59 protein-coding genes and 1 pseudogene (2 of these 60 running past the window's edge) are annotated in these 57,671 nt (G+C 47.5%); 42 read left to right on the top strand and 18 right to left on the bottom strand.

All coding sequences use genetic code 11. The annotated features are described in order from the left end of the window. Window positions 1-504, bottom strand: partial view of an acyltransferase family protein gene (locus MHI45_RS05580; protein ID WP_076112422.1) — the beginning only. 654 nt of this gene lie to the left of the window's left edge; the window shows 504 of its 1,158 coding nt (coding positions 1-504); its start codon is at window positions 502-504; the stop codon falls past the left edge of the window. Window positions 505-664: 160 nt separating this feature from the next. On the opposite strand from MHI45_RS05580, the gene MHI45_RS05575 reads away from it, so the two are divergent. The 4 genes and pseudogenes from MHI45_RS05575 to MHI45_RS05560 all read left to right on the top strand — a co-directional run bounded on the left by MHI45_RS05575 (window position 665) and on the right by MHI45_RS05560 (window position 3,293). Beyond that, on the top strand, window positions 665-1,444 hold the full coding sequence (locus MHI45_RS05575) for a hypothetical protein (protein WP_179091797.1): 780 nt from the start codon (window positions 665-667) through the stop codon (window positions 1,442-1,444). Between the two features lie 121 nt (window positions 1,445-1,565). Next, window positions 1,566-1,745, top strand: a pseudogene (locus tag MHI45_RS05570) (GNAT family N-acetyltransferase); the annotation flags it as partial. Between the two features lie 22 nt (window positions 1,746-1,767). Next, window positions 1,768-2,325: an HAD-IIIA family hydrolase gene (locus MHI45_RS05565; protein ID WP_076112423.1), complete on the top strand. Its 558-nt coding sequence runs from the start codon at window positions 1,768-1,770 to the stop codon at window positions 2,323-2,325. 92 nt (window positions 2,326-2,417) lie between these two features. Further along, on the top strand, window positions 2,418-3,293 hold the full coding sequence (locus tag MHI45_RS05560; protein WP_076112424.1) for an AraC family transcriptional regulator: 876 nt from the start codon (window positions 2,418-2,420) through the stop codon (window positions 3,291-3,293). 123 nt (window positions 3,294-3,416) lie between these two features. Here MHI45_RS05560 and MHI45_RS05555 read toward each other — a convergent pair whose 3' ends face one another. Beyond that, window positions 3,417-4,610: an MFS transporter gene (locus tag MHI45_RS05555; protein WP_076112425.1), complete on the bottom strand. Its 1,194-nt coding sequence runs from the start codon at window positions 4,608-4,610 to the stop codon at window positions 3,417-3,419. Window positions 4,611-4,734: 124 nt separating this feature from the next. Next, window positions 4,735-5,910 carry a serine hydrolase domain-containing protein gene (locus tag MHI45_RS05550; protein WP_076112426.1) on the bottom strand — a complete coding sequence of 392 codons (1,176 nt, stop codon included), beginning with the start codon at window positions 5,908-5,910 and terminating at the stop codon, window positions 4,735-4,737. A 171-nt stretch (window positions 5,911-6,081) separates the two neighbouring features. Here MHI45_RS05550 and MHI45_RS05545 point away from each other — a divergent pair, with 171 nt between their 5' ends. Next, window positions 6,082-6,540 (top strand): Lrp/AsnC family transcriptional regulator, encoded by a 459-nt coding sequence (locus tag MHI45_RS05545; protein ID WP_076112427.1) that lies wholly within the window; start codon window positions 6,082-6,084, stop codon window positions 6,538-6,540. Between the two features lie 162 nt (window positions 6,541-6,702). Here the strand turns inward: MHI45_RS05545 and MHI45_RS05540 are convergent, their stop codons facing one another. The 7 genes from MHI45_RS05540 to MHI45_RS05510 form a co-directional block, all read right to left on the bottom strand. After that, complete coding sequence (locus MHI45_RS05540; RefSeq protein ID WP_076112428.1) at window positions 6,703-8,532, bottom strand: ABC transporter ATP-binding protein; 1,830 nt, start codon at window positions 8,530-8,532, stop codon at window positions 6,703-6,705. Further along, window positions 8,529-10,367: an ABC transporter ATP-binding protein gene (locus MHI45_RS05535; RefSeq protein WP_076112429.1), complete on the bottom strand. Its 1,839-nt coding sequence runs from the start codon at window positions 10,365-10,367 to the stop codon at window positions 8,529-8,531. Before MHI45_RS05535 ends, MHI45_RS05540 begins: the two co-directional genes overlap by 4 nt. Before the next feature lie 51 nt (window positions 10,368-10,418). After that, complete coding sequence (locus MHI45_RS05530; protein ID WP_076112430.1) at window positions 10,419-11,531, bottom strand: ArsR/SmtB family transcription factor; 1,113 nt, start codon at window positions 11,529-11,531, stop codon at window positions 10,419-10,421. 187 nt (window positions 11,532-11,718) lie between these two features. Continuing rightward, window positions 11,719-12,492, bottom strand: a complete 774-nt coding sequence (locus MHI45_RS05525) for an AraC family transcriptional regulator (RefSeq protein WP_076112431.1) — start codon at window positions 12,490-12,492, stop codon at window positions 11,719-11,721. A gap of 20 nt (window positions 12,493-12,512) precedes the next feature. Beyond that, window positions 12,513-13,094 carry a LysE family translocator gene (locus tag MHI45_RS05520; RefSeq protein ID WP_076112432.1) on the bottom strand — a complete coding sequence of 194 codons (582 nt, stop codon included), beginning with the start codon at window positions 13,092-13,094 and terminating at the stop codon, window positions 12,513-12,515. Window positions 13,095-13,241: 147 nt separating this feature from the next. Continuing rightward, complete coding sequence (locus tag MHI45_RS05515) at window positions 13,242-14,165, bottom strand: DMT family transporter (RefSeq protein WP_076112489.1); 924 nt, start codon at window positions 14,163-14,165, stop codon at window positions 13,242-13,244. Continuing rightward, window positions 14,165-15,019 (bottom strand): AraC family ligand binding domain-containing protein, encoded by an 855-nt coding sequence (locus MHI45_RS05510; RefSeq protein WP_076112433.1) that lies wholly within the window; start codon window positions 15,017-15,019, stop codon window positions 14,165-14,167. Before MHI45_RS05510 ends, MHI45_RS05515 begins: the two co-directional genes overlap by 1 nt. Window positions 15,020-15,193: 174 nt before the next feature. On the opposite strand from MHI45_RS05510, the gene MHI45_RS05505 reads away from it, so the two are divergent. The 26 genes from MHI45_RS05505 to MHI45_RS05380 all read left to right on the top strand — a co-directional run bounded on the left by MHI45_RS05505 (window position 15,194) and on the right by MHI45_RS05380 (window position 40,510). Further along, complete coding sequence (locus MHI45_RS05505; RefSeq protein WP_076112434.1) at window positions 15,194-15,766, top strand: hypothetical protein; 573 nt, start codon at window positions 15,194-15,196, stop codon at window positions 15,764-15,766. 246 nt (window positions 15,767-16,012) lie between these two features. After that, window positions 16,013-16,615, top strand: coding sequence for a YkoP family protein (locus MHI45_RS05500; protein ID WP_379144548.1), 603 nt, complete (start codon window positions 16,013-16,015; stop codon window positions 16,613-16,615). A 26-nt stretch (window positions 16,616-16,641) separates the two neighbouring features. Next, window positions 16,642-17,340, top strand: a complete 699-nt coding sequence (locus MHI45_RS05495) for a polysaccharide deacetylase family protein (protein WP_076112435.1) — start codon at window positions 16,642-16,644, stop codon at window positions 17,338-17,340. 158 nt (window positions 17,341-17,498) lie between these two features. Beyond that, on the top strand, window positions 17,499-18,188 hold the full coding sequence (locus MHI45_RS05490; RefSeq protein WP_076112436.1) for a response regulator transcription factor: 690 nt from the start codon (window positions 17,499-17,501) through the stop codon (window positions 18,186-18,188). Beyond that, window positions 18,185-19,189 carry a sensor histidine kinase gene (locus tag MHI45_RS05485; RefSeq protein ID WP_076112437.1) on the top strand — a complete coding sequence of 335 codons (1,005 nt, stop codon included), beginning with the start codon at window positions 18,185-18,187 and terminating at the stop codon, window positions 19,187-19,189. The genes MHI45_RS05490 and MHI45_RS05485 overlap by 4 nt, the downstream gene beginning before the upstream one ends. Before the next feature lie 23 nt (window positions 19,190-19,212). Next, a complete protein-coding gene (locus MHI45_RS05480) occupies window positions 19,213-19,677 on the top strand; it encodes a DUF1801 domain-containing protein (protein WP_076112438.1) in 465 nt (154 codons plus the stop codon). Between the two features lie 181 nt (window positions 19,678-19,858). Then, window positions 19,859-20,113 (top strand): hypothetical protein, encoded by a 255-nt coding sequence (locus MHI45_RS05475; protein ID WP_179091798.1) that lies wholly within the window; start codon window positions 19,859-19,861, stop codon window positions 20,111-20,113. Between the two features lie 98 nt (window positions 20,114-20,211). Continuing rightward, window positions 20,212-20,967 carry an ABC transporter ATP-binding protein gene (locus MHI45_RS05470; protein WP_038594028.1) on the top strand — a complete coding sequence of 252 codons (756 nt, stop codon included), beginning with the start codon at window positions 20,212-20,214 and terminating at the stop codon, window positions 20,965-20,967. Further along, window positions 20,964-22,904, top strand: coding sequence for an FtsX-like permease family protein (locus MHI45_RS05465; protein ID WP_076112440.1), 1,941 nt, complete (start codon window positions 20,964-20,966; stop codon window positions 22,902-22,904). Before MHI45_RS05470 ends, MHI45_RS05465 begins: the two co-directional genes overlap by 4 nt. Before the next feature lie 387 nt (window positions 22,905-23,291). Then, the gene (locus tag MHI45_RS05460) at window positions 23,292-24,899 is read left to right on the top strand and encodes an extracellular solute-binding protein (protein ID WP_052092172.1); all 1,608 of its coding nucleotides are present in this window, start codon (window positions 23,292-23,294) and stop codon (window positions 24,897-24,899) included. 94 nt (window positions 24,900-24,993) lie between these two features. After that, the gene (locus tag MHI45_RS05455) at window positions 24,994-25,896 is read left to right on the top strand and encodes an ABC transporter permease (RefSeq protein WP_076112441.1); all 903 of its coding nucleotides are present in this window, start codon (window positions 24,994-24,996) and stop codon (window positions 25,894-25,896) included. A 39-nt stretch (window positions 25,897-25,935) separates the two neighbouring features. Continuing rightward, the gene (locus tag MHI45_RS05450) at window positions 25,936-26,808 is read left to right on the top strand and encodes a carbohydrate ABC transporter permease (protein WP_076112442.1); all 873 of its coding nucleotides are present in this window, start codon (window positions 25,936-25,938) and stop codon (window positions 26,806-26,808) included. A 20-nt stretch (window positions 26,809-26,828) separates the two neighbouring features. Continuing rightward, window positions 26,829-28,529: a hypothetical protein gene (locus MHI45_RS05445; protein ID WP_076112443.1), complete on the top strand. Its 1,701-nt coding sequence runs from the start codon at window positions 26,829-26,831 to the stop codon at window positions 28,527-28,529. A gap of 86 nt (window positions 28,530-28,615) precedes the next feature. After that, the gene (locus MHI45_RS05440; protein ID WP_076112444.1) at window positions 28,616-29,602 is read left to right on the top strand and encodes an ROK family protein; all 987 of its coding nucleotides are present in this window, start codon (window positions 28,616-28,618) and stop codon (window positions 29,600-29,602) included. A 14-nt stretch (window positions 29,603-29,616) separates the two neighbouring features. Further along, the gene (locus tag MHI45_RS05435) at window positions 29,617-30,795 is read left to right on the top strand and encodes an MFS transporter (RefSeq protein ID WP_038594011.1); all 1,179 of its coding nucleotides are present in this window, start codon (window positions 29,617-29,619) and stop codon (window positions 30,793-30,795) included. Further along, entirely contained in the window at window positions 30,762-33,104 is a 2,343-nt protein-coding gene (locus tag MHI45_RS05430) for a helix-turn-helix domain-containing protein (protein ID WP_256718181.1), read from the top strand. Before MHI45_RS05435 ends, MHI45_RS05430 begins: the two co-directional genes overlap by 34 nt. Window positions 33,105-33,306: 202 nt before the next feature. Then, the gene (locus MHI45_RS05425) at window positions 33,307-33,573 is read left to right on the top strand and encodes a zinc ribbon domain-containing protein (protein WP_052092171.1); all 267 of its coding nucleotides are present in this window, start codon (window positions 33,307-33,309) and stop codon (window positions 33,571-33,573) included. Between the two features lie 76 nt (window positions 33,574-33,649). Continuing rightward, window positions 33,650-34,042 carry a hypothetical protein gene (locus MHI45_RS05420; RefSeq protein WP_341118917.1) on the top strand — a complete coding sequence of 131 codons (393 nt, stop codon included), beginning with the start codon at window positions 33,650-33,652 and terminating at the stop codon, window positions 34,040-34,042. 171 nt (window positions 34,043-34,213) lie between these two features. Next, window positions 34,214-34,648 carry a GNAT family N-acetyltransferase gene (locus MHI45_RS05415; protein WP_076112447.1) on the top strand — a complete coding sequence of 145 codons (435 nt, stop codon included), beginning with the start codon at window positions 34,214-34,216 and terminating at the stop codon, window positions 34,646-34,648. Between the two features lie 16 nt (window positions 34,649-34,664). After that, window positions 34,665-35,639, top strand: a complete 975-nt coding sequence (locus MHI45_RS05410; protein WP_076112448.1) for a glutathione S-transferase family protein — start codon at window positions 34,665-34,667, stop codon at window positions 35,637-35,639. A gap of 22 nt (window positions 35,640-35,661) precedes the next feature. After that, a complete protein-coding gene (locus MHI45_RS05405) occupies window positions 35,662-36,621 on the top strand; it encodes a glutathione S-transferase family protein (protein ID WP_076112449.1) in 960 nt (319 codons plus the stop codon). A 32-nt stretch (window positions 36,622-36,653) separates the two neighbouring features. Continuing rightward, window positions 36,654-37,664 carry a glutathione S-transferase C-terminal domain-containing protein gene (locus tag MHI45_RS05400; RefSeq protein WP_076112450.1) on the top strand — a complete coding sequence of 337 codons (1,011 nt, stop codon included), beginning with the start codon at window positions 36,654-36,656 and terminating at the stop codon, window positions 37,662-37,664. 38 nt (window positions 37,665-37,702) lie between these two features. Continuing rightward, a complete protein-coding gene (locus tag MHI45_RS05395; protein ID WP_179091799.1) occupies window positions 37,703-38,566 on the top strand; it encodes a transporter substrate-binding domain-containing protein in 864 nt (287 codons plus the stop codon). A gap of 11 nt (window positions 38,567-38,577) precedes the next feature. Continuing rightward, complete coding sequence (locus MHI45_RS05390; RefSeq protein WP_076112451.1) at window positions 38,578-39,318, top strand: amino acid ABC transporter permease; 741 nt, start codon at window positions 38,578-38,580, stop codon at window positions 39,316-39,318. Next, a complete protein-coding gene (locus MHI45_RS05385; protein WP_076112452.1) occupies window positions 39,311-40,069 on the top strand; it encodes an amino acid ABC transporter ATP-binding protein in 759 nt (252 codons plus the stop codon). The genes MHI45_RS05390 and MHI45_RS05385 overlap by 8 nt, the downstream gene beginning before the upstream one ends. A gap of 15 nt (window positions 40,070-40,084) precedes the next feature. Continuing rightward, on the top strand, window positions 40,085-40,510 hold the full coding sequence (locus tag MHI45_RS05380) for a GNAT family N-acetyltransferase (protein WP_076112453.1): 426 nt from the start codon (window positions 40,085-40,087) through the stop codon (window positions 40,508-40,510). A 95-nt stretch (window positions 40,511-40,605) separates the two neighbouring features. Here MHI45_RS05380 and MHI45_RS05375 read toward each other — a convergent pair whose 3' ends face one another. After that, a complete protein-coding gene (locus tag MHI45_RS05375; protein ID WP_076112454.1) occupies window positions 40,606-41,160 on the bottom strand; it encodes an SMI1/KNR4 family protein in 555 nt (184 codons plus the stop codon). A gap of 135 nt (window positions 41,161-41,295) precedes the next feature. Here MHI45_RS05375 and MHI45_RS05370 point away from each other — a divergent pair, with 135 nt between their 5' ends. The 5 genes from MHI45_RS05370 to MHI45_RS05350 all read left to right on the top strand — a co-directional run bounded on the left by MHI45_RS05370 (window position 41,296) and on the right by MHI45_RS05350 (window position 45,112). Beyond that, window positions 41,296-41,994, top strand: coding sequence for a response regulator transcription factor (locus MHI45_RS05370; protein WP_076112455.1), 699 nt, complete (start codon window positions 41,296-41,298; stop codon window positions 41,992-41,994). A 90-nt stretch (window positions 41,995-42,084) separates the two neighbouring features. Continuing rightward, entirely contained in the window at window positions 42,085-43,008 is a 924-nt protein-coding gene (locus MHI45_RS05365; protein WP_076112456.1) for an ABC transporter ATP-binding protein, read from the top strand. Beyond that, on the top strand, window positions 43,001-43,738 hold the full coding sequence (locus MHI45_RS05360; RefSeq protein WP_076112457.1) for a hypothetical protein: 738 nt from the start codon (window positions 43,001-43,003) through the stop codon (window positions 43,736-43,738). Before MHI45_RS05365 ends, MHI45_RS05360 begins: the two co-directional genes overlap by 8 nt. Window positions 43,739-43,765: 27 nt before the next feature. After that, window positions 43,766-44,668 (top strand): sensor histidine kinase, encoded by a 903-nt coding sequence (locus tag MHI45_RS05355; RefSeq protein WP_076112458.1) that lies wholly within the window; start codon window positions 43,766-43,768, stop codon window positions 44,666-44,668. Window positions 44,669-44,716: 48 nt separating this feature from the next. Beyond that, window positions 44,717-45,112 (top strand): hypothetical protein, encoded by a 396-nt coding sequence (locus MHI45_RS05350; protein ID WP_076112459.1) that lies wholly within the window; start codon window positions 44,717-44,719, stop codon window positions 45,110-45,112. 9 nt (window positions 45,113-45,121) lie between these two features. On the opposite strand, the gene MHI45_RS05345 is transcribed toward MHI45_RS05350, so the two are convergent. The 3 genes from MHI45_RS05345 to MHI45_RS05335 form a co-directional block, all read right to left on the bottom strand. Next, entirely contained in the window at window positions 45,122-45,895 is a 774-nt protein-coding gene (locus MHI45_RS05345; protein WP_076112460.1) for a (2Fe-2S)-binding protein, read from the bottom strand. Between the two features lie 26 nt (window positions 45,896-45,921). Further along, window positions 45,922-46,923 carry an ABC transporter substrate-binding protein gene (locus MHI45_RS05340; protein WP_076112461.1) on the bottom strand — a complete coding sequence of 334 codons (1,002 nt, stop codon included), beginning with the start codon at window positions 46,921-46,923 and terminating at the stop codon, window positions 45,922-45,924. A 127-nt stretch (window positions 46,924-47,050) separates the two neighbouring features. Beyond that, the gene (locus MHI45_RS05335; protein WP_076112462.1) at window positions 47,051-48,691 is read right to left on the bottom strand and encodes an AraC family transcriptional regulator; all 1,641 of its coding nucleotides are present in this window, start codon (window positions 48,689-48,691) and stop codon (window positions 47,051-47,053) included. Between the two features lie 172 nt (window positions 48,692-48,863). Here MHI45_RS05335 and MHI45_RS05330 point away from each other — a divergent pair, with 172 nt between their 5' ends. Then, window positions 48,864-49,364: a hypothetical protein gene (locus tag MHI45_RS05330; RefSeq protein ID WP_076112463.1), complete on the top strand. Its 501-nt coding sequence runs from the start codon at window positions 48,864-48,866 to the stop codon at window positions 49,362-49,364. Window positions 49,365-49,392: 28 nt separating this feature from the next. Here MHI45_RS05330 and MHI45_RS05325 read toward each other — a convergent pair whose 3' ends face one another. The 4 genes from MHI45_RS05325 to MHI45_RS05310 form a co-directional block, all read right to left on the bottom strand. Further along, window positions 49,393-50,196, bottom strand: a complete 804-nt coding sequence (locus MHI45_RS05325) for a lipase family protein (protein ID WP_076112490.1) — start codon at window positions 50,194-50,196, stop codon at window positions 49,393-49,395. A 29-nt stretch (window positions 50,197-50,225) separates the two neighbouring features. Then, complete coding sequence (locus MHI45_RS05320; RefSeq protein WP_076112464.1) at window positions 50,226-51,035, bottom strand: alpha/beta fold hydrolase; 810 nt, start codon at window positions 51,033-51,035, stop codon at window positions 50,226-50,228. A 146-nt stretch (window positions 51,036-51,181) separates the two neighbouring features. Continuing rightward, window positions 51,182-53,056, bottom strand: coding sequence for an LTA synthase family protein (locus MHI45_RS05315; RefSeq protein ID WP_076112465.1), 1,875 nt, complete (start codon window positions 53,054-53,056; stop codon window positions 51,182-51,184). 210 nt (window positions 53,057-53,266) lie between these two features. After that, window positions 53,267-53,854 (bottom strand): LysE family translocator, encoded by a 588-nt coding sequence (locus tag MHI45_RS05310; RefSeq protein WP_076112466.1) that lies wholly within the window; start codon window positions 53,852-53,854, stop codon window positions 53,267-53,269. Between the two features lie 133 nt (window positions 53,855-53,987). On the opposite strand from MHI45_RS05310, the gene MHI45_RS05305 reads away from it, so the two are divergent. The 5 genes from MHI45_RS05305 to MHI45_RS05285 all read left to right on the top strand — a co-directional run. Then, on the top strand, window positions 53,988-54,881 hold the full coding sequence (locus MHI45_RS05305; protein ID WP_076112467.1) for a LysR family transcriptional regulator: 894 nt from the start codon (window positions 53,988-53,990) through the stop codon (window positions 54,879-54,881). 154 nt (window positions 54,882-55,035) lie between these two features. Continuing rightward, a complete protein-coding gene (locus MHI45_RS05300; RefSeq protein WP_076112468.1) occupies window positions 55,036-55,629 on the top strand; it encodes an RNA polymerase sigma factor in 594 nt (197 codons plus the stop codon). Then, complete coding sequence (locus tag MHI45_RS05295; protein ID WP_076112469.1) at window positions 55,595-56,737, top strand: DUF4179 domain-containing protein; 1,143 nt, start codon at window positions 55,595-55,597, stop codon at window positions 56,735-56,737. The genes MHI45_RS05300 and MHI45_RS05295 overlap by 35 nt, the downstream gene beginning before the upstream one ends. A gap of 171 nt (window positions 56,738-56,908) precedes the next feature. Next, window positions 56,909-57,289 carry a hypothetical protein gene (locus MHI45_RS05290; protein ID WP_076112470.1) on the top strand — a complete coding sequence of 127 codons (381 nt, stop codon included), beginning with the start codon at window positions 56,909-56,911 and terminating at the stop codon, window positions 57,287-57,289. Then, window positions 57,286-57,671, top strand: partial view of a hypothetical protein gene (locus MHI45_RS05285; RefSeq protein ID WP_076112471.1) — the 5' portion only. Its footprint extends 91 nt past the window's final position; the window shows 386 of its 477 coding nt (coding positions 1-386); its start codon is at window positions 57,286-57,288; its stop codon lies off the right edge, out of view. The genes MHI45_RS05290 and MHI45_RS05285 overlap by 4 nt, the downstream gene beginning before the upstream one ends.

Below are 57,671 nucleotides of genomic sequence, written 5' to 3'. Positions count from 1 at the left end.
CCAAATTACATTGTTAAATGCATTCACATTGAAATTGCCGATCAGGAAAAAATGTCCCAAGAGTAGTCTGGCTGAGATCGGCGTAGTCCAGCTCATGGAATTATACCACTCACTCAGTTCAGGAATGGAGCTCCTTTGGATCACTATGCTGAGAAGCACCGCTAAACATATGGCAACATAGAAAGGGATGCAGATTCTGAGGAATCTCTTGAGCAAGTAGGGCAAGTACCGGATTGTACCGCCTTTAAGAAAGGGTAAAGCCAGAACAAATCCGCTCAGTACGAAGAATAGTTTGACCGCTTCCGGACCGCCGATAAACAGAGCCCTTGTAAACGGCAAATATTTGAGCACGAAGAGAGTCAGGTTATCCTGTGGCGAACTGGGTGAGTAAATCATGGGGAAGACAATCATCAGGTGTGTAATAAGCACCAGAACAGAAGCGATGCCTCTGAGCGAATCTAATTCAACATAATGACCATTAGTTTTAGCTTTATGGTTATTCATAAGCATCCCTCCTTTATTTATTTGTATTTTAGCACAAAAGGAGAACTTTTATATAAAAAGTTATTCAAAACGAATAATAAATCGGGATATGAAAAAGTTTTGGTAAATGCTGTAACATCAAGGTGCACTAGCCCGTCAATAGTAACAGAGGTGAATAACGATGATGAAATGGATGAAAATTGGCGGGCCGATTTCAATGCTGCTTATATTGATGTTGCTCGCAGCCGGTTGTGGGACAACGAATAAGGCAAATGTGGAGCCAATAGCCGGGACTGCTGCACCTGAAACAGTGCCGGAGCAGACGTCAGAACCCTGCTATGCCGAGATTGAATGGGTGGATTTCTTGATGATCAATGATATCAGGTATTCTCATAATTATGATGCAACCAAGCCGGTACCTGCGGATCAACTCGGAGATAAGGTAGGGGAAGTGTCTTTTAAAGTGAGTGATAATGCCTGTACGGATCATGTCACCAAAAACGGGGATGCCGCATTCCTTCCTGTGGGTACAGTGATTTATGCGCTGGAAGGCTACAGATCCGATTTTCGGGTGGTAGCGGATAACAAAATTTATGAAGTAGAAGAGAATCCAAAGGCAGCCACTATCGGAGACCTGCTGGATATTGCAGGGAAAGTGGACAAAGTCAGTCTGGAAAGCGGTATGGATAGCAGTCCGCTTGGTGATTTCACTAAAGAGGCCTCCGAAGAATTCATTCGTGAATTGCTGCCTCTGAAAAATGTTGGTTTCGATGCAGTTTATAAGCAAACAAAACATGATTACGGAGTGTTCCTGCGGGTGCATCTGCAAGATGGCACCTCCTTCCGGATGGTTTATTATCCCAAGGGGAATGCCTTCACGGCAGGCGCGTTTGGAACAGACCGGCTGAAGGAGTTAATCATGACGCAGAGGCAGCAAATTAAGGCGGCTGCGGGAATGTAAGCTTCAAAATATTTTTGCTGAGGGTGTGAACATACGTGATTCCAATAGTCAGGCTGGCTACAATAGAAGATGCAGATGTATTATCCAGACTAAATTATGAGTTTAATGGCATGTTCAGGAATCAGCCTGGAGGAAAGGCGTGGCGGCAGCACTGCTTGCCTTTCTGGAAGCTCAGCTCCGCTTGCGCGGTGTGGGCACTGTGAAGATTTTGAGAGGAAGAACGAATGATCCGGCGATTGCCACGTACGCAAGCTGTGGTTATGTTAAGCATGATGAAGCTGTTTTAGAGAAAAGATTATAGTATGAAGGCGGAACGAACAAACATGAGAGAACCTAAATTGCAGGCTGTATTTATTGACCGGGATGGAACCCTAGGCGGAAGTGACGAAGTGCAGTATCCGGGTTTTTTTGAATTGTTCCCGTTTACCCCCGGAGCTTTAAACACGCTGAAATTCATGGGGCTTAAACTTTATGGTTTTACGAATCAACCCGGAATCTCGAGAGGGGAGGCAACTGAGGAAGCTTTTAGAATAGAAATGCTGGAGTTTGGATTTGACGGTGTATACATTTGTCCGCATCAGCATAATGAAGGCTGTCATTGCCGTAAGCCTAATCCTGGAATGCTGATTAGAGCAGCGCAAGAAAACAATCTGGATCTAAGCAAATGTGCAGTGATTGGAGACCGTTGGACGGATATGGTGGCGGCAGACCGTGCCGGATGTATGAAAGTGTTAGTCATGACTGGTGCAGGAAACGCGGCATTAAATGAGTATAGAAATAAATGGCTGGATACCGTGCCGGATTATATTGCCGGAGATTTTGCTGATGCAGTTACTTACATAGAGCAGTACGTGCGTGGTGTGGAAGAGCCAATGATCTAAATCTCTAAGGACCCGTCATTAACAGTGCACGAACTGTCGGGTGACTGTGCTCCATTATTGCTATTCTGGATGTGAGGAGAGGAGGAGCGAAGATGAACCTGCTGGAGAACATGAATCATGCATTGGCTTATATCGAAGAACATCTGACTGGGGAGATTGATTACCGGGAAGCGGCAAAACGCGCATTGTGCTCGGAATATCATTTCAAGCGGATGTTCTCTTTTCTCGCCGGCCTCCCGCTTTCGGAATATGTACGGCGTAGACGGCTGACACTCGCGGCCTTCGATCTGCAGAGCAGCCAGCTCAAAATTATCGACATTGCGCTGAATTATGGATACAGTTCACCGGACGCCTTCACCAAGGCATTCCAGCAGTTTCACGGTGTTTTGCCCTCAGAAGCAAGAACTGCAGGACCTTCACTGAAGTCCTTTCCTCGAATGACTTTTCAGCTCATTATCAGAGGAGGAAATGAAATGAATTACCGGATTGAGGAGAAGGAAGCATTCCATATCGTCGGGATTAAGAAGAGAGTCCCTATTATTTTTGAGGGGGTGAATCCGGAGATTTCCGCAATGTGGCAAAGCCTGGATCTGCCAACCCTCTCCAAGCTCAAAGAGCTTTCGAATGTCGCACCCCTGGGATTGATAAGCGCGTCCACAAACTTTTCCGAGGGGCGGATGGAAGAAAAGGGGGAACTGGATCATTATATCGGAGTGGCTACCACGCTGGGATGTCCCGAGACCTTCACGCTGCTGGAGGTTCCGGCAATGTCTTGGGCAGTATTCGAGTCCATCGGACCTTTTCCGGCTACCCTGCAAAATGTTTGGGGACGGATCTATTCCGAGTGGTTCCCTTCTTCCAACTATGAGCAGACCGAAGGGCCGGAAATCTTATGGAATGAGAGCAAAGATGTAACGTCCCCGACTTACAAAAGCGAAATTTGGATTCCGGTTGCGAAAAGGGTGTAGAAAGGGTACAGCTTAGGGGAGCAAACTTGTTCAAGAAAAATTAGGAGAAAACAAATACACCGTCAGATTGCTGACGGTGTATTTGTTTGGTCTGGCTCAACGGCTCTCACATGTACAATCCCCTCAAGGCCGCTTCACCGGAAATCCGTATTCCTTCGCTCGCCAAGCGGTGAACAGCGCAAGCAGCAATAGAATAAACAATGCCCAGGGGAATGAGGCGACACCCAGCGTTTCGATTAGAATCCCGCCCAGCACACCACCGCTGCCGATAGCCAGATTCCATGCCGTCACCAGCATGGACTGGGCTACATCGGCACTCTCCCCAGCAGCTTCGGCAATTGCTGTCTGCAGCATTGTTGCAGCACCTCCGAACGTCAATCCCCATGCAGCAACCACAGGATAGATTACGACGGGATGGTTGCTTATGCCAAGTGCAACGGCGGCCAAAGTAAATGCTGCGAGGCTGATCAGAACCAATGGACGCAATTTACGGTCGATCAGAATTCCGGTAATTGCGATGCCTGCCAGTGAAGTAATACCGAAAATAAGCAGCACCAGGTCAATACGCCGGGTAAGCCCGGCCTGCGCAAGAAATGGCGCAATATAGGTATAAAGGATGTTATGGGCCAGTACCCAAGCTAGAACAACGGCCAGGACCGGCCGTACTCCGGGAATAACAAAGACCTTATAAAGCGGCAGCTGCTTATCGGCACTTGTGCCCGGGTAGTCCGGCAGCTTCCAAAGCACCCAGAAGACCAGCAGCAGCGCGAGCAGTGACATGATTCCAAACACAGCGCGCCAGCCGACAAAGGCGCCAAGAAATGTTCCGGCAGGGACACCGATGGCCAGAGGCGTGCCGACCATCGCCACCGCCATGGCCCGCCCCTTTAGCGATTCCGGTACCATGCGGCGGGCATAACCTGCGATCATTCCCCACAGGACACCGGCAGATATGCCGGCAAAAAAACGGGCAGCCAGCGTCAATATATAATTAGAAGAAAAGGCAGTGATGGTGTTGAATACGAGAAACCCAATAATGCATAGCAGCAGCAGGGGCCTCCGCCGCCATCCGCGTGTTGCGGCGGTTAAGGGAATGGCGGCCAACAATGAACCGAGGGCGTACAAAGTAACAAGCTGACCGGCTAGAGCTTCAGAGACACCAAGCCCATCACCAATTTGCAGCAGCAAGCCGGCTGGAACCGTTTCGGTGAGAATACAGATAAACCCTGTCATCGCGAGGGCGAGCAAGCCAGCCCATGGGAGCCGCTCAGAAGTGCCGGAGTCATTCTGTGCGGAAGAAGTTGTATTTTGGCTCATTTGAGTAGCACCTCTTTACATTTTTAATTTATGTTTAGATTTTACGGCCAGCCGAGTCACGACTCCTCAGTCACAGAGAGCCTTGACCGGTACGTACCGGCCAAGGCTCCCCTGTACTCATTCTCTATGATCTGATGCTGGCATAAATCGCTTCACAAAGGTCAACCGTAAACTGGCCGGACATGCCTTCCAGTAAGGTATTTGTAAATGCCACAACGCTTAGCCGCTGCTTAGGATCGACGAACCATGAATGGCCATAAGTGCCGCCCATCCGCCATGTTCCCGGTGATTCAGGAGTGTTTGCGGCGGCAGGGTCTTTCAGCACTGTAATGCCAAGACCGAATCCCCGTCCTGGCCAAAAGGGCATAGGCAGGTCACCGATCTGATTGGTAGTCATTTCGTGAACCAGAGGTTCCGGCAGCAAAGGGGCGCCGCCCTGGCGCAATGTTTCCAGCAGGTGCAAAAAGTCCCCGGCACTGCCAACCATGCCGGCTCCACCGGAGGGATAGGCGGCGGCATCAAGTGCCCGGCCTGGAGCAAGCAGGAAGCCTGCTGTACCGTCCACAAAGGCAATCTTGTCCGGATCAAGTAATGGCCGCGGCTCCGGGTAGTCGTTGGCATAGGGGGTGGCCAGCCGTTCTGGATCAGCTGCAATGAACCCGGTGTCACTCATGCCGAGCGGTTTGGTTACCAGTGAATCTATGGCTTCGCCGAGCGTTGTTTCTGTGACCTTGGCTATGATTGCACCCAGTACATCTGTTGCTATGGAATATCTCCACTCTGTGCCTGGCGTGTAGAGAAGCGGCACAGAGGCGAGGCGGCGCATATTTTCTTCCAGTGTGATTCCGGACTGATCCATGCCGTCCGAAATCCCTGCCCGCTGATAGGAACTATTCTCTTCCTGGAAGAACCGGTAAGACAGACCGGCTGTATGCGTCATTAGATGGCGGACCGTCAATTGCGCAAGTTCGCCGTTCTGCAAGCGTGGGCGGAACTCCGGAAGCCAACGGTCAACACGGTCGTCCAACTGCAGGCGCCCTTGTGCAACCAGTACTAAGGCAGCCGTGGAAACAATAGGTTTGGTGACCGAGGCGAGCCGGAATAAAGCATCTTCTCTCATAAGCCGGTTCAGACCGCGGTCAGCATAACCGGCAGCGCGGCTGTAAACCATTGTTCCGTCTATTGCTACTTTAATGACGGCACCGACCAGCCTCTTGTCGGCAAGCGTCCGATCCATTACTTCATCGATGCGGCCCGACAAACATTGCGGATCACTTGGGTTTGAATATAATGTACACATGGGCTCCATCCTCTCGGAATAGTTAAAGTCTTGGACACTTTACTATTGTAGGCTTATTATATAAAATAAGTTACCTTGGTTACATAACGTAACAAAGGTAACTCGGCTGAATAACGATTAAATTATATTTGTTTTATCCAATTGACCTGAATTTTAAAGGAGCTGACTATAATGGATCATGTCGATAAGCAAATCCTGTTCCACCTGCAGAGCCAAGCGAGAATTTCTATGACAGAACTGGGGAAAAACGTCGGCTTATCACAACCTGCAGTTACAGAGAGGGTTAAACGCATGGAGGAGAAGGGGATCATCAGTGAATATCGCACTATCATTTCCCCTGAAAAGATTGGCAAGCAGGCTGCCGCCTATATATTGTTTCATTCTAGAGATTGTAACGCATTCCTTGATTTCTGCCGGGCGGCTCCCGATGTCGTTGAATGTTACCGGATAAGCGGGGAACACAACTATTTATTGAAAGTGATTAGCGATTCTACGCGAGCGCTTGAAGAATTCGGAAATCAATGTGATAAATACGGGACCTACACGATTCTAATCGTGATGTCATCTCCTATCGATCATAAATTCCTCATCCCTTCGCTGGGAGAAGCACCAATAAATATGCTGAGTTAATCAGCCCCCGCCTGATGTTCATGAACACAAATGCCCACTTGGATATTTAGCCGTGGGCATTATGTACAGTCTATCAGGCGGAGCTGATCCGTTCTATCCAGAAAGGGAGCTTTTCAACCCCGATCGGGATGTTTTGAAAATATTAAAATTTAGAATATATTACTAAGCAGGCAGTATAGCTGCATGTGATTCTTCAAATAGGGCTGCTTCTGCCTCTGCTGCTTTAAACTGGAGGTTATATAACTGTGCATAAAGCCCGTTTTGGGCGAGCAAAACATCATGTGTGCCTTCCTCGGCAATTACCCCCTGATCCAGTACAACAATTCTGGATGCGTTCCGTACGGTTGAAAGCCTGTGCGCAATTACCAGTGTTGTCCTGTTGTTCATCAAGTGATCCAACGCTTCCTGCACCAACCGCTCGGATTCGTTATCCAGAGCAGAAGTGGCTTCGTCCAGCAGAAGCAGCGGTGCATCACGAAGAAAGGCCCGGGCTATAGCGATTCGCTGCCGTTGTCCGCCGGAAAGACTCGATCCGTGTTCACCGATGACCGTATCATATCCGCCCGGAAGCTTCGCGATAAACTCCGTTGCGCCCGCAAGCCGGGCGGCTTCGTGAATTTCTTGTTCACTGGCTGAATTTGAGCTGAAGGCTATGTTGTCTCTAATCGTACCAGAGAACAAATAAGGGGATTGCGGTACATAAGTAACCTGTGCCCGGACTTCTTCCAGCTGCTCCTGAACCGGTCTTCCATAAACCGAGATGCTGCCGGCATCGGGTGCATACAATCCACAGCATAAGCGGGCAAGCGTCGTTTTGCCGGAACCGCTTGGACCTACAACAGCGACCGTTTCTCCATGCTGAATTTGCAGGCTGAAGCCTTCAAACAGCGGCGGCTCCGTTTCTATTCGGCCGGAATAGCTATAGCTGACCTCTTGCAGGCTTAATGCAGCCGACTTCTCCGAAGCGGAGGGAGGAGGGGATGAAGCCGGAGAAGAATGTGGTGCTCCTTCCTCATCTGCATCCAGTACAGCGAATACGCGGTCAGCTGCTCCTAACGCTTCTTGAACACCACCCCAGGTCTGGGACATGTGGACAAAAGGCCACTGTACCCGTCCCATCAGAATGATGAAGGCGAGTACTTCACCGGCTGTTGTTCCGCCTCTTACGGCAGAGACTGCGATCAGCGCAGCGCAGGCCACCATTACGATATTGTTGATAAAGGCAGAGGACTGCCAGAGCAGCGTGTTCAGCAGTGCTCTTTGGCGCTGCAGCCGGTTCAACTGCTCACGTCCGGCTGCATACCGGTTCAAGAGATTGTCCTCCAGGGAAAAGGCCCGGACCACTTTCATTCCTTGCAGCGTTTCCTGCAGAATACCCCGCAGCTCAGCTTCCTTCTGATGGATCTCCGTGAACAGTTTGCGGAGTCTGCGGTCAAAGAAGCGTCCGGAAAGAAACACAACTGGTCCCGAACCGAGCGCAAGCAGCGCGATCCAGACATCCATTTTCGCCAGGTACAGAAAAGAAACGAGACATAAAAGCAGATTATAGCCCAAATCATAGACGATGCCGTTAATCATGCCAATGGCCGCACCTGCATCCCGGTTATTGCGCGAGACCAAATCTCCTGAATGCATGGACTGGACTTCACGGAAGGGAAGCCGGTGGGTCTTGTCGAACAGCTTGGCGCGAATCGCCCAAGCCATTTGGCTCTCTGTAATAAAGCGGAAGTAATGCTGCAGCATGAGGCAGATAATAATGATAAAACAGACGATGGCGCAAATAACGGTAATGCGTGTAAGGGAATGCATATTAGAGCTGTTGATGGTATCAATAAACACCTGCTGGATGGCTGCAAAGCCGATGTCCAAGACCAGCCTTGCCGAGAGCAGTAATACAGCCGCCATTAACCCGATACGGTAGGGGGTTGAGAAGGTCATCAACCTGCGCAGTACATATCCAAGCTTGAGTTTTGCGGACGCTTTTGCATTCATTCCAGACCCTCCCTGACCTCAAGCAAATCGTGATTCTGCTTCATCGAAGTCTCAACCATTTTGAAGTACTTGCCTTCTAGTGCCATTAACTCCTGATGTGTGCCTGTTTCTGCTACAGATCCTGCTTCCATGAAATAAATCTGATCGGCGTCTCGGATAGTGGACAATCTATGGGCAATAACGACTGTTGTCCGGTCATGCATGAGTTCCCTGAGGGCTTGCTGGATCAGCTCCTCATTGTGGCTGTCCAGTGCGGCCGTAGGTTCATCGAGCAGCAGAAGTTTGGGCTCGCGGACAAACGCCCGGGCAATGGAGAGACGCTGCCGTTCACCGCCCGATAATGTTAACCCCCGTTCCCCAATAGTAGTCTCATATTGTAAGGGCGTTCTCATAATGACTTCATGGATGCCGGCTCTTTGGGCTGCTTGGATGACCTCTTCCGTTGTGGCACCCGATCTTCCCCAGGCTATATTCTCATGGAAAGTGCCGGAGAACAGATAAGGCTCCTGGGACACGTAGGCAATTCGCTCACGCCAGAGCCGGAGCGGGATTCTGCTTAAGGGGTGAACGCCACAGCGAATAACCCCTTCGTCCGGTTCATAGGCTGCGAGCAGCAAATGGAGCAGGGTGCTTTTTCCGCTGCCACTGGGACCTGCTAATGCAGTCACCTTGCCGGGTCGTATGGTAAGCTGCACATTGTTTAATACTGGAGCGGCATCATAGTGGAAACTTACGTTGTTAAAAGAAATATCGGATCGGCTGATCATTTCCGGATCGGGCTCTTCAGTTATCTCAATCCGGGAATTTAAAGCTGCAGCTTCGTAATTTGCCTCTTCCTCCGGTAAATCCAGCACTTCAAACATCCGTTTGCCTTGCGCTAAAGACATCTGCAATTCCGTCCACAGGTTGGCCAGCTTCGAGACCGGATTTGAAATCTGCTCAAAACAGATCAGAAAGGCCGCCACGGCTCCCACATCCAGACGCCCCCCGATGACCAGATATCCGCCAAAAGAGAGGACGTAGAGCAGTCCGCCAAGGATAACGACCAGTGGCATATTATAGCCAACAGCTTCTAAACGGGTGAGCGGTATATGAATAGTAAAATATTGTTTTACCCGGGCGGCAAATTGTTGGTGCAGCCTGGGGGCAAGAGAGAAGGCACGCACGACTTCGGCACCCTGGACTGTATCCTGAATAAACATTTGCTGCGCGGTTTCGATCTTCTGTCTTTGCTCATGCATGGAGCGCAGCCGGGAAGTGAAGGGAAGCATGACGAGTGGAACCAGGGAACAAATGATGATTGTTCCCAAGGTTAACGCAAATTGAAGAGATAACAGATATGTGAGAAGGAAAGCAATCTGCAGCAGATTGCTGAACAGGTCAATGGTTTTCTGGTTGATTCCATGCTGGGCCGCAGAGGCGGAATCATTAATCCGGCTGATCAGATCTGCAGAATGATAACGATCCAGCTCTTTCATTTGCACGTTCAGCAGTCTGCCCAGAAGTGATACCTGAAGCCGGGAGGTCGACTTGACCTCAAGTACACCTGACAAATAGCTTTTTAGAAAGTTGGCTGCGGCATCGACGAACATAATGGCAACGGCAAACAGGGTAGCGGAAGTCAGGCCCGACATATTGTGATTTGTAGCCGAATTAATAATTCGCCGTAAAGCTTCGGCTACACCAACCGTTGTAAGAGAGATGACAGCTGCCAGGGCGCATAATAGAATGTACCAGCCTAAATAAGGCCTGCCAAGTTTAAATAAACGGAAAGTTGTGCTGGAAACAGCAGCGGATTCCTTGTTGCCGGCTGCTGCATGGCTTGATTCACTCACGAGGGACACTCCCCTTATTCTCAAATTTTCCTGTACTCCTGTTAAGCCAGTCTAATCTTCATCCAGCATGACTTTTGCGGTTAAGGCCAGCAATTCCCGTAATCTATCTATGCGCAGATGGTAATATAAGCGGTGATCCTCTCTTTTAATTTCCAGAAGGTCCAGAAAGAATAAGAAGTTGGAATGGTAATTCACAGCTGCCGGTGTAATGCCAAGGGCTGCGGCGATTTCCTGCCCGTAATGCGGGCGTTTTTTTAACAGCAGCAGGAAGTCGAGGCGTCTTTTATCCGAGAATGCTTTTAAGAAAAGTTCTGTCTTCTCCCGGTCAGCAGCAGGTCCGTATACGCGGTCGTTGAGTACACCGAATATCACCCACCCGATTCTTCCAGCCTCCGTCCAGAAATTAAGGAAATGATTGCCCACCTGCGAAAAGAAGCTGATATGAAAAGTCGTCGGTTCATCATACAGCGCAGGCTCATTCTTGTTAATATCCCTAATGAAGCGGACGGGATCGGCCAGGAAAAGCGCTTCGTAATGTAGAGTGGCTTGTTCGGACTCCATTTGTAACCGCTCTTTCCAATAGGTAAAGACATCCTTGTAGAATTGACGGAGCAGCTGCATATACCGCAGTTTCGTTTCTTCCGGGAAAGCAAGACATTCAAGCAGCGGTCCTTGCGCCCCGGCCACCTCAGGCTGAGGTTTCGTTCTTGCCACAAGCTCAGACATCAAAGGAACATCCTTCTTGACTTCCTCCCAGTCATTGCCTTCCAGCAGCTCTTCCAATTTATCGGAATACACGCCATACACCATTTCGGCTACCACTTGTTCTGCCGGTCTCTGCTCCAGCCGTTCAATCCATGCTTCTGCAGTCTGTGGATCAGGACAAGTGCAGATGGATTCGTAGAAAGCAAAATCGAGTGCCTTATGGAAAAAGTTATAGTTAAAAAAAAACTGAAGCTCCCGGTAGGAATGAGGTGACAAACGGACCCGTGCGTCCTCATAGTAGGCTGCTACGAGTGGGTCCATCTGAATCTTTAAATCCTCTGCCATGAAGGTCAGCTCTCCCTCACAAGCGATCATTCCCATGGACACTATCAATTCGATGGCCTCATTGTAAGCAAAATTGATATTTTTCAGTAACATATCCTTCATCGCAATTTCCATACTGTCCTCCAATTTCAAGTTTGAATAATTTAAATGTTATGGATAGTTGGTTAATATTTAATGATTACTTAATGTTAAAATAACCCATAGTCAATATTTTGTAAAGAGTAAATTTATGATGGGGATTCAAGCCATAAAACGGCAAAAAAAAGATGCCTTAGGTATCTAAGGCGATCCGTAAATTGAATTATTGTAATTGTGACATGTACTCATATGCAGTAATCCCGAACATACTTTTGAAATGCCTGTTCAGATGTGTCAGATCCACAAATCCGTATTCCGCTACGGCCGTGTAGATATCCTTGCTGGCCTCAATGGACCGTTTGGCATGTTCCACCTTGCAATTCAGAAAAAACTGATAGGGCGAGATCCCTGTATGGGCCTTAAACTCGCGGATCAACTGGTATTTGGACATCCCAAACTCTTTACAAAGATCATCCAGTTTGAGCACATTGCCGATGCTGCCGTACATCATTTCCTTCGCTTGTTTCACTAGCCGGTTATTCTTCCTCTGCTCTGCATCCATCGCTGTTTTGGATAACATGCCGATTAAATGGATCAACTGCTCCGTGCACAGTGTTTCGTCGTTACCGTCCAGAATGGCCCGGCTGAGGGCGCAGATGCTCCGTGCCAGGCTGACGTCGTAGACGATAGGGGACTGGAAACGCAGCTCTTTCTTCCCCAGGATCTCGGCTACCAGCTCAGGCTTGATATAGAGCATGACATAATCAATGCCTTCCTTATCGTAGGACCTGCCGTCATGATACTGCTCGCGGTTAAACAGCATGACGCCATTCTTGTGGGAGGACTGGAAGCTGTCGCTCAAATTATATTGCTGAATGCCGCGCAGGGTTACGCCGACAGCATACTCCTCGTGGCAATGTTTTTTATAGGTGAAATCGGCGAAACTTGCCGCCAGAGCAAGGACATCTGCAGATTTTTTATACGTAAATTGCTCCATACCCTCACCCCCAACACTCTCTATACGATTCCCGACGCCATAATTGCAGAGTATACCAGAAACAAGGCCATTAGGATATTGACTATTTTTTGATGCTGCTGGAGAAATTTCTTGAAGACTGTTCCACAGATGACCCAGGTCATAAATGCCAGAAACCCGATAACCGTAATGATGGCTACAAACTGAAATGATGCTAAAGAGGAGGAATAGTAAGGCATCACATAGCTGGGAATCACTGTTAGACTAAATACGATCACCTTTGGATTCACAAACTGCATCACTAGGCCTGAGAAAAAATTGGTGTTGTGGGACGGTGCGGCCTCCCCTGAATTCATCTTGTAGATTTGATAGGCAAGATAGAGCATATAGACACTGCCGATGATCTGCATAATACCGACAATATTCGGGATCACTCCGGCAAGAACATGGTTCAGCACAGCAGAAGCAGCAAGCAGCAGGCCAAAGGCAATCGTGGCTCCGTATACATATTTCATGGTCTTTCTTGCACCGAAATGCTGCACAGAAGATAAGATCACAATATTGGTGGGCCCGGGTGTGATAGTGATAACAACACAATAGATGATAAAAGCTGTAATATTCATGAGGACCTCCTAGAGTCTATTCCCATGAATAATACAGGTGATCTTAGCATGCATATAGTATATTATTGCAGAAATCGCCGAACGGGTGAAACAAGCAGGTGGCACCATCCACAGCGGATTTACGTTCAAATGAGCATACGGACAGACTCAATCCGCACTTTTTACAGCGATCCGCTTCCTGGGGATCGTTTTTGCTTTGCGTTCGGAAATGTAGGAGCCGGCGAGGGTGAGCAAGGTTCCCGCAACAGTAACCCAAGTAATATTCTCATGCAGGAACAGGGCAGAGGCGGCAACTGTAACTACAGGCACAATATAGATGTATACGCTTGTTTTTACCGCTCCAAGGATTCCGACCACCCGGTTCCAGGTGACAAAACAGAGTGCCGAGGCTCCCAGTCCCAAGAAAAGAAGGTTGGATACATTGGAAAGGCTGAGTAATCTGGCCAGGCCAAGACGGAAATCAAACAGTAAAAGCGCAGGCAGCATAAACAGCAGCCCATAAAAAAACACTCTGCGGGTAGCCCCGGTCGTATGATGCTGCAACGCGCTTATTTTCCGCATCAGTACGGAATAGATTGCCCATAAGGCAGGGGCCAGGAAGGCCAGCAGATCTCCAATGGGATTCAGCTGCAGGTTGAAACTCCCGTTCAGCCCGATTAACACAATCCCGGCCAGCGCAATCAGAAACCCGGTCATAAACTGCGCATTCAGCTTCTCTTCCTCCAGGAAGAAGTGAGCGGCAAGCGCCGTGAAGAAGGGCGCAATCGAAACAATCACGCCAACATTGGATGCGAGCGTATAGACAAGGGCGATATTTTCCACTAGAAAATATAACGTCACCCCACAGAGCCCAGCCGCGATAAACAGCAGCTCTTCTTTGAATGACTTCGTCCGAAGCGGACGCGAATAAATAAGACACAATGCGATGTAACCGATGATAAAGCGGAAGAACAGAATTTCAATGGGCGTAAAGTCACCTAACAGTATTTTAGTAGAGATAAAAGTTGTACCCCAGATCTGAATGGTAAGCAACGCGAGCAGATGTCCGGTAGTGGCCTTGCGCTCCTCCATCATGATGTAATCTCCGGAGATGGCTTTGTTTCTGTCTGCCGGGTCGTAAATATGCGCATATATTGCTTAGGTGTTAGACCGATCAGCTTCTTGAAGAAATTGGTGAAATGGCTCTGATCACTAAATCCGGTCAGGAGCGCCACTTCAATGGGCAGCATCCCTTGTTCCAACAGGCGTTTGGCATGGTCAATCCGAATCGTTTCCAGGTAGCAATAGGGCGATATTCCTTTTTGTTTCGTAAATAGACGCAGCAGATGATATTTGCTCAAGCCGGTCAAGGCCGTTAACTGATTCAGCGTAATGCTCTCCATATAATGTGACTCTATGTACTGGCAAATGCTTTTGATTTCCGTGGTAAGCTCCCGGTTGGGGCTAGGGAGTTCAGCGTCGGAGTATTCTCTCAGGAGCTGCTCCAGCAGAAACAGGAATAGTTCTTCTTTTTGGAAATCGGACTGTTCCTCCAGCAGCATCCGGTGCAGCTCATGCAGGGACAAGGCCAGCTCACTCTGGTAAAGAACAGTTGGTGTGAACCTGGGCAGATCGCCCGCCCCCGTAATTTCCAGCACATACTGGCGCATTATCTCCGGCTCTACATTGATACAGCGATAGTCAAGCGTTCTGCCGTCCAACTGTTCACAGGCGTGGGGATCCTGCGGATTAAAGATAATCACATCTCCGCTATTAAGAATATACTCTTCATGATTGCATACCAGATACCGCTTGCCCTGTTCAATGAATCCAATGACATAGTAGTCATGGAAATGGTTGGGGAACTTCTGCATTATTCCTTCAAACCGATACGCTTCAAGCTTTAAGTCCGTATCATAGACTACCGTACGTACTTCACGAGTCACTGTCTGCACCTTCTTTTCTGGTTCTATGTAGCCATTATAATATGAACAACAGAACATTTCTTGAATGATGTTGCTGGAGCAGAGGTGCTGAACGCCCTTACAGAAAAGGCTAATTGTGGTATGATTTCCGGGAAGAAGCGAAAAAGGGAGTTTGCCAATAAGGGGGGTTAATCATTGTCCAGAACAAGATATGGAGCTTGTATCATCACTCTGATGTTAGGCTTGCAGCTGGGGTGCAGCGCAGACATAGAAGGAAATAGGAATCATTCGGTAATGGAAACTAAGACTGAAACTGAAACCGTAGAAATAGATAGTAATAAACAGAGAGCAAGTATTCCGTTTACACAACATCTCTACTCCAAGCATTCGCCTGATTTCACTTGGGAGTGGAGTAATACTGAAAATTTACCGAAGGAAGTAACGGACCGGTATAAAGAGTATGAAAATTCAGCACCCGGCGGATATCTAGTGAAGGAAACCCCCACAGAGTATTTCATATGCGTGAGCATCGGGGAAACAGAGTCGGTAACAAAGGGATTTGAGGTAAAATCGTTAACACTTCCCGCTGAACATGCCGCTGCAGAAAAACCGATTTTAAAAATTGAGGCAGTGCCTGCAAGTGATCAGAATCCATCGGACAAAGAAATGCCAGGAAAATTGTTTACCAGATCTCTTATCAGTGTCGCCAAGGAAGATTTGCCGGAAGGCATCCACATACATTCAATGATTATGAGTCTGGAAGAATGAATGGAATATCAATAATTAAGTGAGGGCATTTCCTTCTCATTTCTCTGTGATCGCTGGTCCGGTTGCAGGGGAATTCCTATCTATAGCGTCAAATAAAGGAAGTGTGATAACACAGCGGATTGCATTGAAAGGAGTAGAGTATTAGGGGCAATAACAACTTAAGAATAACGTAAGAATTACATAAGAAAAAAGAAATTTCTGATCATTACTATAGTAATTAGGGAAAAGAACAGCTAAGTAAGGAAGGTGTATCATTTGGGAATCAAAATACGGAAAACTACGGTTCAAAACCTCTGGATGATGTGGGAAAAAGCATTTTCAGTGCTTACATATTTTCGGGGAGCGAGTACATCGCGTTTTGGCATATGCTCGGTGATGCTAAAAAAACATCGGGGTGAGGCCATTGTATGCCAGGATTCAACAGTTATCCATAAAGGAGAGTGGGTAGGGGAGCTTCACTTGGACAATGAAAAAATTCTGAAGCTTATTAAGTCCGAAGGCTCGGATCGTGCGGCACTGCAAACGGCCCGGATGCTGCGTAAATCAATGAAGCAAATTAATGAAGCCTTTGAATCGCAGTCGGAGTACCAGCAGGTGAAAGCGTTAATGGGTATCACGCTGCTCCATCGCGGTTTGACACATGGTCTGGGCTTTGAGCAGCAGCAGATGAAATCGGGATTTTTCACGAGAATTACAACAGTCTACCTCCGATTACTGCTGTCAGCTATGCATCCAGAAGGAAGAAAAAGAATTGACCGGCGCACCGATCAGCTTGTACCCATGCTTCTGGTTCACTCGCGGGGATCGCTGAAGAAGCGTTTCTCACCCGAACAGCGTCTGTCCGGATAAGCTGCCAATAAAGGGGGAGAGGAAGCATGTTTAACTATTTAATAGGAGGAATACTCTGTATTGCCGCTCTTTATATGTTCATTCCAAGCTTAATCTCGCGGATGACCGGATGGGGGGTCTTCCGCAAAGGTAAAGGAAAGGGAGAGGTGGCCTTCACTTTTGATGATGGGCCACATCCGGAATATACACCGAAATTACTCGATTTATTGGAACGGCATCAGGTTAAGGCAACCTTTTTCGTACTGGGATCGCAAGCGGAACGGTATCCCGAGCTTGTTCGCAGAATTGACCGTGAGGGCCATCAGATTGGCATACATAATTATTGTCACACTTCCAACTGGCTAATGCTGCCCAAAACGATTCGCAGTGAACATCTGGATCGTTCCGCAGATATTATAGAAGGTATTGTTGGCACACGACCTGACCACTATCGTCCGCCCTGGGGCTTAATGAATATGTTTGATTACTTCCGTTACAAGGAGTACCGGATTGCATTATGGTCAATTACGGCAGGTGACTGGAGCAGCCGGGTCTGTCAGACCCGCCTCCAGTCAAAGCTGCTTGAACAAATTACTGGCGGCTCCGTTGTGTTGCTGCATGACAGCGGCGAGACAGTGGGTGCAGACTCCCAGGCACCTCAATTTATGCTGGAGGCTTTAGACGAGGTGCTGCCGCAATTGAAGACAAGACACCTTAGATTCGTACGATTGGATGAAATGGCATAATACTCATATTGAACCCTCTGCGTTGTGTGCGCAGAGGGTTTTTCATGTAAAGGGGATTAAGTAATGTTGACCTGGCATAACGAAATAGTTAATGATAATGTAGATGGACACTACAAAAAGATGAATCTGGCCAAAGATTCAAAGCGGGGTGGCTTTATTTGTTTAAAATTATGCTTATCGAAGATGATGTTACGTTATTCAATGAGATCAAGGACCGGTTGTCCCAGTGGTCCTATGAGGTCTATGGCATTACGGATTTCGGCAAGGTGCTGCAGGAATTCACGGTGGTCAAACCGGAGCTGGTCGTAATCGACATTCAGCTGCCGCAGTTTGACGGGTTCCACTGGTGCCGGCTGCTGCGTGCACATTCCAATGTGCCGATTATCTTTCTGTCCTCACGCGATCATCCGAGCGATATGGTGATGTCTATGCAGCTGGGGGCAGATGATTTTATTCAGAAGCCGTTTCATTTCGAGGTGCTGATCGCCAAAATCCAAGCCACATTGCGCCGGGTGTACAATTATAGCACTGAGCGGACGGAGCTGAAGACATGGCGCGGAGCGACGATTGAATATGTGAAGAACACTGTAACCAACAGTCTTGGCGCTGCTCTGCTTACTAAGAATGAGACGTTTATCCTGAAGATCCTGGTAGAGCGCAAAGATCAGATTGTAAACCGCGAAGACCTGATCAAGAATCTGTGGGACAATGAGCATTTTGTGAGCGATAACACGCTGACCGTGAATGTGAACCGGCTGCGCAAAAAGCTGGAACCGCTGGGGCTGGACACTTACATTGAAACCCGGGTGGGACAAGGGTATATGGCAACTGAAGAGGCCGCGTTATGATCTGGAAATACCTCAAGGAGAAACGGAGCTGGCTGCTCCTGCTCGTCGTGCTGCAGCTGCTCCTTCTGTTAGTAGTCTATCTCGATGCGTCTATTCCGTTAATGCCGATGCTGTACATAATACTGCTGAATCTGCTGGTCTGTACCGCATTTGTGTTTCTCCGATATCCCAAGGAAACCCGGTTCTACAGAAACATGGAAGCCTGGGATCAAACTTATGATCTTGGTGTTCTGGGGGAAGCCGAGAGCCCGTTTGAAAAGGTAGTGCAGGAAGCCGTGATCACCCAAACGGAATGTTACCGGCAGGAGACCTCGGTGAATTTTCAGCTGCTGGAATCGGAGAAGGATGATCTGCTGTCGTGGATTCATGAGGTCAAAACTCCGCTAACGGCGATGCAGCTGATGATCGAACGTCTTCCGGACGAAACGTTGCAGAAGCAGTTAATGTACGAATGGCTGCGGGTCCATCATCTGCTCGACCAGCAGCTTCACCAGAAACGGATTCCCTTTATGCGCAATGACCTGTTTATCGAAAAGGTCAAGCTGGAGCCGGTTCTGAACAAGGAGATCCGGGCGCTGAAATCCTGGTGTATTCCCAAAGGCATCGGATTCGACGTATCCCTTACGGCCGAAGAAGTGCTGACCGATGGCAAGTGGCTAGGCTTTATGCTCAGGCAGCTGCTGACGAATGCCGTGAAATACAGTGAAGCTTCCGATATCCTCATCCTGAGCTCGGAAAGAGACGGTCATGTTGTGCTTACCGTTGAGGATTTCGGGCGGGGAATTAACCCTAAGGATCTGCCGCGGATATTTGATAAAGGCTTCACCTCGACGAGCGGGCGTCAGGAAGGGGCCGCTACCGGGATGGGACTGTATTTGACTAAGCAAGTGGCGGAGCCGCTGGGGATCAATATTCAGGTGAATTCCGCACTTGGGCAAGGAACAGTATTTACATTGATCTTTCCGCGGGAGAATGAGTTCGTAAAGATTGAAGGCATGTGAACATAATGGAAGGGTGAGCGAAGATGACAAATTCTAAGAATGAGCCCGGAATTCCAGGCAAGAAACCGGTCAAATTATCCGGGCCAGAACAAGTCGCTCAATTTCTGAGCGGTCTTGAACATCCTTTTAAGCGTGAAATCGAAGAAGTCCGCAATATTATTCTGGGCGTAAATGACCAGATCACAGAACATATCAAATGGAAAGCGCCGAGTTTTTGTTTCAATGGGGAGGACCGTATAACCTTTAACCTGCACGGTAAGGGGTTTTTTCGGCTTGTTTTTCATACTGGGGCAAAGGTACAAGAGCATGCAGTCAAAGGGAACCTCTTCGATGATCCCACCGGATTACTCGAATGGGTTGCCGCTGACCGGGCGATTGTGACAATTACGGATATGGAGGATGTGGAGGGCAAGCAAGAGAAGCTGGCGGAAGTCGTCGCGCAATGGATTAAAGGGACTGCAGATGGACATACCGGGGGTCCGTGCTGAACATCTGAGCGGAAAAAGCGTCAATATAAATATACTGGATAAAAATTGAAGGTAGGAGTTGTTTATATGCGCTATATTGCGATGTTTATTTGCTCACGATGACTATGTGGGTACCGGGGCGGATCTGCTGGTTCTGGATAAGAAGGGGAATAAGGTCTTTTCGAAGGAAAATGCGGCCTCAATGTCACATAGCGATGGCTTCTTGTTCGTTTATCCTCTCACTTGGGAGGACAATTCCGTTCTTATTCTCCCAGCAGACAGTGAAGAGAGTAATCCGCTCGGCAGGATATCTTTGGACATCCGGAGCAGCAAGTCCTCGATCGTCCAGGCTGCTCGGATGGATGCCGGATGGAACGCTGGCTTGGGCGGATACGGCAAGTCCAGCCTATACATTCTGAGAATGGCGGGGCCTTTTCAGGAGATATCGGGCATGTGACAACAATGTCACATGCCTCTTCACTTTGTTCGGCGAATCGCAGGAAAAAGAAAAACATCCCGCTTATGATAGAACTATAGAAAAGGAGTGGGTGGAACATGATCATTATGCAGGCTAATAAAATTTACAAAACCTACGGAAAAAAATTCAATAAACAAGAGGTCTTGAAAGGCATTGACCTTCAAGTAAATAAAGGCGAGTTTGTCGGCATTATGGGGGCGTCCGGTTCAGGGAAAACGACACTGCTGAACGTGCTGTCCTCCATTGACCGCGTAAGCCAGGGAACGATCGAAATCGAAGGCAAGGAATTTACGGGCATGAAGGAAAAACAGCTGGCTGAATTCCGCAAGCATCATCTCGGATTTATTTTTCAGGAATATAACCTGCTGGATACGCTGACGGTCAAAGAAAATGTGCTGCTGCCGCTGTCCATCACAGGTATTTCCAAGAAAGATGCCCATCAGAAGTTCGAACAGGTAGCGGGTGAACTGGGGATCTACGAGTTGAAGGATAAGTACCCCTCGGAAATATCCGGCGGGCAGAAGCAGCGGACATCGGCGGCAAGGGCGTTTGTGCATGATCCGAGCATCATTTTTGCAGATGAGCCTACGGGGGCGCTGGATTCCAAGTCGGCCTCCGACCTGCTGAACAAGCTTTCTGACATGAACAGCAAACGCCAGGCGACCATCGTCATGGTTACGCATGATCCTGTGGCGGCCAGCTATTGCAGCCGGGTGGTGTTTATACGTGACGGGCAAATTTATACGCAGCTGAACAAAGGTGATGAGTCCCGGCAGTCCTTCTTCAACGACATTATCAAGACACAGGGCGTATTGGGCGGTGTTCAGCAATGAGCCTGAATTATATCGTTCTGCGCAATCTGAAAAAAAATATTAAAAATTATTATCTTTACGTCTTTGCCTTGATCTTTGGTGTGGCGTTGTATTTTTCCTTTGTGACCCTTAAATATGATCCGGCCATGGACGAAGTCAAAGGTTCGGTAAAGGGTGGGGCAGCTATCGGCACCTCTTCTGTGCTGCTAGTGGTCATTGTTGCGATTTTCCTGCTCTATGCCAATACGATTTTCATTAAACGGCGCAGCCGGGAGATCGGCTTGTTCCAGCTGATAGGACTCACCAAGGGTAAAATCTTCAAACTGCTCAGTGCGGAGAACCTGATTCTGTATTTCGGTTCCATGATCATCGGAATTGGTGCGGGATTTGTGATGTCACGGCTGATATTGATGATTTTGTTCAAAATCCTTGAAGTGGATGAATTGGCCAAGCTGCGTTTCTCCACGCAGGCGCTGCTGCAGACCGTAATCGTTTTTGCCGCGATATACCTGCTGATTATGATCATGAACTACGTGTTCATTAAAGGGCAAAGCATCCTTTCCCTGTTCAGGGTCACTTCCACGACTCAGGAGCGGATTAAAAAAATGTCGCTGTGGGAGATTATCATGGGTTTGCTAGGCATCGGATTTGTTGCGGGGGGGTATTATCTGTCGACCCAGCTTTTCGGCGGAAAGTTCAATGCCATGAACGAATTAATGATCATCATGATCTTGGTTCTCGGCTTAGTCATTGTCGGCACCTACCTCTTCTATAAAGGTTCGGTCAGCTTTGTATTTAACGCGATCCGCAAGAGCAAAAAGGGTTACCTGTCCATCAACGAGGTACTGTCGCTCTCATCGATCATGTTCCGGATGAAATCGAACGCGCTGCTCTTGACGATCATCACGACGGTTTCTGCACTGGCCATCGGGTTGTTGTCTTTAAGCTATATCTCCTATTATTCGGCGGAAGCGACAGCCAAAGAAAGTTCCCCGCATGATTTTGGCTTTGCCCGGACCGAGGCGAAGGAGAAGTTTATTCAAGCGCTCAATAAGGAGCAGATCAAGTACAAGGAAATTGATATCTATCCGGTTGGTGTGGATGTAGATGCCACTCAAATTATGGACGTGTCACCGTTCACAGCCTCCGAGGACCGCATCCTATCCACCTCTGTTGTTAGTGACATCAGCATCGAAGGTGTAGAATTGGAACCCGGTGAGACCCGTCTCATGGGCTACAGCAGTGCTCTGGAAAAATTAATAACACTGAAAGAGACCGGAGAGGTTGGCTTCCTGACTTCAAGCGGGACGATTAAGCAGCAGCTGAGCGGTGTATCCAAACAGCCTACCCTGCCTGTCTATTATGCCTCCGGCTCCGGAGTATTCGTGGTGGATGAGTCCGTTTATCAGGAACTGGTTAAAGTGCTCGACCCCAAACTGCAAAAAAAGAAAGAAGTAGCGAATTATTATGGGATTGAAATTACCGACCGGTCGAAATTGGACACCGCGAATCAAATTTACGAGAACCAAGCTCCGCAGGAGCCAAGCTTTTCCCAGCATAAGTACGAAATGAACCAGCGGAGTAATATGGGGATGATTATGTTCATCGTCGGGTTTCTGGGCCTGACCTTCCTCATTACCTCAGGCTGTATTCTTTACTTCAAGCAGATGGATGAAGGCGAGGAGGAAAAAGGCGGCTATACCATCCTGCGTAAACTGGGTTTTACCCAGAGCGACCTTCTGCACGGCATCCAATTCAAGCAGTTGTTCAATTTCGGCATTCCGCTGGTCATCGGCCTGAGCCATAGCTACTTTGCTGTCAAATCAGGCTGGTTCTTCTTCGGTACTGAAATGCTTACACCGATGATCCTGGTCATGCTGTTCTATACAGTACTGTATTCGGTCTTCGGCTTCCTGTCGGTACTCTTTTACAAGAGAGTGATCCGTGAATCGTTATAGAAATTACAGCAGTCTGCCTTTCCGGCAGGCTGTTTTTTTTGTTTTTAGGGCGATGTAATTTTATGCCAATGAACATCAGACTGGATGCAGTTATACTGGTGTGAGGATTGCTCACTCCGGTATAAGCCTGAAACGGCGGGGTCAAAATAACCCGGACTGGCGGACCTGCAGTCTCCGGTATGCTAGTTGAAAGCAGTTTGTGTAGACGATAATTGTTTATTTGTCAGGTATTCATACATAAAAAACAAACGATTTGGAGTGGAAAATGGTTTATTGTACGATTTTATAGTTTCGTGTAATACTAAGTGACATCGAAGGCGCTGTTGACTAACGAACAGCACTGGAAGATAGGTTTTCTGACATCGAAAGGGGAAAGGTGATGAGAGAATGACAAAAAGATGGTCTAAGAAGTTGGCAAGTCCGGCTATGGGGGTTATGTTGGCCTCCGCAATGCTGTTATCCGCATGTTCTTCCAAGGAGGACAATACAAGCGGAAATGCCGGTGCGGCTTCCTCAGCGCCTGCTACATTAAAGGTAGAAGTGTTCGACCGCGGGAATACACCTTCCGGCTATACGATCTCAGACAGTTATTTAACGAGACTTGTACAAGAGCGGTTCGGCAAGCCGAACAATATTAATGTAGAGTTTGTCCCAGTCCCCCGTTCGGAAGAAATCCAGAAGCTGAATGTATTAATGGCCAGTAAAAGCGAAGTGCCAGACATTGTCTTTACCTATGATTCGGGAACGTTCAACCGATATGCGGAGCAGGGCGGGCTTACAGACCTTACAGAACTGATCGATCAATATGCACCCAACCTCAAAGAGTTTCTGGGCGAGGATACTTTAGCCTACGGACAATATAAGGGTCAGCAATTTGCTCTGCCGGGCAGAAGACTTGTACTTGGCAAGTACGCCGGATATATCCGACAGGACTGGCTGGACAAGCTGGGGCTGCCGGTGCCGCAGACTACAGAAGAGCTGTACACCACTCTGAAAGCCTTCAAGGATAAAGATCCGGGTGGAACCGGTGGGAAAGTCATTCCATTCGGTGTGAGTCTCGCTGCCGCACAAGTTGAGCCGCTGATCTGGTCATTCATCGAGCCGCTCACTGATGAGCAACGCTACACTCTGACCCAGCAGCTGGGGTCCAGCGATTACCCGACCCTGCTTCCAGGCTTCAAAGATGCGCTGAAATTTATGAATAAACTATATAATGAAGGCCTGATGAGCAAGGATTTCGGGCTGGACAAGGATAAGAAGCAACTGTGGCAGAATTTGCAGAACGGCCAGATTGGTTTCTATACGGAAGATGCGGGAGAGCCGTACTTCACCTGGAATGATTTCTATGAGAATTTGCAGAGTAATGTTCCAGGTGCTTCGATGACGCCGGTGGATGTATTCACTAATGCTGAAGGTAAACATGCCAAGCCGGCTTATGCCCCTAACGCTATGTATGTCATGATCCCGAAATCCAGCAGCAATGCTGTAGCTGCACTGAAATATTTGGACTGGATGGCTTCGGGAACAAACCTGTTCGATGTTCAGTTCGGTGTGGAGAATGAAAACTACACATTGGTTGATGGTGTGCCGGTGGTTAAGGCGGATGCAACTCAGGAAGTGACGGATCGGCTGTATAACTTTGGCGACATCGCGATCATTGTAAACGGCAAATTCGCCGGTGACGATGCTAAGAATGAAGCGGCATACATCGCCCAGACACCTGAGAAATTCCAGGCAGACATGCGCAAATCCGTAGAAATCTCCAATGTCGATAAAATTCAGCCGGTGCGCTTTGATCATCCCATTGAGGCGGAAGCGAAATATGGAACAACACTGGCCGATAAGTTCCAGGAAATCATTGTCAAGCTGACGATGATCAAGCCGGAGCAATTCGACAGCACTTATGATTCTATGATTAAAGATTACATGTCCAGTGGAGGGCAGGCTATTCAGGATGAACGTACCGCAGCTTACAAAGAAATGACTTCTAAATAAAAGCAACAGATGACGGCTTGCTCTGGTGGAAGGGGCGGGAAAAGTCTCGTCTCTTCCACCTGCCGGCCGTACACAGAGAAGGAGGGTGAAGGCAGTGAAGAACACCGTTTATCTACGCAGAAACTGGCAACTATACGCTCTGCTTGTCCTGCCGGTCATTTACTTCCTGATTTTTAAATATGGCCCGATGTACGGCGTGCAGATTGCCTTTAAAGAATTCAACTTTTTCCAGGGCATCGGCGGCAGCGAATGGGTCGGACTGGACATTTTCCGCGAAGTATTTCATAACAATGATTTCTACAAGGCGCTGCGCAACACGCTGCTGCTTAATCTGCTGGATCTGATCGTCTCTTTTCCGGCTCCGTTAATTTTGGCCATTTTGCTCTATGAGCTGCGGATTGGCTGGTTCAAAAAGCTTGCCCAGACCATCCTTTATATTCCCCATTTCATTTCGTGGGTGATTATCGGCGGGATTGTGCTGCAGGTATTCGGCACCGAATCGGGGTTCATTAATAATGTGGTTACCGGGCTGGGGCTGGAGGCCATTCCATTTCTCTCGGACAAAAATTACTGGCTGATTACTTATTTGCTGGTCGGCGTATGGCAGAGCGCGGGCTGGGGAACCATCCTGTACCTGGCGGCATTGACCGGGATCAACAAGGAATTGTTTGAAGCTGCCGAGGTGGACGGTGCGGGACGGTTCAAGAAAATCCTGCATATCTCCTTGCCGGGTATCAAAACAACCATTGCCACACTGCTCATTATCAACCTGGGAAATATGATCTCCATCGGCTTTGACCGTCCGTTTATCGTCGGCAATGTGGCCGTCCGGGATTACTCCGAGGTGCTGAGCACCTTTGTTTACCGCGTGGGTATTGAATCGGGACAAATTTCGCTGGCTACAGCTGTAGGGTTGTTCCAGGCACTGGTAGGACTTGTTTTCCTGCTCGGTGCAAACTATACATCCAAGAAACTGGCGGATGAGAGCATACTTTAGACCTGACCGGACGAAATAGAGACTAAGGGGGAAAATAGAATGAGCGAGCGCGCATCCAACCGGATATTTGATGTCCTTAATGTCCTGATTATTGTTGCTGTAATCCTGCTGTGCCTAATGCCTTTTATTCATATTGTAGCCATTTCTTTAAGCTCTAGCCGCCCGATTATGTCGGGGCTGGTGACCTTTTTCCCAAAGGAATTTAATGTTGAAGCGTATACCAAGGTCTTCTCTGATATGTCCATGATCCGCTCCCTGGGTTTCACGATCATCCTGACTATTCTGGCTACAGTGCTGTCTATGGCCATGACAATAGCTGTTGCGTACTCCTTGTCTAAAAAGGATCTGCGAGGACGAAAATGGTTCATGCTGATTATCGTAATTACCATGTTCTTCAGCGGGGGGATCATTCCGGATTATATCCTGGTGCGGAATCTCCATCTCCTCGATACGATTTGGGCGTTGGTACTGCCCGGATTAATCAGTCCCTTCTATATGATCATTCTGATCTCCTTCCTGAACAGCATTCCCAAAAGCTTGGAGGAGGCGGCAGAAATTGATGGTACTACTCACCTGGGCACCCTGTTCCGCATTATCCTTCCACTGTCGCTGCCGTCGCTTGCTACTCTTAGCCTGTTCTATGCCGTGGGCCGCTGGAACGGCTTCCAGGATGCTCTAATGTATATCAACAGACCTGATTTATATCCGCTGCAATTGAAGCTGTATCAGATGATACAGAACAATCAGGTAAGCGAGCTGATGCAGCAGGAGGGTCTCGGCATGGCCCAACTGATGCCTGAGAGCTTGAAGGCGGCCAGTGTTATTTTCTCCACCGTTCCGATTCTGATCGTATACCCGTTCCTGCAGCGCTTTTTTATCAGCGGCATGATGGTGGGTGCGGTCAAGGGCTAAGCTGAAAAGGAGGAGGAATAATGACCCGGACAATGATGGAGAGGTTTACGGATAGGCAGCGCCACCTGCTGCTTCAGTCCGTGACGCTGATGGATTCGCTCTATGACGAAGGGATGGGGCTGCTCAGAGATGAAGAACAGAATGACCGGCATAATACACGCAGCAGTGCCCACTATGCGCTTGGGCTGCTTCTCAGAAGCGGCACCGGTGATGTCCAGCGGGCCTGCAGCTTGCTGGACCGGGTGATGGATTTACAGTTTAATTGCCCGGATGAGATCTATCACGGCACGTTCCGCGTTTCACCCCAGGCGGCTCTGCCTCCTGCAGGCAATTATGCGTGGAAGACATTCGCACCCGGCTTTGCCTTTTTCCTGAGTGAGACTACAGAGAAGATCGGAAAGCAGCTTAGCCTGAATCTTTCCCGGGAAGCGGGTCAGGCGCTGCCGGGACTGGATGATCGGGCGATTAGAAAGTGCCTGCAAGCCTCGGTGGATGACGTTATCCCTCCGGTGTGGAAGAGTTATGATCCCAATTGGCGGGAGTTTATTGCCAGCACTTTTGCAGTAATCCTGGATCAATTTGCAAATGTACTGCCTGGCGGACTGGTTCAGCGAATGGATGAATCTATGCGCATAGCGGTCTCGGCTTCAATCGACAGGCGTTTATCTGATGCAATACCAATGAATTCCAATATCGAGCTGATGCATATATTTATTGTTCATTACTATGGATACCGGTTGGAGAATACAGCATGGATAGCCCATGGAGACAGGGAAGCGGTGAAGTTCCTGGCTGCTTTTGAGGAGTTCGGGTCCTTTGCGGAATTCAATACAACTACCTATTACGGTGTGGATCTTACAGTGCTGGGAATGTGGAGAGTCTATGGACGTTCAATGACATTCAAGACAATAGGCCATACCCTTGAGCGGGGACTTTGGGAGAATATTGCGTTATTCTATAATCCGGTTCTGGAGAATCTGTCCGGTCCGTTCTCCCGTGCCTATGAAATGGAGATGACAGGTCACAGCTCTATCGGTGTCTTTCTGTACCTGGCACTGGGAGAAGGATATGAACATTTGGCCGGGGTCAACTGTGAGACGAGCCATGATCCGCTCATCGCATTGGTTGGTGCAGACATCCCTGCGGAGCTGATGTCGCAGTTTATGGCGCATGGGGGAGACCGCAGAGTGGAGAAGCAGTTCCGTGAGCTCTGCGAAAGAGACAAGCCTGACGAGAACCGCAATCTTTGTACTGCATCGGCATGGATTGAGCAGAACCGGATGATCGGCGCGATGTCGGGGAGCCGCAATACGAACGGGCAGATGCATCCGGCAACCATTCACTGGAAAACTCCGGACGGAGTCCCTTATTATTTGCGCTTAATCCGCAGGGAGAAGGGCAAAAGCTGGAACTCCCATTTGCGTGGGATGACCTTTGAAGCGGCAGTGGAAAAGGATCTGCTGGCGGTTGAGGTCCGGCTGGAAACGGAGCTTGAGATTGAGGTGGTATTTGAAATTAGCGGCTCCGGATTGTCCGCTGCCCAAATTACCCCTCAGCACTGGACATTCCCGGGTTTGTCCTGCAAGGTGGCTGCTGAAGCACCAAAGCCATTCGTGATACGGCATGAGCAGGAGAAGCTTCTGGAGATTGTTTATGTGTACCATCCGGCAGAAGGGAAACAGAGCATGAGCTTTACGCTTGGGATCGACCCAATTTTTTGATAGAGGAAGGCCTGTGCAGATAGACCTCAAGCAAATGGCGGGGTCTATCTTTTTTCTAAATGGATAAGAAAAGGGGGGCGAAGTGAATGGCAGCACAGGAATTGACCGGTTATCAGGCGGGAATTGATGTTGGCGGCACGAAGACTATGTTCTGCATTACGGGTGCAAACGGCGATATTCTCTTGCTGGAGCGCAGAAGCACAGCTGCCCATGGCTCGCCCGGGCTTTTTTTTGACTGGCTGTTTGTTGAACTGAAGCATCTGCTGCAAGGGATTTCGCTAACCCTGAAGCAGTTGGAAGGGATCGGTATTGGATTCCCGGGGGTGATTGGTGACACAGAAGGCCAGTTGAGCCAGGCTCCGGCTCTGCCCTGGCCGGTGGCGGATATCCGGCCGGATATCCGCCGTTATTATGAAGGGCGGCTGTATCTGGACAACGATGTTAATCTGGCACTGCTTGGAGAATGCTGGAAAGGTGCCGCTGCGGGAAAAAAACATGTGCTGATGGTGACGGTCGGTACAGGCATCGGAAGTGCGATGCTGCTGAATGGCCGGCTATATAAGGGAGCGAATAATGCAGCGGGCGAAGCCGGGTATATGGTCGTTGATGTCGGGCTTGCCCGCAGCAGGGGCTCCGCTTCAGGAGCTGACTTCGGGCCGCTCGAAGCTGTTGCGTCAGGCAGCGGCATCACGGCACTGGCCAGAGCCCGCTTTGCCGATCCTGCGGCCCTGCCTGCTTCGCGGATTCTGACGCTTGCCGGGGGCAAGCCCGAGGAGATAGAAACCCGGCATGTGCTGCAAGCAGCGGCGGAGGGGGATTACGCCGCGCTGGAGATCATGGACAAGCCTCTGGAGCATCTGGCGGCAGGGATTGCCAGCGCTGTGGTGCTGCTGAATCCGCAGCTTGTCGTACTTGGAGGCGGTGTTGCTGCTTCCGGTGATTATTATATGAATGAAATTCGCAACCGGGTAAATGCCTATCTGCCGTATCCGGTTGACCTGGAAGCGGCAAAGCTGGGCAACACGGCTGGTGCGGTTGGAGCGGTAGCAGCCGCTGCAAATATCTTGTGGTAAAGGAAGAATGCACCATGGAGAATACGGCGATAATACCATTGGAAGCCAGAACGGAACTGCTTAAGCTCCGCTTATTATATTTGTTGACCGGACTGGCTGGCGGTCTGTTTAATCCTTATTTGACCACCCTGTTTGTACACCAGGGTATCGGAGCCAATCTTGTCGGTGTGCTAATGTCGATAGGCACCCTTCTGTCTATCATCGTACAGCCGGTTTGGGGCCTTTTGGTTGACCGGTACCGCCAGACGAAGCTGGTGCTGCTGCTCAGTATATGCGTACCGGCTAGCCTGTCCTTTTTCTACGGATTCAAATATGTTGCGGTGATTATTATGGCCTATTTCCTATCCATTATCTTTCAGTCTACACAAAGCCCGGTCGCCGACTCCTATGCGGTTTCCGCAGCACAAAAAGGCCGTACTTCCTATGGGACGATCCGCAGCCTGGGCAGTCTGGGTACAGCGCTGGGCGGTTATGCCGGCGGGCTCTATCTGTCGAGATTCGGGATATCCCAGCTATGGATGCCGTTTCTTGCTTTAAGTCTTGCGGGGGCGGCTACGGTTCTGACATTGTCACGCAGTACCGAAAGGAATGCTTCTGCGATTTCACTTACACAAGGGATCAGGGAGCTGCTGGGGAACCGTCTGTTTCTGATGTTTCTGGTGGCCTGCTTTTTTGTGAACCAGACGCTTACTGCGTATAATTCATTTTTTGTCCTGGCCTTTCAGGATGCCGGAGGCAGCTATTCTCTGGTCGGCACTGCGCTATTGCTCGCCTCGTTGACGAACATTCCTTCCATGCTGCTCGCGGCCAGAATTCTCAGGAGCATCGGCCATGAACGCACCCTGCTGCTGGCTGCGTTTTTCTACGCGCTGCGCTGGGGCATTCAGTGGCTGTTTCCTGTACCGGCGGTCATGGTTGGCATTCAAGTACTGCACGGTTTATCCTTCGGGCTGTTCTATGTTGCGGCTGTTGAATATGTGGCCCAGGCCTCCGGCAAAAAAATGCAGGCGACAGGTCAAAGTGTGTTCAATATGGTATTTTCAGGTCTTGGGGGAATCGTCGGGAATCTGTTGAACGGCTATTTGTTTTATTCCGGAGGCGCGCAGATGATGTATTTGGCTTGTACGGTTAGTGCACTTATCGGCGCAGGCATGTTATATTGGATAAACCGAAAATCGAAATTGTCATCTTGAGTTTTATGTCAGACATCAGGCGGCATTTCTCGGATTCCATTCAAGAGGGGCGGGGAGTACATATGAAGCGGAACTGGTCGAGCAGAATGATGTTCTCCTATTTCCCGATCTTTTTGCTGACCGTGTCGATCCTGATCTTTCTTTCCTTTCTGATTGTAGGTGAACTTTCACGCAGCGAAACCAATAAGGCCAACCGGATCTCTACTGGATATGTAGTGGACACCTTGCAGAATGCTTTAAGTGAGGTGGAGCTATCCGTGCTTCAGGAGATGGAGACCAACCACGGCTACAGCGATTTTCTGAGCGGGCTGAGCGACGAAGGTGACCGTACCCGCCTGTACAGTTCCGTGAAAGACATGAGGGGAGTACTTTACCGCAACCAACTGATCGATTCCATCTATATCTATCGTAAATGGGACGAAAAAGTGCTGACCCTGAACGGTCTGGTGGACAGGGATGTTTTTGCAGACCGTGATTATTTGAATCAGGCTCTGACGGGCAGCAATGAACGGAACTGGAGCGATGTCCGTCCCCTCCGGCTCTTCAACTCCGACCAAACGGTGCAGGTCATCAGTATGTCCAGGCAGCTGCCGCTGCCATTCGGGGCGGAAGGTATGATTGTTGTGAACCTGAGCATGTACCGGATCGAACGTATGATTGATGATATGACGGGCGGCCAGGTATCCTTCATGCGGGTGGTGGATGATCAGGGGGACTTAATCTATGCCGCTCACCGGGAGAATGATATTCCGGAGGGCAGTGTGCTTACCCGAATCCGTTCCGACAATGTAGGCTGGACCTTTGAGAGCGGAATCCGCGCAGGCGAGCTTTTCGCCTGGATGTCCGTCGTTTCTTACCTCTGGATTATCATCGGTGTTCTGACCGTTGTTCTGGGAACACTCTATATTCTGTATATCACCCGCAAAAACTACCGGCCGATCAAAGCAATGATGAACCGGATTCAAGCACTGCAGTTCCGGGAGGAAAGTCTCGACAGCACTTCACGGAATGAGCTTGTGCTGATTGATCAGGCGCTGGAAACGCTGATTAATCAAACGATGGACTATCAAAAGCAGCATGATGAGAACCTGCTGGTGCAGCGGCGTCAGCTTTTTTTGGATTTAATCGAAGGCGAACGCGTCGCTTTCCTGGAGGACAAGCTGGAGCGGTTTAAACCCTTCGCCGTAGGGGCCGTGCAATTCGCCTATATTGCCGCTGAAATTAATCAATACGATGATTTTCGCCAGAAATATCCGGCTAAGGAGCAGAATATGCTCAAACTGACGCTCATGAATCTGTTCCAGGAGCTTGCGGGCGATGAAGGCTTGCAGGGTTGGGCAGAATGGGTGAGCGGCAACCGGATTGGGCTGATGATTGGCTGCAGCGAGGATTTGAGTGCGGACAAAAACATGCTTAGAATACTGGCAGAAAGATGTCTGAGATGGGTGAGTGATAACTTGGGGCTGTCGCTGACGTTCGCTGTGGGACCGGTTGTAGATGGATTGGATGCTATTTCAAAATCCTGCACGGTGGCGGAGACAGCCCTGCAGCATAAGTTGTCACTCGGCAGAGATATGGTCGTGCTGAGTGACAGCCTTCCGGACCGGTCGACGCTGCAATCTTACAAGTTTTTGCAGATGCTGGGCGAAATCGTGCGGGAATTCCGGATTGCAGATGAGAACTGGCGGCGGCGGGTGGATGAGCTGTTTGTCTGGTTCAGCGAGGATCAGGTCAAGGATGAAGATATCCATATGCTGCTGCACACGCTGATTCAAATGCTGGACCGTGAGCTGGGTCAACTGTCGGACAGCCTACGCAGAATTTTCGGAGAACCCAGCCTGCAGGGATATTATAGTGAAATTGAGGCGCAGACCACTCTGACGCAGGTTCAAACCGTAATGCTGAAGTGGCTCGCTGAAATTTACCGGATTTATGTATCAGTGAATGAATCCAAAAGCTACCGGGCGATGATCAGCGAAATGAAGATATATATTGAGGAGAATTTTGAGAATCCCGATTTATCTCTTAAGCATCTGAGCGACCGGTTTCAAATCTCGGGCAAATATGCCAGTCACCTGTTCAAGGAAGAATTTAATATGAAATTCGTAGACTTCCTGACGCAGCTCCGGATGCAGCGGGCGGAATATTTGCTCGCGACAACAAGTGATAATTTACAGGATATTGCCCAAAAGCTCGGCTATACCAGCTCCATTACCTTTGGACGGGTGTTCAAACGGGTTGTCGGTGTCACACCAGGCGATTACCGCAAACATCGAATGAAGCCGGGAGCGCAGGAGAGCAACAACTAGATAGATTGAAAAAGAGGGGTTCCAAGCCAGAAATGGCTGGAGACCCTCTTTTGCATGGACTTAATATTTTCCCGGGGAAAATGAACTCTTAGGCTTGCTCTTCAGCTGGTTATGATTACTTATATGAGGCAAGTATCGAAACTTCCCAAATAACGGAAGCGTATGTATATATAAAGCTATGTTTAATTGGAGGATAACTGCTATGCCAAATGAGGCGAAAAGGTTCTTTAAGCTGTTTGCCAAGAATATTAAGGAATCAACAGGTCCCGGTTATTATCAGGCCAATGGAATTTATGTCACATGTGTTCATTGCCAATATGATAAATTCGAGCATGGATACGCGCAGCTGAATACAGCTTTCTTAAGTTTTTTGAACCTTGATTTTGCCAACCGTTCCGCGAACACCTTAACTTGTCACCGTTGTGGTTATATTCATTGGTTTAACAAGGATATTAAAAGAATGAGGTGAAGGTATGGACCCGGTAGAGGTATATAAAGGCAGACGTCCTGCGGAGCTTATGATGACTATATCGCTATGTGTGTCGATGGGAATTGCGATCTTTTCAATGCTCTATTTATCGGAAGAAGGGAGCTTTTCACTTTATTTCGCGTATGTTTGGAGTATCTTCTGTCTTACCATCATAGGGGTTTTGCTGCAACGTGTTTTCACAGCCAGGCAGATTATGAATATTGAGCTGAAACCTGGTGCAATCATGTTAAAAGATTTGACCATTGAAGCCGAGAAAACCAAAGCTGTGTATATTAAAGGGTATTTCAAGCCCGTAGTCGGAATTAAACCGAATGGAAATGTTTTTGTACCGTATAAGTCCTGTTTCTCCTTTGCGGAAAAAGAAGACCAGGGGATGAAAGCGCTGAAGGCATGGGCAGAAAAGCATCAGATTGAAGTATTCCATAAAAGCTTTAAGAGATGGCTATAAACTTGACTACAAGGTACATAAGAGCTTACAAAGGCACTAACCCGCGTTAGTGCCTTTTTTGTATGCTGATTTTTAATAATGACATTAATCACAGTTAGTAGATAGGAATTATAGTAGTATTATTTCAATTAACTTACATGGATATGTAAGTGTATTTCAAGGGGGAGAGAGATGACGGAAATTTACAGGGTGGATTCTGTCTGGCAGCTAGCAGGCGTCTATGAAGTAAGAACTCGAACCTTTGTGAACGGCCAGGGAATTCCCAAAGAATTAGAGTTCGATGAAGTGTATGGGGAGAGGTACTGTTATCTCTTGCTGGAGGAGAACCAAACTGCGGTTGCCACAGCTCGCATTAATTTAACCCAAGAAGAGTATGCCAAGATTGACAGGGTAGGGGTAATTCCGGAATTTCAGAACAAGGGGTATGGCCGGATTCTCATAGATGCTGCGGAGAACTGGATCAGAGAACTTGGCATTCACAAGATTGTGATTACAAGTCAACAACAAGCGGTAGGTTTCTATGAGAGCTTAGGCTATATCGCAAGGCCAGAAATCATCATAAAGTCCGCGATCCCCATTGTGTATACAGAAAAAGAAATCAGTTGAAGAGAGGAAGGACATTATGGCCCAAGAAAATACAATCCTCGATACACATATTGTGAACCACGAGGATGCCAATGAAATTACTAAGGATGGGGCCTTTAACCGCCAGAAAAACCGCTTTACTACTCCTTTTGGCGAGGGACCGGGCGAGCTGCCCGCTGAGGCAGGACGTTATCGCTTGCTGTGGGCAAGAATTTGCCCCTGGGCGCATCGCGCTGTAATTGTACGTGAATTGCTGGGCTTGCAGGAGGTCATAAGCCTGGGGACTGCGAGTCCTGTACGAACGGAGAACGGCTGGGAATTCTCATTGGATGAAGGCGGCGTTGATCCACTGCTGGGCATCCGTTACTTGCCTGAAATTTATGCGGAGACCGATCCGGAATACAGCGGCAGAGCAACGGTGCCTGCTGTAGTGGATGTAACTACGAGAAAGGTAGTCAATAATGATTACTTCAGATTAACCAATTACTTCGAAACTGCCTTTAAGCCATTTCATAAAGCGGGGGCGCCTGATCTATATCCGGAAGCATTAAGAACCGGCATTGATGCGCTGAATGACATTCTTTTTCATGAAGTGAACAACGGGGTGTACAAAGCCGGCTTTGCCAAATCCCAGCAGGCTTATGAACAAGCGTATGATGTCCTGTTCGCCAGACTGGATCAATTGGAAGAAAGACTTTCAACCCGGCGGTACTTGTTGGGAGATCAAATTACCGACGCAGATGTCCGGCTCTATGTGACACTGGCGCGGTTTGATGTGGCTTATTACTCTGTGTTCCGGACGAACCGCAACCGGATCGTTGACTTTCCGAACCTTTGGAATTATGCCAAGGATTTGTATCAGACACCGGGCTTCGGGGACACCACAGATTTTGAAGCTATAAAAAGAGGTTATCAGCTTGGAAATCATGCAGAAAATCCATATCAAATTCTGGGCAAAGGTCCTGATGTGTCGATTTGGAATGAATCCCATGACCGAAACAGATTTCAATAAGCGAAAGAGGAGGGAAACGTGGATGACAAGCAAGCTTGCGGAAATTGAACAAACAGGCGCCTTTAAACGGCAGGGCAACCAATTCACGACTCCGTTTGGCAGCGGTGAAGGGGAACTCCCTGTAGAAGCGGGCCGTTACCGGATATTGTGGGCTCCAGTCTGCCCTTGGGCGCACCGTTCCGTTATTGTGAGGAAGCTGCTTGGACTTGAAAATGCCATAAGTGTTGGCACTGCGGACCCGCTGCGGCCAATCATAGATCGGGTGGACTGGGCATTTACACTGGATGAAGAGAATGTGGACCCGGTCTTGGGAATTCACTATATCAGTGAAGTGTATTTCAATAGTGATCCTGAATACACAGGCAGACCTACGGTTCCGGCTGTAGTCGATATTGCCTCCAAGAAGGTGGTCAATAACGACTACCATGAATTGACTTACTACTTGGAGACCGCCTGGAAACCACTTCATAAAGAGGGTGCACCGGATTTATTCCCGGAAGTGCTGCAGCCCGAGATCCGTGAGCTGAACGAACGTATTTTCCACGGCATCAATAATGGGGTATATAAAGCGGGGTTTGCCCGTTCTCAGGAAGCCTACGAGCAGGCATTTGACGGTGTATTTCAATTACTGGATGAGCTGGAGGTGCGGCTGGCGGCGCAGCGATATTTATTCGGCAATCAATTAACCGATGCAGATGTCCGCTTGTATGTAACGCTGGCCCGGTTTGATATTGCTTATAACACAGCTTTCAGAGTAAACCGCAATCGTCTGGTTGAATTTCCGAACTTATGGGGATATGCCCGGGATTTATACCAAACTCCCGGCTTTGGTGACACTACTGATTTTGAAGCCATTAAAAAGCATTATCATTTATCCATCACCAATGACCCTAACCGCACATTCTCCAAAATCCTGCCCAAAGGACCAGATCTGACCGGCTGGCATACGGAGCACGGGAGAGCCCAAAAGTTTGAGCTGTAAAACAATAAATAATAGATGGCGAGGGAAAGTAGATGACCCAAAAAACGAATGTACGCATAAGACCGAAGGAAACGGAGCATGAAATCGATGACAAGGGATTTTTTGTCCGTCAGAAAAACCACTTCACTACCCCCTTTGGAGAGGGAGAAGGCAAGCTGCCTGTTGAAGCCGGACGTTACCGTCTGATCTGGGCGAAAGGCTGCCATTGGTCCAACCGTGCCTCAATCGTAAGAGAATTACTCGGTTTAGAAGACGTGATCAGCATTAATCTGGTGGGACACGGAAAACATGAAGTGAATCTCGGGTGGGAATTTGTCTACGATGACAATAATACCGACCCCGTATTAGGTGAGCAGTTCCTAAGTACCTTATACGCAAACGGTGATCCCGAATATAAAGGAAGACCTACGGTTCCCGCGGTAGTTGACATTACAACCCAAAAAGTTGTGAATAACGATTACGTCTGGCTGACGAATTACTTGGAGAATGAATTTGCCCCCTTCCACAAAGAAGGTGCGCCGGATTTGTATCCTGCAGAATTAAGAACAGAAATTGATAAGTACAACGATTACTTGTTCGATAATGTCAATAACGGCGTGTATAAGGCCATGTTCGCGCAATCACTGGAAGCCTATAACGATGCTTTCAATCATCTGTATGCGGCGTTTGATGCTATCGAGGAGAGACTAGAGTCCAGACGATTTTTATTCGGGGACTATGTTACAGATTCAGATGTCCGCTTATTTGTAACCTTGGCCCGTTTTGATACCTACTATTTCAAGAACCTGGGCCCGATCCGGAACCGGATTGTCGATTTCAAGAATATATGGGGATATGCCCGTGATTTATATCAAATTCCGGCCTTTAAGAACAATACGTATTTGCGGGACTTGGCTAAATCGAATGGCAACAAGGAAACCATCTTTATTGATTATAATACACGGTTTTGGAATGAGATTGATTTTGACGGGCTGTGGTCAGAACCGCAGAACAGACAAGACAAAAGTGCTGATCCGCAGAATAAATTCAGAGCACAAAAATAAAGCATATTAATAAGGTTGAAATATAGGGGGAAATGAAGATGACAACATGGAGAAAATTAGGACTCGGTTTGGCGTCAATCGTATTATTAGCCGGAGTGGCCGGCTGCGGCAACGGAAAAGATAACTCTTCGGCGAATGCTGCAGGCGCAAATGCTGCTAACAAGGAAAAAACGACAATCAATATAGCTACAGGCGGTGCGCCGAAACCCTTCTCATATGTAAATGATGATAATGAGATTGACGGTTACGATATTCAGATCGTGAAAGCTATCTTTGAAGGATTGCCCCAATACGAGATTAATATTGAGAAAACCGAGTTCCCTTCGATCTTTGCCGGACTGGACTCGGACCGCTATCAGATTGGCGCCAACAATTTTGCCAGCAATGCGGAGCGAAAAGAAAAATACATTTATTCGGACCCGATCTTTAAAAATCAGTTTGTGATCGCCGTAGCAGAAGACCGGGACGATATTAAATCCTTTGCGGATCTGGAAGGCAAGAAGACCTCCGTAAGCCCAAGTGTGAATTATACCGTCGCTCTGGAGAAATACAACAAGGAACACGCGAAAACGCCGGTCGTTCTGAACTACACAGACACTGAGCTTGCCGTAACCCTGCAAAATGTGGAGAGCGGCGCAGATGATTTCAACTTAATTGATGCAGCGATGCTGCAGCTGTATATTAAGGAATTTGGCCTGAAGCTGAAAGCCATCCCGTTGTCACAGGAAGATACGGACCGGATTGGCGTTCCTTACAGCTACCTGATACTCAGTAAAGGCAAGAACAGCGAACAATTGACGAAGGATGTAAACAGCCGCATCCAAGCTTTGATCAAGGACGGCACCATCTCCAAAATCAGCGAAAAATACTTAAATGGCGATTTTGCACCAGAACTTCAATAAAGGACGTACCCATGCCGAATATATTTGATATTGAGCTCGTATTTACGCTGATTCCGAAGCTGCTTAAATATTTGCCTGTGACGATTGAACTGACGCTTATATCCATGCTGGTAGGGCTTCTTCTGGGGCTCCTGCTGGCCATTATCAAGATTAAAAGAATACCCGGACTGTATCAAATTAGTGTGGTGTTCATCTCGTTCATCCGCGGGACACCGATCCTCATTCAGTTATATTTATCGTACGCAGGAATTCCGCTGATTCTGAAATATTACAATTACTATCATGATACAAGCTACAATGTGAATTCGATTTCTTCTATATTTTATGTACTGCTTGCCTTATCGTTAAATGAAGCTGCGTACAACTCTGAGATTATCCGGGCGGCCTTATTGTCTGTGGATAAAGGACAGACTGAAGCCGCGCAATCGCTAGGCATGACGTATGGCCAGGTGCTGAGACGGATCATTATTCCGGAGGCTTTTATCGTTGCCCTTCCCACGTTAGGCAATGCCCTGATTGGACTGATGAAAGGCACTTCTCTGGCGTTCGTCTGCTCGGTCGTTGAGATCACAGCCCAATCACGGATACTGGCCGGTAACAATCTCCGGTTTTTTGAATCCTATTGCTCGCTGGCTTTAATTTATTGGGCAATGACGATCCTGATTGAACAGGCGATTGCGCTGCTCGAGAAACGTCTGGACATCGACTACAAGAGCCTGCGGCGCAGAAAAGGAGATGTGATCCTTGATTGAGATTAACGGACTCACCAAATCATTTCATAAAAGTATCGTCCTCGATCACATTAACTTAACGATTGCCAAAGGAGATGTCGTCGCAGTAATTGGTTCTTCAGGCGCAGGGAAATCTACGTTGTTAAGATCCATTAATCTTCTGGAGGTACCGGATGAAGGTACGGTTAAGATCGATGATCTCAAGGTGGATATGGCTAAGAAATCCAAAAAAGAAGTGATTGAGCTTAGAAAAAGCACGGCAATGGTATTCCAGCAGTTTAATCTTTTCCGCCAAAAGACGGCGCTTGAAAATGTCATGGAAGGATTAACAGTTGTGAAGAAGGTTCCCAAAGAGGAAGCACGGAAAATCGCCGAACAACATCTTGCCAAAGTTGGACTCTCTGACCGGGTGCATCATTATCCCAAGCAATTATCCGGCGGGCAGCAGCAGCGGGTAGCGATTGCCCGGGCGCTCGCGATGATGCCCAAAATCCTGCTGTTTGACGAGCCAACCTCCGCACTCGATCCGGAGCTGGTCGGCGAAGTGCTGGACACGATCAAAAAGGCGGCGGAAGAAGGCAACACGATGCTGCTGGTGTCACATGAGATGAACTTTGTACGCAAAGTAGCTACAAGAGTGCTATTTCTGGATCAAGGTATCATCGTGGAGGACGGAACGCCGGAGGAAGTATTTTCACATCCGAAATCCGACAGAACCAAGCAATTTCTTGCCAATTACTACCGTGACCAGGAACCGGAATTTGCGATTTAAGAAGAGGGATTTAAGATGACCTATACTTTTCAAAAAGATAGAGGGAATATCGATTGGACCCAGGTAACCGGGTTATTGAATGGTTTTGGCTTAACGGATTTCACACCCGCGCAGACACAAACTGCCTTTGAGAACAGTGCTGTCAATGTATTTGTATTGGCTGGCGGCAAGGTTATCGGCTGTGGCAGAGCGTTGTCTGACGGCATTTCGCAAGCGGCAGTGTATAACATTGCAGTGGATGAAGCCTACCATCATAGGGGCTTGGGCAAGCAAATCATTGCTGCGATTCTGGAAGAAACAGCAGGCTGCAACGTCGTGCTGTATACCCATCCCAATACGGTTTCCTGGTACGAGGAACAAGGGTTTCGAAGAATGAAGACGGGCATGGCGATGTATCATCCCTCCCATATTGAGCAGCTGATCAAGATGGATTTTATTTGATGAATAGTTTCAGACAGAAGCTGTAAGTATAGCCTGAAGTCGTCTTAGCATAGCGCTGGGACGATTTCAGGCTTTTTATTTCTTCCGCCTGCACCCTACCCGTGCAGCTCATCGTCCACTGAAGTAGTTCCGTGGCATAACTCCGGGAACGATCCCGCAATAACAATGGAATCCTCGTAGCCGAGGTTGCCGGAATGGGATACAAGAATCGGATATTCCAGAGCATCCCTTTCCATGCGCATATTCCAAATGTAATGATTGCCGCTTCCGTCCATCGCAAAGGGCACCGCTCCCGGCATATACTCCGGGAACTCATAGGCCAGAAGCATGGGTCTTAATTCAGCCGCGCTAAAAAACTGAAAGTAGCGTTCCCCGTTCACAAACTCCCCGCCATTGGAATAACACAGAAAGTCCAGATAACTTGCAGGCAGCGCTTTGTGCGGGATGGACCATAAGCCGGGGTCAAACGGAGCGTACTGCGCATGCAGCGGATGGGCAACCGGGAAGGGATTGCGCTGCCGGCTGATGATTTCGTCGATTTCCGGCTCCGTCAGCGGTTTGTGCCAGCTCTGTATAAATTGCTCCAGCTCTGCTTCCGTTAGGCCAGGCTGCTTCTGATAACTGATTCCGAATACGTTGTCCCATTCCATGAACGATTCCCCCTTGTCCGGTCTACCGGATGATGTCAGAATACGTTAAGATTAATAGAGTAGTAGAGCCAATGCAAATTACGTTTCCAGAGAAGGAACTGGAATTGGCCATAATTGTAGCTGGAGGTAACCTAAGTGGATGACTCAAACATCAAAGTACTCGTAATAGAAGATGATGCCGATATCAATCGCCTGCTGTGCCGCATGCTTACGGGCGAAGGACTTACTGCCGTCTCTGCATTTTCGGGAAGTGAAGCGTCGCTTCGGCTGTCGCTTGAAGCCTACCAGCTGGTGCTGATGGACTTGATGCTGCCGGGAATGCCTGGAGAAACGTTGATTCCGCAAATCCGGGAACAATCCACGGTTCCGATCATTGTCATTTCTGCAAAAAGCACACTGGAGGACAAGGTGGGGCTGCTTCGTTTAGGTGCGGATGATTATATTACCAAGCCCTTTGATCAGGAAGAAGTTATGGCTAGAGTGGAGGCACAGCTTCGACGTCTACAATACGTGCATGCGGTGAATCCTGGCGAAGAAATTATCCGTGTACGTGAACTGATTATGGACAAGCAGCGGCGTGAAGTGACCTTGAACAGCGAATTACTGACTTTAACCAAATACGAATTCGAAATTCTGGCGCTGCTCCTGTCCAAGCCTGATAAGATTTTCTCGAAAAGTGAGATCTACCGGAATATCTGGCAAGGGACGTATCTTGGAGACGACAACACCATTAATGTACATATCAGCAACCTGCGGGCCAAAATCGCCGCGGTTACCGAAGAGGAATATATCCGCACGGTTTGGGGTATCGGGTTCAAAATAATGTTGCCTTAACTTCTTTAAGGTTTCTTAAGGTTTTGCTTAAAGCTTATTAAGGGTGACCTGGATACAATTGAATTATCAAATTGCAAGGGAGTCATTACGATGATGCATTGTATACTGGAGATTGAGGGGCTAAGTAAAACCTACCGGGAATCACACGCACTCCAGAATATCCACCTGAACATTGCTGCAGGTGATATTTGCGCAGTAATTGGTAAAAATGGCGCTGGTAAAACTACCTTATTCAAATGTATTACCGAACAGGTCTTTCCGACGGCTGGCAAAATCACTTTGTATGGAAAAAGTGAAGCTGCCGAGGTTAGGCAGGAACGCCGGAAAATAGGTGCGCTCATTGAAGAGCCTGCATTTTTCCCGGACTTTACGGCCAGGCAGAACCTGGAATATTACCGCCAGCAGCGGGGCATCGCAGGCAAAACCTCTATCGATCAAGCCCTTAAGGGAGTGAAGCTTCTTACTACCGGCAAGAAGAAATTTAAGGCGTTTTCCCTCGGGATGAAGCAGCGGCTGGGACTGGCGCTTGCCCTGATGACCCATCCGACATTTCTGCTTCTGGATGAACCTACTAATGGTTTGGATCCGGAAGGGAAGGCGGAGATCCGTCAGCTTATTCAGACCTTGAATGAGGAAAAAAAGGTGACGATCTTAATCTCAAGTCATGTGTTATCTGAATTACAGAGCGTGGCTACCCGGTATGTTTTTATGGATCAGGGACGGATTGTTGAGCAGCTGACGGCAGAGGAACTGCTGAACAAAACCAGAAAAACCGTCGAGCTGGTTGTGAATGACAGCGGTAAAGCCGCTCCGATTCTGGAAAAGCACTTCCCGGACATCCCTTATCGAATCCTGCCGGATCATCACATTCAGCTGTTTGGCGGTATGGACAAGACCGATCAAATTAACCGGGTACTCTATAGTCAGGGTATCGGTGTATTTTCGATAAATGTCACGGGAGGAGACCTGGAAGAATACTACCTGAGTCTGCTGGGAGGTGAACGTGATGCTTAATCTGATGAAAAGCGAGCAGTATCGTTTCGTCCGGACCCGAAACTATTATTTATCCGGCTTGCTCTATATCCTGCTAATGGTTGGCGCGGCTGTCACCCTGTATGCCTTTCAGCAGTCAGAGCCTAATTTCCCCTACGGGAATGAACGATTCTTCTACCGCAATGTCCTAAGCATGATGTCGGTTGTGTTCGTATTGCTCTTCATCTTTCCGCTGATCGTTATGGGCGACAATAAGAATGTGCTTAAGAATACGGTAGCTTATGGCTACAGCAGGCAAACCATCTATACAGCCAAACTGCTGATTACAATGGCAGGGTTCTTCTTGTTCGCTCTTGTACTGGTGGGAGTGTCCTTGCTTCTGGGAACTACCCTGATGGTTCGCAATGTTGATCATGCACTCACGGAATATATGAGGATGCTGGTTAACATGCTGCCCCTCATGATTGCAGGAATCACAACCTACTACTGTCTTGCTGCCATCATGAAGAAAAATGCACAGCTGCTCATCGCCTACCTGCTCATCTATTTCCTGCCACATTATATTCTGGGTTACCTCCAAGGCAGATTTACATGGGCAGCGTGGCTGCATAGTCATGGACCCGCTTATTATTTGCTCAATGCCTATGAAGATATGGGCTATGCAGCCTGGGAACCGTGGGCAGTGGGGGCGGTCTATACGCTGGTCTTTTATACGCTAGGGCTATATCTGTTCAAGAAAGAAGAGTTCTGACTATAGGTCCAGGAGGGGATAAGGAACATGCATCTAGCTCTCGTCATAACGGCTGCCTTAACGGCTGCTTTGTTTCTTATTCCCTATATACTGCAGCGGCGGAGCATTATGCAAGTACGAAAACAGCTGGCAGAAGTAGACCATCCTCCCACGCAGCACCTGAACGTAAAGCTGCCTTTGCCGGGACGTGAGATGGAGCAGCTGGTGGTTGCCATTAACCGGCAGCTCGATCAGCGCAGGAAAGAACAAGTGACCCATCAATCGAGAGAGCTTGCAATCAAGCAGGAAATCGCCAACATTTCTCACGATTTGCGGACACCTCTTACTTCAATGCAAGGCTACGCCAATCTGCTGAAGGACCCGGCAATCCCAATAGCGGAGCGGCAGGAGTACCTGGACATTATTCTGCATAAAATGACGGTGATGAACAACATTGTGGAGTCGTTCTATGAATTGTCCAGTCTGGAGTCCGGGGACTATCCTATGGATATGCAGCCCCTCTATCTGTACAGCTTGTTGAGCGAAGTAATTCTCGCGTTCCATACGGACCTTGTGCAGAAGAACATTGAAGTTCAGCTGAACTTGGATGAAGCGGTGCGGACGATCTGGCTGGATGAGAAAGCCATGATCCGAATTTTCTCCAATGTGCTGCAGAACGTGCTTAGGTATGCCAAAAACCGGCTTACAATTTCTTTATTTACAGAGGATCACAAAGTAATGATTATTTTTGCGAATGACACCGATCATATCCACGAACAGGATCTTCCCAAGCTGTTCGAGCGAACCTATACCAGTGATCACTCCAGAGCAAGCGGCCAACTGGGCCTCGGCTTGTCCATCGTGAAACAACTGGTAGAGAAGCAGGGGGGGAGCCTTGGCGCCGCACTTGAAGATGGGGAGTTTCAATTGGTTCTTACGTTTGGAGAATGACAGAAAGGGAGCCGCACCCAATACTTTAGCAGCTCAGGGGAGGACAAAATGAACAAACGGATTGCAATCCTATGGTTCACCATCATTTTCATGTTTGTTATAGCTGGTTGTAATTCCAACAAAAGTTCAGTCAGCCGGGAATGGAGCACATCCAATCCAACTGCGGAAGATGTTCTGTCTGACAATTCCAATGCGAACATCTTTATGTTCTCGGATATCATTTATAACTCTGGGATTCCATGGGTGGATGAATTAGAACTTCATAAAGATCAGTATGTAACGGAAATTATTGAACAGTCCGGAGATGGCAAGGAATTTAAGAATGGCACGGCCAATCAATTATCCATTGGGACAAAGATCTACAGCGTCAAGGAACGGAGCGATATATTCATCGCGGAAACTAAAGACGGAGATTTGAGATTTTATGGGTTAGTGGAAGGGTGAAGGGCAACATCAGGATGGGAACCTTGCTGCCCGATCCTTTGCATTCAATCGCGGACAAGTATCGCAATATCCGAACCCGGTATCCAAGCGATAAGCAAGGCAGCAGGCTGTCTTAAGCAAGAGTCTCTGTTTGCTTTGAGCCGGGTCTTCAATGTACCGCAGCTTCACATCAAACGGATTACTGCGAAGCCCGAAGGCTTTGGGATCGATACCCTGCTTCAGGATATTATAATGATTACTGATTTGAAGCCTGCTTTCCATGGACGAAGCTCCGGCAAGTTCCTCTTCCATTCGAGAGTACAACGTATTGGTGATTTGCCCCCATAACTGCATGACGTTTATTTGAGCCACTGCAGACAAAATTTCGATTAGCGGTCTAACAAGATCGTTGTAAAAGGAATGGAGTACCTTCGTACTCCACGCTTCCCGGTCTACAGTCGGAATTTCAATACGCCTTATTTCGTTTATCTTAAATGAAAACAAAGGGTACTGGGTGTCTGCATCATACAATTGTACAGATATATTCCGTAATGACAATTCCAATATGGTTTCTTCGCCGCAAAACAACATGTGCTGCATAGCAGCACACAGCTCACCAAGCCAGGTACAGAAAAAAACGGCAGTGGTCGAGCGTTCTCCTGACTTGATATAAGGACCGTAAGTATCGAGCAGGAGTAACGTATGTCCTGCTTGGAGTAAATCATATGCTGACATAGCAAGTATGGTATTGCAAGGCTCATGCAGGGTCAGGAAATACTTGTCTTCCAATTGCTTAAAGTCCATCCGCTCCACCACCTGTCACCGTCACCTTACTCATTCCCTTTCTTCTCAAACGCATCAAGTACATCGTTAATTGCACTACTGTCTGCCAAAGGAGACATCCCCAGATTGAACCATTCTTTGCCATTCATCATGTATATCTGGTTTTTCTTCACGGCCGTCATATTTTTCCAGAGCGAGCTGTCCAGCATTTCTTTATACCTGTTCTGAACTTTTTCGTTGGACTCGTCATCAAGCTGCAGAATGATATGATCAGGATTATAATCGGGGATTTTCTCTAATGAAATCGAAATGCTCTTTTCATTTTGCGGGAATTCCTTAACGGGTGACAAGCCTAACACTTTATGGATGAAGCTGCCCCGATCGATATTTTCTCCATAAATAATCAGTTGATCTGCCATAATCATCATATACATTACAGTTTCGTTGCCAACAAGAGTATCTAGTTTAGCCTTGGCGTCGGCTTCTTGCTGGTGCAAATCTTCAATGACCTGCTCAGCTTGTTCCTTCTTGTCTAGAACCTCAGCAATATCGAGTAATTCCTCACGCCAATGATCCCGTTGTGGCAAAAGCACGGTTGGTGCAATTTTGGAAAGCTGCTCATAATCCTTTTCGGACCACCACACGGGTGCAATAATGAGGTCCGGTTTAGCAGACAATATGGCTTCAAAGTTAGGGGTTTCGGCAATCCCGGTTTTCAATGCATCTTTTAATCCTTCTTCTAAATAAGAAGGGAAATCCTGATGGTAATTCTGAACGGCAACCGGTGTCACACCAAGAGCATATAAGAACTCGGGATACACGACTGAAAGACCAATAACCCTTTTAGGTTCTGTAGGAATTCGGATGTCTCCGTTTGTACTTTTTACAACACGCTGCTTATTATCGGATGCACTTGCGCTTGTTTCAGCAGAGTCTCCGGATGCCGTGCCGGAATTATCTGATCCTGTGTTTTTGCCCGCACATGCCGTGCTCAGCATTATTAACAATAGGATAACTAGTCCCGTGATCATTATTTTATTTCTTTTCATTCGCCGATACTCCTCTTATAAACTAATTTGCCAATGACAACCTCGCAATAAGATTGATTATCATTATCACATAGATGGAGTATAAATGATTTTGTAGTTTCGGCATATTGACGATAACGACATTTTTTTATGCACGATTACGCCACAGCTTGAGGGCTTCGTCGAGGATGAGATCATGTGTGAAAGCCGTATACTCTACCCAAGGATATGTGGGAAGGAAGTCGACATGCCCGTTCCTGACTGCTTTTAGCTCCCGCCAAGATGCTGAGCGCATAAGATCCCGCCAACTTGATTGGGACAGCGGGTCTTCGTCCAGGATAAGCAATATCCGATCTGGGCAGAAATCCGTTAACTCATCTGGGGTCAGCTGCTGATTCGGATTCATACGATCGACACCGCGAGCGGGGACAAGATGCAGATCGTCGTAGAACACAGCGTCCAGGCTCCTACAGCCCAGAACATGGTAGCGGTCTCCAGTGATTCTAAGGATGAGAAGATTTTCTTCTCCGATCGTGTTCTTAATCTGTTCTCTTACAAAATGGGCTTTGCGCTCATAGTTACCAAGCCAGGTTTCTGCTATAGCTGTTTTGTCCAGAAATTGTGCAATCAAGCGCAAATGTCCACGCCAGTCGTTGTCAATCCAGGGTACGAAAAATGCAGGTGCGATTTGCCTGATCCTTGTCTGCTCCTCGGCAGATACGAAGCTGTCGATTCCGATAATAAAATCAGGCTCAGCGAGCTTAAGCTCGTCCCTTTTCAATGAATGATCCGTACTCAGCGGCAGAACAAGATCCGTTTGGTATTTTCGCTGATAATAATTTGCCCAGGGATGATCGGATGGTGCAGCACTAGGGGTGACTTGAAGCGGGAGCAACTGACCGATGCTCGACCCGTGATAAGCGGCAATTTTTTGCTTGCTGTTTCTCATAAATGCGGCTGGCGGGAGTCCTGATATCTGTTTGAATTTGCGCCGGAAATAAAGATCATCAGGGTATCCCACATGCCGGGCAATATCCTTGAGCCGGTATTCTCCTCCTGTCCTCATAAGCTGCTGCGCCTGCGTGATCCGGAAGGCTGCCAAATAGTCGATCGCACTGCAGCCGTATCTTTTCTTGAATAACCTCATGAAGTGGCGGGAGCTGACTCCCGCCACCTTGGCCAATTGCTCAATCGACAACTCCTCTTGATAATGCTGCTCTATGTAGGTTTTCACATATTCAAGTGCTGCATCCGAATCCTTTGCCTGTACAACATGAGCATCCTGCAAGATATGATACAGAAGCTCTTGAAAGAGAATGTGGCTGCGAAACCGTTTCAATTGATCTTCGCTTTGAAGGTAGTTACAAATGCTTTCGCACAATGCGTTAACAGAGACTGGAGAAGAGGCGGCAACCTCACCTTTTACCGGGAACACACTGTCCCGCTTAACCATCTGCATAGGATCAACTGTTGATTTATCATCCTCAATGACATCGAACCGCAAATGATAGAATCCGCGTTCATCAAACGAGTGTGCCACGGCTTGAATCAATTGGCCGGGTGTGCACACATACATGTTGCCCTCCCGCATTTCGATGAACTGTCCGTCAACGTTCAGCCACCCCTGACCGCTTGCCGCGATAAGAAGCTGGTGCGATTCGATGAACTGAAGCTTTATTTCCCATTCGTCCGGATTGCACTTGATATGAATAATCTCCCGAAGTTTAAAGGATAAATTATCTAATGGAATATACGATTTATTAACTATGTGCTTATTCGGATTAAGCAAGTAAAAATCACCACCTCTATGGCTAATTAAAGAACATTCTAGCTCACAATCATTATCACCGCAATTGGACAGGAGAGTGCAAACAACAACCAATCAAGGTATAATTACAAATATTTACTTTTGAAAGTGGAGCAACTATTTCGGGGGGGACCCAAGGCAGGAGGAAGCAACAATGCGAAGGAAGACAGTGGCCATATGGAGTGGCGTCATTTTTTTTATCGTTATCGGTATAGGTGTGGGTTATAAAATGTATGACAAGGATACCGCAAACTATGATAAGTGGAGTAGCAAGTGGGGAATAACGATCCCCAAACCAGCAGAGCTAGTAGTTGTATATGAAAGTGAACCGAGTTTTCATGGGGATGGAGAAGGATACTTTGTTCTGAATTATAACGAAGAACAACTGGCAAAGGTACAAGACCAGGCACTTTGGCAGCCAATAAATGAAGAATCAAGGCATTCCCTGGAAGGAGAAGTCTTGCAGTTCACACAATCAATTATTCCAGTGACCCAGAAAGAGATTGCTAAATACGGTAAACTTTATAAGAACTACCCGACGGAGTATGGCGCAGGTGATTATTATTATTACAAAAAGAAAGAGGACGGCAGTTACTGTATCGTCATCCTTAACGTGGATAAGCAACGGTTGTACTTGATGGAATGGATACAATAAGGCGCCAATTCCTGGATAGCGGCCTGAATTAGTTTGGCACTTTCACTTCAATGAGCGGGCAGAAACCGGGATTCGCCTGACATAATTGTTCGGTAAACTCCGGCTGAAGCTTGGAGAGCGCTGTGAAATAACTTCCAATAATGTGATTGAGAGCAACAGCACCATTCTGGAAAGACTGCGGGTTGAGGGTCTGGACATGACTGTAATAGTACCTTTTTTCCCGCTTAGGCAGCTTGTAGATAGAGGGTGGAGTGTAGGTCACGACGTCAAAAGGATTGGCAATGCGGTAGCTGTTCGGAACATACCTTGTACATACTTTTGCAAAGGCCGGATCGCCTACACGGGGTGACCCATAAGTGAATAGATAAGGTGAGCGGTAATCCGTATTGGCACTCAGATCGACTGCACACATTGTCGCAAGTGCTGCACCGAGGCTGTGGCCTGTAATGTATAATGTCTTGCCGGGTTCGATCTTGGACAGTGCTGAGAGAATTCCTTCACGGGCCGAAGAATAGATGTCTGTGAAGCCGCGATGGGTAAGGCAATCTTCCTTAATATATTTGAATTTTCTCTGTGAGGCGATGATGTCCGAGATCCAATTGGTTGTCGAGCTGGTTCCCCGAAAAGCAATAATTATCTCCTGTGGAGATTCCATAATAAACCCGAAGTTTTCCCATACATGGCCCAAGGATTTCGCCTTGATTACATGATTGACCGAATAATTCGCCGGCACGGCGAACGAACCATCCGTATTCGAAAATTGCGCATAGGTCTGTCCGCAGACAGCAGCCAGAAAAATCGCCCATTGCTCATAACCCTTATTGCTGCCCATCTGCATCCCGCCCTTCTTTCTTATTTAGGCTACCCGACAAACCTGGACAGCTCCCGGTTGAATTTTTCGCGTTCGTCATAGAACAATCCGTGGCCGCTATTCTCGAATGGCACAAGCACAGAATTCTTTATCCCTTGATGCTGCACCACAGCCAAAGGGTAGTAACAAACTTGATCATGGATGCCATGAAGAATCAAAGTAGGGACCTGTATTTTTGGGAGATCCTGAAATAATACTTCGGCGAGCCAGGCGTTGGAGACGGCTATAGTGGACCAGCTTGCTGCCTGCAGTCCTAATTGGAAGAACCAGTCCGAGAACGGTTGCGATACTTTTTGATAGAAGAATTGTTCTCCGAAGTCACGCAGCATCTTGGGCCGATCCTCATAGGTCGCTTGAATGATCTGATCTATAGCTTCTTTTGTGGTGCCATAAGGAAAACCGGGCCGCTGAATCAGGCTGGGAGCAGCTGAGGCGAAAAGCGCAAGTTTGGACACCCCATACCCGTTGTGGCGGGCCATATAACGTATAGTTACAGCTCCTCCGGTGGAGTGTCCCGCGAGTGTAATGTCCCGAAGCCCTAAAGCGCCGATAACACACCGGATATCATCCGCTAACCGATTGTAGTCGTATCCGCTCAGAGGTTTATCCGAATTGCCGAATCCCCGCATATCCATTCCGATACAGCGATATCCCATGGGCACCAGACGATTGTACTGATATTCAAACATCTTGTGGTTCGCAGGCCAGCCATGGATGAACAATATCGTTTTCCTGCCTAGCGGGTTGATATCATTTACATATACATTCACCTGCGGTTCTACTCTAATCCAATGTTCCATTAGGCTTCCCTCATTCATCCGTTAATTTGTCTTTTCAAGACATATTATTCAGCTGATTGGGTTAAGTGCCTACAAAAAAAACCACCGTTTAATAACGGTGGGGTTGAATGAGCTATGTAGGGCTGTCCTTGCCGTGAGGGCTGTGCCTACTGTTCTACTTCGGCAACTTCTCTATCAGGTAATTGCGTCACATAACTGTCTGACAGCTGGAGGAGCTCCAGGGCACGATTGAACTCATCTTCTGTGGATTGAAGCGGTTTAGCGCCATCTCCGGATAAAGTATAATGTTGACCATCTTCAAAGCCGCTGCCGGATAAGAAAAGCTCTTCGTTATTCACGAAAGATCCGGTAGGTAAATAATAGCGTTGCGGCAGCAGGTTATAGGCGGATTCATTTAACAGATCCTGTCCAAAATGAATATGGTTATCTAGCGTTACCCCTAATAAATTGGATACCGTAGGTAAAATATCAACTTGTCCGCCTAATTGATCCTTTACGGTTGGAGTCGTAATCCCCTTAGAAGCTATGATTAACGGAATATTAATCAAATCGCGTTCCGTATATTCATGGTTCAGAATTTCCTCAAGTAAGACTTTATCCTCATCCTTAAGTGAGAAAATAGGAAGTCCCCGATGATCACCATATAATGCGATTAAGCTGTTATCCCATACGCCGTTCTGCTTTAGTTCGTCGATAAACTGTCCAAGCGCGTAATCCGCGTAATTCTGAGCACGAATATAATCGCCAACGAGCGTTCCTTCGAATCGTTCCGGCAATGTCATTTTGTATTTGCTTTCAGGAATCGAGAACGGATTATGAGAGGACATCGAGATTACATGTGAATAGAAAGGTTGAGCACTTTGGTCCATTCGGGCCAGCTCTTGCGATGTCTTCTTGTAAAGAACTTCATCGGACGCCCCGTAGAAGACGGTGTCATCTTCGCCGAAGTAAGATTTGTCATAAAAGCGGTCGAATCCTAATGCCTCATAAAGCTCCCCGCGGTTCCAAAAGTCAACTTCATTCGTATGGAAGGTTGCCGTATCATAACCCTGCGCCTGCAGCAGCTTAGGTAAGCTTGGAAGCTCTTTGGGAGCATATATATCAGTAGCTGGACCATTCGGTGGTACATAAAAGGAAGTGTTCACGATAAATTCAGCATCGGAAGTGTTGCCTTGTCCAACCTGCTGGTAGAAACGGGGGAAATAGAAATTCCCGGCGGCAAGCTTGTTCAGATTCGGAGTGATTTCCTGCCCGTCAATCGACAAGTTAATCAGGAAGTTCTGAAAAGACTCCATTTGAATAATAATCAGGTTCTTTCCTTTGGCGGCTCCGAACAAGAGCGGATTGGATTGAGCCTCAATGCCTTTAGTTTGATCAATGACGGATTGATTAATTTTGGAGAGCTCAATAAGCTCTTCTTCACGCTCCGCAAGCAGGGCGTAGGCTTCATAGTTGAGAATTCCCATTTGCTCAGCCTGGATGGTTTCATTCATACTGGCCTGGTTCGGAAAAATATTCATTACACAGATCGCGAAAGAAACACAGAACAAGGCAGCCACCACTTTGCGGTTACTTCGGCGTGACATGGCTTTTTTCCAGGCGACTGCTTTCTTTCGGCTAAACATAACAAAAGTAATGATAATGATATCCAGAAAAATAAGCATATATTGAGGGTGCATGACCGAAAAAATACTTTTCTTCACGGCTCCCACCTGTTTCGCCTGGCCGATGACCTGAGAGGTAGCAATAATACCAAAATGATTATGATATACAATCAAAGAGAAGAACAAAACGGTAATGAGCAAATTCACAAACATGTAGATGGCTATTTTACGTTTCGTAGCGAACCATTCGATCAAGCAGAAGATCAATAGCACAAAAGGAATTTCTTTGAACCATGTAGTCCAGGTTGGCCCGTCTTCGAACAAGTAATACCAAGCAAAATAGCTTTTGGCAAGCATAATCAGTGAGAAAAATAATATGGATCTTTTACTGAGTGTACGTGGTTTCTTCAACCGCATCGGTTATGCGCATCCTTTTCTTTTTAATTAGTCCATTCTATTACATGGAAGCGCTCAAAATCAACTAGATTGGAAGAAGGATTTAAGAGAAATGAAACCTTATTATGTAAAATTCATGTCAATTACTGGATTTGACTACTCACAGTATAATTCTCTTAACAAGCTAAAGAGGTCTATATGAGGGCTGAAGTGTTAAAAGTTGAAGCCATGCTATTTCGTGAACATCAGATAAACTGCTACTATAATCAATGATCCTCCCATTACAAGGTTAAACACTTTAATCCCGTTCTTCACTTTGGTGAGAAATTGCAGTTTTGAGCCCAGAAGGGCCCAGGCGGTAAGCGAAAGATAGCAAATCAGGAAATAGATACATACAAAAACAAGCAGGGAAGAATAGGAATCATTTAACCCAAAGGCCGAAACACCGGAAAGGCAAGCGATCCAAGCCTTGGGATTGAGCCACTGCATGAGCAAGCCATGACGGTAATGTGGGAGCCGCTCCTCCTTGAATTCGATCTCTGGACGGGATACCATTATTTTGTAGCCAATATAACTCATGTACCCTGCGCCCGCGTATCTTAGTAACTGATAGAATACCGGAGCTTGGGCTACGAGATTGGATATTCCAAGTCCAACGGCGATTAGCAAGAGCGTAAAGCCTACGGTTGCGCCGGACACCAACGGGATAGAACGCTTGAATCCGTAATTGACTCCCGTAGACAGAATTGTCATGTTCACCGGACCTGGAGAAATCGACATGGTTAATGAAAAAAAGCACATGGCAATGAATAGAGACATTATTGCACACTCCTTGTCAGTCATTCTGGAGTTACTATAGTTCATCCGAATCGCGCCGTCCAATTGTATGTTCGGATGAAGTCCATCGGAAAAACGAATGGTTTATTTAACAGCAACTAAAGGGGGGAGAGCTATGGAACTGTACCAATTAAAGAGCTTTGTCGAGATCGCCCGGACAGGCAACTTAACCGAAGCGGCAGCACAGCTCAACACGAGCCAACCGGCAACAAGCGCGCAGCTGAAAGCTCTGGAGAATGAGCTGGGTTTTGCACTTTTTTACCGAACCTCCAGAGGGATGGTCCTTACGGAAAAAGGTTCACAGCTACTGCCGGAAGCGCAGAAAATACTCGCATCCATTGACGATTTTCAATATAAAGCAAGTGATTTGCTGACAAATTCAACGGAACCTATTCGGATTGGATTGAATACAGACGGGCAGGTTCTTCAAATCAAACCATTGATTGAGTTCATCTCGGAGAGTTTGCCGCAAGTAGAGCTGCATTTTATGGACATCAAAAGTGAAGATTTCTTTAAGGATGTGACCAGCACCCGGATAAGCGCGGGTTTTTACTATGGAACTGCCGGACATCCGTCCGTACATTCGATCAAACTACATTCCTTCAGGATGGTTGTTGTCTACCCTAACAGTTGGGCTATGCCTGAAGGGGAGTTAACGTTGGAGTATTTTACTCAGAAGCCATGGATCTGGACGACACAGGGTTGTCCCTTCTATAAACAATCCATTGATTATTTCCTGCAGCAGAATCTGCTTCCGCTCAAAATCATGTATGTCGATGACGAATCGCTGATCGGGGATTTGGTCGGGCGGGAGACCGGCTGCTCGCTGCTGGCGGAGCCGATTGCAATGCGTTTTGCCGAGGACAATAAGCTGCAGATCTGGAACGGCATTGATCTTGAGATTGATCTGTATTTTGGGTATCCGAAAGATAAACGGAGTGATTCTGTGCTTCATGAAATAGGCTTGATCGTAGAGCGAATGTGGCACACGGCGGAAATTGAGTATTAAGGAGATTTGCTGTGAACATACGATTCTAATTAGACTCTTCACAGGAAGGGTCTTTTTCGTAAGCTTGAAAGAAATAGAAGAAATCACCTGATCGTGTCATAAAATCATGCTTTGGGATTGTTATATAGGTAAACATACGGAAGGAGGTGAGATTGTGCAGCCAACCATCCCCGGGGAAGAGGATGATAGGAAGAACATGATCGAGAAGGCTGTGGAAGCAGTCAGAGCAGGAGACAAGCATTCCTACGAAATTATCATTCATCAGTTTGAGCGGCAAATGTATACCTATTGTTTCTATATTCTAAAAAATCATACAGAAACAGAAGATGCCGTGCAGGAAATCTTTATCCGCGCCTATCAAAACCTTCATCACTACAGTAGCAGTATTTCTTTTTCGGCTTGGCTTTACAAGCTGGCCTACCATCATTTGATCAACATGAAGAAGAAACAAGGTCGTTGGCTGAGGCTGGTTGAACATTGCAAAGACGAGCAGTCACAGATGCACATCTCCCGACAAGATTCGGTGATCTACGAACTTATGGCCTATCTCACAACGGAAGAACGTCACATCCTGCTTCTAAAAGCGGTAGAACAGTACACCTTTGAGGAGATAAGTGGAATTATGGGACTCAAGACCGCTACGGTCAGAAAAAAATATGAACGGCTGCGCAAAAAGCTAATGGAACGCATAGGCCACAAAGGAGAGAGAGTACATGGGACAATTGCCGAAGCAAACAGAACATACTGAGCTGGATGCCATTGAACAAATAATTCGTGAATCCGCTTTGCCAAAGCGGGAACTGAGCAGTTACATTATGAACAAGATTGGGGAGCATGATATGAACAGAAGAACTAGAACTTCGAATTCAAAATCCAGTGTCTTCAAAAAAACCGCAATTGCGGCATCAATTGCAGGAGTACTTGGTGCAGGTACGATCGGCGCAGGATTTGTATCACCGGTCATGGCAGAAACTCTAAAGCAGATTCCGGGCCTTGGCATCATTTATGAAGGAACGAGCCATCAAGCGGTGGAGACCGCTATTGCGCAAGGAATTCTATCCGAACCTGGACAAAGTGTGACTCATGACGGAATCACTCTGAAGCTGGGCAATCTGCTGTATGATGGCACACGTTTATCTTTCGTGCTGGAACACGAAGGTGCAGAGGTGAATTCCCCTAATGATCCGAGACCAAAATTTGAACCTCCGGTTTTGCTTGCTGACGGGCAGGAGATCAAGTTCAGCTCAGGTGGTTTTGGTGATGTGCCATTTCATGAGAATGCTTATATGGTCGAATTGACACATGGTTTGAATCTGCCTGACCAATTCGATCTGACGATTCAGGCTAAAATCGCTAAGGTTAATGAAACTTATGAATTCAAGGTACCTGTAAAGTTGGACGACAATGCACTTGTGGTCAAGCCGGACATCTCCAAATCGGATGGATCTTTTAGTTATACCGTCAAGGAATTGTTTGTTTCCCCAGTCTCCACCCGTCTGATCTTGGACAGCCAGGGTGAGGTTCCACAGTCTAAGGAGCAGTCAGGCGACTACAGTGCAAGTAAAGTGTACTATGAGATTGTTGATGATCAGGGAAATGCCTTTGACCCATACAGATTCGGGTTCTTCAACAGCAAACCGGAAACTTCGTATCACGTTAATGAATTGTATGCTCCATTTGCCGCTACACCTAAAACGGTAACAATCAAACCATTTACATTGACCGTGAAGAATGATGACTTTAGTATTGTGGGGCAAAAGAAAGACAGCAAGGGCAATATTCTTCCAGGGATTGAAAATCTGGGAGAGCGCACATATCTGAAGGATTTGAAAATGACCATCCCACTCCAACCGTAAATGATGTGACAGTCCTATCTGCATAGCTCGAAAAGGAAATCATGCCGAAATGGCGTGGTTTTCTTTAGTTAGGAACGTGACTATTGTTCGATTACAATTTGTGGAATCTATGTTACAATCACTCTGCAAAAGAATATTGCAACTATTCATACATATGGAGGGAATTGTAAGATGGATATTATTGGCCTGGGGGGACTCCCTTGGGATACATTAGAGCAGGAGGTTGAACAAGGCGGGAAATTTGTCGTGTATACATATTGTATATCCATCATCTTCATGACCTTCCGGAAGAGTTCGTCAATCTATTACATAGAACCAAGAATGGGTTCAGTTGGTACAGGGCTCAAATTCACGTTAATTAGTGTATTGTTCGGATGGTGGGGCATACCGTGGGGGCCGATTTATACCATTGGTTCGCTATTTACGAATTTAAGTGGAGGCCGTGATGTGACAGTAGAAGTAATGGATTCGATGATAGCAGAACGAAGAGAGCAGTCGCAGTTGCTTAATTTTATTGAACGAGTAAAGGACAAATTGGAGAATCAAGTATGATCCTTCCGGAAGGTATTACGGGATTTGGCAAGAGTTTAGCCACAACAAAAATTACGGATAAAGAATTTAAAGTCTTCTGTCACCAATTTTCAGAAGAATTAGAGTTGGATATAGTTAATGTTGTAGAGATTTTTTACACTTCAAATTACTACGTTGGAGAACTGGCTAAGGCATCTGGTAAGGTGTATATAATCATGAACAAACAATATCCTTTCGTAGCATTTGCAAGCAAATATAGAAATGGAAATATTGAATTTATTGATAATACATATTATATTAATACCTTTTCTCGATGCAGAGAGCAATTTGAAAGTAATGATCGCTGCGATATTTATCGCATATTAGGGCTTGAGGATCTTGAAATGAGAGTTAATGAAGAGAT

Origin of the sequence: Paenibacillus sp. FSL H3-0321 (assembly GCF_038002865.1) — a bacterium.
Taxonomy (GTDB): Bacteria; Bacillota; Bacilli; order Paenibacillales; family Paenibacillaceae; genus Paenibacillus_AQ.
The sequence above is the reverse complement of the archived record's forward strand: the minus strand, read 5'-3'. Positions and strand labels throughout refer to the sequence as shown.

What these genes read in the sequence shown, in the direction of transcription:
- MHI45_RS05575 (WP_179091797.1), top strand. Translation starts at nt 665, where the DNA reads ATGATGAAATGGATGAAAATTGGCGGGCCGATTTCAATGCTGCTTATA.
- MHI45_RS05565 (WP_076112423.1), top strand. Translation starts at nt 1,768, where the DNA reads ATGAGAGAACCTAAATTGCAGGCTGTATTTATTGACCGGGATGGAACC.
- MHI45_RS05560 (WP_076112424.1), top strand. Translation starts at nt 2,418, where the DNA reads ATGAACCTGCTGGAGAACATGAATCATGCATTGGCTTATATCGAAGAA.
- MHI45_RS05555 (WP_076112425.1), bottom strand. Translation starts at nt 4,610, where the DNA reads ATGAGCCAAAATACAACTTCTTCCGCACAGAATGACTCCGGCACTTCT.
- MHI45_RS05550 (WP_076112426.1), bottom strand. Translation starts at nt 5,910, where the DNA reads ATGTGTACATTATATTCAAACCCAAGTGATCCGCAATGTTTGTCGGGC.
- MHI45_RS05545 (WP_076112427.1), top strand. Translation starts at nt 6,082, where the DNA reads ATGGATCATGTCGATAAGCAAATCCTGTTCCACCTGCAGAGCCAAGCG.
- MHI45_RS05540 (WP_076112428.1), bottom strand. Translation starts at nt 8,532, where the DNA reads ATGAATGCAAAAGCGTCCGCAAAACTCAAGCTTGGATATGTACTGCGC.
- MHI45_RS05530 (WP_076112430.1), bottom strand. Translation starts at nt 11,531, where the DNA reads ATGGAAATTGCGATGAAGGATATGTTACTGAAAAATATCAATTTTGCT.
- MHI45_RS05525 (WP_076112431.1), bottom strand. Translation starts at nt 12,492, where the DNA reads ATGGAGCAATTTACGTATAAAAAATCTGCAGATGTCCTTGCTCTGGCG.
- MHI45_RS05520 (WP_076112432.1), bottom strand. Translation starts at nt 13,094, where the DNA reads ATGAATATTACAGCTTTTATCATCTATTGTGTTGTTATCACTATCACA.
- MHI45_RS05515 (WP_076112489.1), bottom strand. Translation starts at nt 14,165, where the DNA reads ATGGAGGAGCGCAAGGCCACTACCGGACATCTGCTCGCGTTGCTTACC.
- MHI45_RS05495 (WP_076112435.1), top strand. Translation starts at nt 16,642, where the DNA reads ATGTTTAACTATTTAATAGGAGGAATACTCTGTATTGCCGCTCTTTAT.
- MHI45_RS05485 (WP_076112437.1), top strand. Translation starts at nt 18,185, where the DNA reads ATGATCTGGAAATACCTCAAGGAGAAACGGAGCTGGCTGCTCCTGCTC.
- MHI45_RS05480 (WP_076112438.1), top strand. Translation starts at nt 19,213, where the DNA reads ATGACAAATTCTAAGAATGAGCCCGGAATTCCAGGCAAGAAACCGGTC.
- MHI45_RS05475 (WP_179091798.1), top strand. Translation starts at nt 19,859, where the DNA reads ATGTCACATAGCGATGGCTTCTTGTTCGTTTATCCTCTCACTTGGGAG.
- MHI45_RS05470 (WP_038594028.1), top strand. Translation starts at nt 20,212, where the DNA reads ATGATCATTATGCAGGCTAATAAAATTTACAAAACCTACGGAAAAAAA.
- MHI45_RS05465 (WP_076112440.1), top strand. Translation starts at nt 20,964, where the DNA reads ATGAGCCTGAATTATATCGTTCTGCGCAATCTGAAAAAAAATATTAAA.
- MHI45_RS05460 (WP_052092172.1), top strand. Translation starts at nt 23,292, where the DNA reads ATGACAAAAAGATGGTCTAAGAAGTTGGCAAGTCCGGCTATGGGGGTT.
- MHI45_RS05450 (WP_076112442.1), top strand. Translation starts at nt 25,936, where the DNA reads ATGAGCGAGCGCGCATCCAACCGGATATTTGATGTCCTTAATGTCCTG.
- MHI45_RS05445 (WP_076112443.1), top strand. Translation starts at nt 26,829, where the DNA reads ATGACCCGGACAATGATGGAGAGGTTTACGGATAGGCAGCGCCACCTG.
- MHI45_RS05440 (WP_076112444.1), top strand. Translation starts at nt 28,616, where the DNA reads ATGGCAGCACAGGAATTGACCGGTTATCAGGCGGGAATTGATGTTGGC.
- MHI45_RS05435 (WP_038594011.1), top strand. Translation starts at nt 29,617, where the DNA reads ATGGAGAATACGGCGATAATACCATTGGAAGCCAGAACGGAACTGCTT.
- MHI45_RS05425 (WP_052092171.1), top strand. Translation starts at nt 33,307, where the DNA reads ATGCCAAATGAGGCGAAAAGGTTCTTTAAGCTGTTTGCCAAGAATATT.
- MHI45_RS05420 (WP_341118917.1), top strand. Translation starts at nt 33,650, where the DNA reads ATGGGAATTGCGATCTTTTCAATGCTCTATTTATCGGAAGAAGGGAGC.
- MHI45_RS05415 (WP_076112447.1), top strand. Translation starts at nt 34,214, where the DNA reads ATGACGGAAATTTACAGGGTGGATTCTGTCTGGCAGCTAGCAGGCGTC.
- MHI45_RS05410 (WP_076112448.1), top strand. Translation starts at nt 34,665, where the DNA reads ATGGCCCAAGAAAATACAATCCTCGATACACATATTGTGAACCACGAG.
- MHI45_RS05405 (WP_076112449.1), top strand. Translation starts at nt 35,662, where the DNA reads ATGACAAGCAAGCTTGCGGAAATTGAACAAACAGGCGCCTTTAAACGG.
- MHI45_RS05400 (WP_076112450.1), top strand. Translation starts at nt 36,654, where the DNA reads ATGACCCAAAAAACGAATGTACGCATAAGACCGAAGGAAACGGAGCAT.
- MHI45_RS05395 (WP_179091799.1), top strand. Translation starts at nt 37,703, where the DNA reads ATGACAACATGGAGAAAATTAGGACTCGGTTTGGCGTCAATCGTATTA.
- MHI45_RS05390 (WP_076112451.1), top strand. Translation starts at nt 38,578, where the DNA reads ATGCCGAATATATTTGATATTGAGCTCGTATTTACGCTGATTCCGAAG.
- MHI45_RS05380 (WP_076112453.1), top strand. Translation starts at nt 40,085, where the DNA reads ATGACCTATACTTTTCAAAAAGATAGAGGGAATATCGATTGGACCCAG.
- MHI45_RS05375 (WP_076112454.1), bottom strand. Translation starts at nt 41,160, where the DNA reads ATGGAATGGGACAACGTATTCGGAATCAGTTATCAGAAGCAGCCTGGC.
- MHI45_RS05365 (WP_076112456.1), top strand. Translation starts at nt 42,085, where the DNA reads ATGATGCATTGTATACTGGAGATTGAGGGGCTAAGTAAAACCTACCGG.
- MHI45_RS05360 (WP_076112457.1), top strand. Translation starts at nt 43,001, where the DNA reads ATGCTTAATCTGATGAAAAGCGAGCAGTATCGTTTCGTCCGGACCCGA.
- MHI45_RS05355 (WP_076112458.1), top strand. Translation starts at nt 43,766, where the DNA reads ATGCATCTAGCTCTCGTCATAACGGCTGCCTTAACGGCTGCTTTGTTT.
- MHI45_RS05350 (WP_076112459.1), top strand. Translation starts at nt 44,717, where the DNA reads ATGAACAAACGGATTGCAATCCTATGGTTCACCATCATTTTCATGTTT.
- MHI45_RS05345 (WP_076112460.1), bottom strand. Translation starts at nt 45,895, where the DNA reads ATGGACTTTAAGCAATTGGAAGACAAGTATTTCCTGACCCTGCATGAG.
- MHI45_RS05340 (WP_076112461.1), bottom strand. Translation starts at nt 46,923, where the DNA reads ATGAAAAGAAATAAAATAATGATCACGGGACTAGTTATCCTATTGTTA.
- MHI45_RS05330 (WP_076112463.1), top strand. Translation starts at nt 48,864, where the DNA reads ATGCGAAGGAAGACAGTGGCCATATGGAGTGGCGTCATTTTTTTTATC.
- MHI45_RS05325 (WP_076112490.1), bottom strand. Translation starts at nt 50,196, where the DNA reads ATGGGCAGCAATAAGGGTTATGAGCAATGGGCGATTTTTCTGGCTGCT.
- MHI45_RS05320 (WP_076112464.1), bottom strand. Translation starts at nt 51,035, where the DNA reads ATGGAACATTGGATTAGAGTAGAACCGCAGGTGAATGTATATGTAAAT.
- MHI45_RS05315 (WP_076112465.1), bottom strand. Translation starts at nt 53,056, where the DNA reads ATGCGGTTGAAGAAACCACGTACACTCAGTAAAAGATCCATATTATTT.
- MHI45_RS05310 (WP_076112466.1), bottom strand. Translation starts at nt 53,854, where the DNA reads ATGTCTCTATTCATTGCCATGTGCTTTTTTTCATTAACCATGTCGATT.
- MHI45_RS05305 (WP_076112467.1), top strand. Translation starts at nt 53,988, where the DNA reads ATGGAACTGTACCAATTAAAGAGCTTTGTCGAGATCGCCCGGACAGGC.
- MHI45_RS05295 (WP_076112469.1), top strand. Translation starts at nt 55,595, where the DNA reads ATGGGACAATTGCCGAAGCAAACAGAACATACTGAGCTGGATGCCATT.
- MHI45_RS05290 (WP_076112470.1), top strand. Translation starts at nt 56,909, where the DNA reads ATGGATATTATTGGCCTGGGGGGACTCCCTTGGGATACATTAGAGCAG.